The 56,377-nt window shown below is 64.8% G+C and carries 54 protein-coding genes (2 of these 54 only partly in view); 20 read left to right on the top strand and 34 right to left on the bottom strand.

Annotated features, from left to right (window positions below):
- Positions 1-319: the 5' end (the start) of a 2-keto-3-deoxygluconate transporter gene (gene kdgT, locus ACOCG7_RS21305; protein ID WP_114162516.1), read on the bottom strand. Its footprint begins 698 nt before the window's first position; only the first 319 of its 1,017 coding nucleotides appear in the window; its start codon is at positions 317-319; its stop codon lies off the left edge, out of view.
- A 303-nt stretch (positions 320-622) separates the two neighbouring features.
- Here kdgT and kduI point away from each other — a divergent pair, with 303 nt between their 5' ends.
- The 3 genes from kduI (at position 623) to kdgR (ending at position 3,248) form a co-directional block, all read left to right on the top strand.
- Positions 623-1,459, top strand: a complete 837-nt coding sequence (gene kduI / locus ACOCG7_RS21310; protein ID WP_073432815.1) for a 5-dehydro-4-deoxy-D-glucuronate isomerase — start codon at positions 623-625, stop codon at positions 1,457-1,459.
- 40 nt (positions 1,460-1,499) lie between these two features.
- Complete coding sequence (gene kduD, locus ACOCG7_RS21315; protein ID WP_154873932.1) at positions 1,500-2,270, top strand: 2-dehydro-3-deoxy-D-gluconate 5-dehydrogenase KduD; 771 nt, start codon at positions 1,500-1,502, stop codon at positions 2,268-2,270.
- 108 nt (positions 2,271-2,378) lie between these two features.
- The gene (kdgR, locus tag ACOCG7_RS21320; protein ID WP_073432829.1) at positions 2,379-3,248 is read left to right on the top strand and encodes a DNA-binding transcriptional regulator KdgR; all 870 of its coding nucleotides are present in this window, start codon (positions 2,379-2,381) and stop codon (positions 3,246-3,248) included.
- A gap of 67 nt (positions 3,249-3,315) precedes the next feature.
- Here the strand turns inward: kdgR and ACOCG7_RS21325 are convergent, their stop codons facing one another.
- Entirely contained in the window at positions 3,316-3,873 is a 558-nt protein-coding gene (locus ACOCG7_RS21325; protein WP_374709886.1) for a cytochrome b, read from the bottom strand.
- A gap of 494 nt (positions 3,874-4,367) precedes the next feature.
- Here ACOCG7_RS21325 and ACOCG7_RS21330 point away from each other — a divergent pair, with 494 nt between their 5' ends.
- From ACOCG7_RS21330 to ACOCG7_RS21340, 3 genes are all read left to right on the top strand, one after another.
- Positions 4,368-4,490 (top strand): hypothetical protein, encoded by a 123-nt coding sequence (locus ACOCG7_RS21330; RefSeq protein WP_280519476.1) that lies wholly within the window; start codon positions 4,368-4,370, stop codon positions 4,488-4,490.
- A gap of 99 nt (positions 4,491-4,589) precedes the next feature.
- Positions 4,590-5,009 carry a hypothetical protein gene (locus ACOCG7_RS21335; protein ID WP_244744076.1) on the top strand — a complete coding sequence of 140 codons (420 nt, stop codon included), beginning with the start codon at positions 4,590-4,592 and terminating at the stop codon, positions 5,007-5,009.
- A 78-nt stretch (positions 5,010-5,087) separates the two neighbouring features.
- On the top strand, positions 5,088-5,336 hold the full coding sequence (locus ACOCG7_RS21340; protein ID WP_114162519.1) for a hypothetical protein: 249 nt from the start codon (positions 5,088-5,090) through the stop codon (positions 5,334-5,336).
- A gap of 80 nt (positions 5,337-5,416) precedes the next feature.
- On the opposite strand, the gene ACOCG7_RS21345 is transcribed toward ACOCG7_RS21340, so the two are convergent.
- From ACOCG7_RS21345 to mprF, 5 genes are all read right to left on the bottom strand, one after another.
- A complete protein-coding gene (locus ACOCG7_RS21345; protein ID WP_244744074.1) occupies positions 5,417-5,668 on the bottom strand; it encodes a hypothetical protein in 252 nt (83 codons plus the stop codon).
- 217 nt (positions 5,669-5,885) lie between these two features.
- Positions 5,886-7,058: a 4-hydroxybenzoate 3-monooxygenase gene (locus ACOCG7_RS21350; RefSeq protein ID WP_244744073.1), complete on the bottom strand. Its 1,173-nt coding sequence runs from the start codon at positions 7,056-7,058 to the stop codon at positions 5,886-5,888.
- 261 nt (positions 7,059-7,319) lie between these two features.
- Positions 7,320-8,891 (bottom strand): threonine ammonia-lyase, biosynthetic, encoded by a 1,572-nt coding sequence (gene ilvA / locus ACOCG7_RS21355; RefSeq protein WP_244744072.1) that lies wholly within the window; start codon positions 8,889-8,891, stop codon positions 7,320-7,322.
- A gap of 466 nt (positions 8,892-9,357) precedes the next feature.
- A complete protein-coding gene (locus ACOCG7_RS21360) occupies positions 9,358-10,623 on the bottom strand; it encodes a virulence factor family protein (RefSeq protein WP_244744071.1) in 1,266 nt (421 codons plus the stop codon).
- Positions 10,620-13,172, bottom strand: a complete 2,553-nt coding sequence (mprF, locus tag ACOCG7_RS21365) for a bifunctional lysylphosphatidylglycerol flippase/synthetase MprF (protein ID WP_244745000.1) — start codon at positions 13,170-13,172, stop codon at positions 10,620-10,622. Before mprF ends, ACOCG7_RS21360 begins: the two co-directional genes overlap by 4 nt.
- A 412-nt stretch (positions 13,173-13,584) precedes the next feature.
- Here mprF and ACOCG7_RS21370 point away from each other — a divergent pair, with 412 nt between their 5' ends.
- The gene (locus ACOCG7_RS21370) at positions 13,585-13,797 is read left to right on the top strand and encodes a hypothetical protein (RefSeq protein ID WP_143031967.1); all 213 of its coding nucleotides are present in this window, start codon (positions 13,585-13,587) and stop codon (positions 13,795-13,797) included.
- A gap of 144 nt (positions 13,798-13,941) precedes the next feature.
- On the opposite strand, the gene ACOCG7_RS21375 is transcribed toward ACOCG7_RS21370, so the two are convergent.
- Complete coding sequence (locus ACOCG7_RS21375; protein ID WP_244744070.1) at positions 13,942-14,094, bottom strand: hypothetical protein; 153 nt, start codon at positions 14,092-14,094, stop codon at positions 13,942-13,944.
- A gap of 230 nt (positions 14,095-14,324) precedes the next feature.
- On the opposite strand from ACOCG7_RS21375, the gene ACOCG7_RS21380 reads away from it, so the two are divergent.
- Complete coding sequence (locus tag ACOCG7_RS21380) at positions 14,325-15,722, top strand: MFS transporter (protein WP_347142921.1); 1,398 nt, start codon at positions 14,325-14,327, stop codon at positions 15,720-15,722.
- Positions 15,723-15,732: 10 nt separating this feature from the next.
- Here ACOCG7_RS21380 and ACOCG7_RS21385 read toward each other — a convergent pair whose 3' ends face one another.
- The 8 genes from ACOCG7_RS21385 to ACOCG7_RS21420 all read right to left on the bottom strand — a co-directional run bounded on the left by ACOCG7_RS21385 (position 15,733) and on the right by ACOCG7_RS21420 (position 25,515).
- Positions 15,733-16,233 carry a DUF421 domain-containing protein gene (locus ACOCG7_RS21385; protein WP_073431091.1) on the bottom strand — a complete coding sequence of 167 codons (501 nt, stop codon included), beginning with the start codon at positions 16,231-16,233 and terminating at the stop codon, positions 15,733-15,735.
- Positions 16,234-16,395: 162 nt separating this feature from the next.
- On the bottom strand, positions 16,396-18,369 hold the full coding sequence (locus ACOCG7_RS21390) for a PAS domain-containing hybrid sensor histidine kinase/response regulator (RefSeq protein ID WP_244744068.1): 1,974 nt from the start codon (positions 18,367-18,369) through the stop codon (positions 16,396-16,398).
- A 103-nt stretch (positions 18,370-18,472) separates the two neighbouring features.
- On the bottom strand, positions 18,473-19,984 hold the full coding sequence (locus ACOCG7_RS21395) for a c-type cytochrome (protein WP_416448071.1): 1,512 nt from the start codon (positions 19,982-19,984) through the stop codon (positions 18,473-18,475).
- A gap of 2 nt (positions 19,985-19,986) precedes the next feature.
- Complete coding sequence (locus ACOCG7_RS21400) at positions 19,987-20,430, bottom strand: hypothetical protein (protein ID WP_310124990.1); 444 nt, start codon at positions 20,428-20,430, stop codon at positions 19,987-19,989.
- On the bottom strand, positions 20,427-21,065 hold the full coding sequence (locus ACOCG7_RS21405; RefSeq protein ID WP_244744067.1) for a cytochrome c oxidase subunit 3: 639 nt from the start codon (positions 21,063-21,065) through the stop codon (positions 20,427-20,429). The genes ACOCG7_RS21400 and ACOCG7_RS21405 overlap by 4 nt, the downstream gene beginning before the upstream one ends.
- 1 nt (position 21,066) lies before the next feature.
- Complete coding sequence (ctaD, locus tag ACOCG7_RS21410; protein ID WP_244744065.1) at positions 21,067-23,109, bottom strand: cytochrome c oxidase subunit I; 2,043 nt, start codon at positions 23,107-23,109, stop codon at positions 21,067-21,069.
- A 50-nt stretch (positions 23,110-23,159) separates the two neighbouring features.
- On the bottom strand, positions 23,160-24,230 hold the full coding sequence (gene coxB, locus ACOCG7_RS21415) for a cytochrome c oxidase subunit II (protein ID WP_244744063.1): 1,071 nt from the start codon (positions 24,228-24,230) through the stop codon (positions 23,160-23,162).
- Positions 24,231-24,465: 235 nt separating this feature from the next.
- Positions 24,466-25,515 carry an NAD(P)/FAD-dependent oxidoreductase gene (locus ACOCG7_RS21420; protein WP_114162530.1) on the bottom strand — a complete coding sequence of 350 codons (1,050 nt, stop codon included), beginning with the start codon at positions 25,513-25,515 and terminating at the stop codon, positions 24,466-24,468.
- Between the two features lie 203 nt (positions 25,516-25,718).
- Here ACOCG7_RS21420 and ACOCG7_RS21425 point away from each other — a divergent pair, with 203 nt between their 5' ends.
- Complete coding sequence (locus ACOCG7_RS21425) at positions 25,719-27,119, top strand: DHA2 family efflux MFS transporter permease subunit (protein WP_244744061.1); 1,401 nt, start codon at positions 25,719-25,721, stop codon at positions 27,117-27,119.
- Between the two features lie 34 nt (positions 27,120-27,153).
- Here the strand turns inward: ACOCG7_RS21425 and ACOCG7_RS21430 are convergent, their stop codons facing one another.
- Complete coding sequence (locus ACOCG7_RS21430; RefSeq protein WP_244744059.1) at positions 27,154-27,927, bottom strand: SDR family NAD(P)-dependent oxidoreductase; 774 nt, start codon at positions 27,925-27,927, stop codon at positions 27,154-27,156.
- 253 nt (positions 27,928-28,180) lie between these two features.
- Between ACOCG7_RS21430 and ACOCG7_RS21435 the strand changes: the two genes are divergently transcribed.
- Entirely contained in the window at positions 28,181-29,110 is a 930-nt protein-coding gene (locus ACOCG7_RS21435) for a LysR family transcriptional regulator (protein ID WP_114162533.1), read from the top strand.
- A 98-nt stretch (positions 29,111-29,208) separates the two neighbouring features.
- Here ACOCG7_RS21435 and ACOCG7_RS21440 read toward each other — a convergent pair whose 3' ends face one another.
- Complete coding sequence (locus ACOCG7_RS21440; protein WP_073431083.1) at positions 29,209-29,460, bottom strand: DUF1488 domain-containing protein; 252 nt, start codon at positions 29,458-29,460, stop codon at positions 29,209-29,211.
- A gap of 195 nt (positions 29,461-29,655) precedes the next feature.
- On the opposite strand from ACOCG7_RS21440, the gene ACOCG7_RS21445 reads away from it, so the two are divergent.
- From ACOCG7_RS21445 to ACOCG7_RS21460, 4 genes are all read left to right on the top strand, one after another.
- Positions 29,656-29,835 carry a hypothetical protein gene (locus ACOCG7_RS21445; RefSeq protein WP_114163507.1) on the top strand — a complete coding sequence of 60 codons (180 nt, stop codon included), beginning with the start codon at positions 29,656-29,658 and terminating at the stop codon, positions 29,833-29,835.
- A complete protein-coding gene (locus ACOCG7_RS21450; protein ID WP_421379894.1) occupies positions 29,810-30,082 on the top strand; it encodes a hypothetical protein in 273 nt (90 codons plus the stop codon). The genes ACOCG7_RS21445 and ACOCG7_RS21450 overlap by 26 nt, the downstream gene beginning before the upstream one ends.
- Positions 30,048-31,130, top strand: a complete 1,083-nt coding sequence (locus ACOCG7_RS21455; protein WP_114162534.1) for a glycosyltransferase family 2 protein — start codon at positions 30,048-30,050, stop codon at positions 31,128-31,130. The genes ACOCG7_RS21450 and ACOCG7_RS21455 overlap by 35 nt, the downstream gene beginning before the upstream one ends.
- Before the next feature lie 186 nt (positions 31,131-31,316).
- Entirely contained in the window at positions 31,317-31,538 is a 222-nt protein-coding gene (locus ACOCG7_RS21460; protein WP_244744056.1) for a hypothetical protein, read from the top strand.
- A 123-nt stretch (positions 31,539-31,661) separates the two neighbouring features.
- Here the strand turns inward: ACOCG7_RS21460 and ACOCG7_RS21465 are convergent, their stop codons facing one another.
- From ACOCG7_RS21465 to corA, 12 genes are all read right to left on the bottom strand, one after another.
- Positions 31,662-32,966 (bottom strand): MFS family transporter, encoded by a 1,305-nt coding sequence (locus tag ACOCG7_RS21465; RefSeq protein ID WP_114162535.1) that lies wholly within the window; start codon positions 32,964-32,966, stop codon positions 31,662-31,664.
- Between the two features lie 342 nt (positions 32,967-33,308).
- Positions 33,309-35,021: a SpoVR family protein gene (locus tag ACOCG7_RS21470; RefSeq protein WP_073431078.1), complete on the bottom strand. Its 1,713-nt coding sequence runs from the start codon at positions 35,019-35,021 to the stop codon at positions 33,309-33,311.
- Positions 35,018-36,289 carry a YeaH/YhbH family protein gene (locus tag ACOCG7_RS21475; protein WP_073431077.1) on the bottom strand — a complete coding sequence of 424 codons (1,272 nt, stop codon included), beginning with the start codon at positions 36,287-36,289 and terminating at the stop codon, positions 35,018-35,020. The genes ACOCG7_RS21470 and ACOCG7_RS21475 overlap by 4 nt, the downstream gene beginning before the upstream one ends.
- Positions 36,290-36,564: 275 nt before the next feature.
- Positions 36,565-38,487 (bottom strand): PrkA family serine protein kinase, encoded by a 1,923-nt coding sequence (locus ACOCG7_RS21480; RefSeq protein WP_073431076.1) that lies wholly within the window; start codon positions 38,485-38,487, stop codon positions 36,565-36,567.
- 874 nt (positions 38,488-39,361) lie between these two features.
- Positions 39,362-40,123 (bottom strand): hydratase, encoded by a 762-nt coding sequence (locus ACOCG7_RS21485; RefSeq protein ID WP_073431074.1) that lies wholly within the window; start codon positions 40,121-40,123, stop codon positions 39,362-39,364.
- 343 nt (positions 40,124-40,466) lie between these two features.
- The gene (locus tag ACOCG7_RS21490) at positions 40,467-42,239 is read right to left on the bottom strand and encodes a methyl-accepting chemotaxis protein (protein WP_244744052.1); all 1,773 of its coding nucleotides are present in this window, start codon (positions 42,237-42,239) and stop codon (positions 40,467-40,469) included.
- Between the two features lie 386 nt (positions 42,240-42,625).
- On the bottom strand, positions 42,626-43,555 hold the full coding sequence (gene rbsK, locus ACOCG7_RS21495; RefSeq protein WP_244744050.1) for a ribokinase: 930 nt from the start codon (positions 43,553-43,555) through the stop codon (positions 42,626-42,628).
- Between the two features lie 51 nt (positions 43,556-43,606).
- Entirely contained in the window at positions 43,607-44,647 is a 1,041-nt protein-coding gene (locus ACOCG7_RS21500; protein WP_244744048.1) for a LacI family DNA-binding transcriptional regulator, read from the bottom strand.
- Between the two features lie 169 nt (positions 44,648-44,816).
- A complete protein-coding gene (locus tag ACOCG7_RS21505) occupies positions 44,817-45,878 on the bottom strand; it encodes an ABC transporter permease (RefSeq protein ID WP_073431070.1) in 1,062 nt (353 codons plus the stop codon).
- Entirely contained in the window at positions 45,875-47,473 is a 1,599-nt protein-coding gene (locus ACOCG7_RS21510; protein WP_244744046.1) for a sugar ABC transporter ATP-binding protein, read from the bottom strand. The genes ACOCG7_RS21505 and ACOCG7_RS21510 overlap by 4 nt, the downstream gene beginning before the upstream one ends.
- A gap of 325 nt (positions 47,474-47,798) precedes the next feature.
- On the bottom strand, positions 47,799-48,761 hold the full coding sequence (locus ACOCG7_RS21515) for a sugar ABC transporter substrate-binding protein (protein ID WP_073431068.1): 963 nt from the start codon (positions 48,759-48,761) through the stop codon (positions 47,799-47,801).
- Positions 48,762-49,136: 375 nt separating this feature from the next.
- Positions 49,137-50,114, bottom strand: a complete 978-nt coding sequence (gene corA, locus ACOCG7_RS21520; protein WP_073431067.1) for a magnesium/cobalt transporter CorA — start codon at positions 50,112-50,114, stop codon at positions 49,137-49,139.
- Positions 50,115-50,282: 168 nt separating this feature from the next.
- Here corA and ACOCG7_RS21525 point away from each other — a divergent pair, with 168 nt between their 5' ends.
- From ACOCG7_RS21525 to ACOCG7_RS21535, 3 genes are read left to right on the top strand one after another with little or no spacing between them, the layout of a single operon-like run.
- Positions 50,283-50,438 (top strand): hypothetical protein, encoded by a 156-nt coding sequence (locus tag ACOCG7_RS21525; protein WP_244744045.1) that lies wholly within the window; start codon positions 50,283-50,285, stop codon positions 50,436-50,438.
- Between the two features lie 23 nt (positions 50,439-50,461).
- Complete coding sequence (gene cydX, locus ACOCG7_RS21530; RefSeq protein ID WP_073431066.1) at positions 50,462-50,608, top strand: cytochrome bd-I oxidase subunit CydX; 147 nt, start codon at positions 50,462-50,464, stop codon at positions 50,606-50,608.
- Complete coding sequence (locus tag ACOCG7_RS21535; protein ID WP_244744044.1) at positions 50,605-51,222, top strand: AAA family ATPase; 618 nt, start codon at positions 50,605-50,607, stop codon at positions 51,220-51,222. The genes cydX and ACOCG7_RS21535 overlap by 4 nt, the downstream gene beginning before the upstream one ends.
- A 225-nt stretch (positions 51,223-51,447) precedes the next feature.
- On the opposite strand, the gene ACOCG7_RS21540 is transcribed toward ACOCG7_RS21535, so the two are convergent.
- The 3 genes from ACOCG7_RS21540 to ACOCG7_RS21550 form a co-directional block, all read right to left on the bottom strand.
- Positions 51,448-52,545, bottom strand: coding sequence for a saccharopine dehydrogenase family protein (locus ACOCG7_RS21540; RefSeq protein ID WP_114162541.1), 1,098 nt, complete (start codon positions 52,543-52,545; stop codon positions 51,448-51,450).
- Between the two features lie 225 nt (positions 52,546-52,770).
- The gene (locus tag ACOCG7_RS21545) at positions 52,771-53,229 is read right to left on the bottom strand and encodes an Lrp/AsnC family transcriptional regulator (RefSeq protein ID WP_073431062.1); all 459 of its coding nucleotides are present in this window, start codon (positions 53,227-53,229) and stop codon (positions 52,771-52,773) included.
- A gap of 242 nt (positions 53,230-53,471) precedes the next feature.
- A complete protein-coding gene (locus tag ACOCG7_RS21550; protein WP_073431099.1) occupies positions 53,472-53,723 on the bottom strand; it encodes a hypothetical protein in 252 nt (83 codons plus the stop codon).
- A 183-nt stretch (positions 53,724-53,906) separates the two neighbouring features.
- Between ACOCG7_RS21550 and ACOCG7_RS21555 the strand changes: the two genes are divergently transcribed.
- Positions 53,907-54,125 (top strand): hypothetical protein, encoded by a 219-nt coding sequence (locus ACOCG7_RS21555; protein ID WP_083083781.1) that lies wholly within the window; start codon positions 53,907-53,909, stop codon positions 54,123-54,125.
- 194 nt (positions 54,126-54,319) lie between these two features.
- Here ACOCG7_RS21555 and ACOCG7_RS21560 read toward each other — a convergent pair whose 3' ends face one another.
- A complete protein-coding gene (locus tag ACOCG7_RS21560; protein ID WP_114162542.1) occupies positions 54,320-55,204 on the bottom strand; it encodes a LysR substrate-binding domain-containing protein in 885 nt (294 codons plus the stop codon).
- Between the two features lie 192 nt (positions 55,205-55,396).
- Here ACOCG7_RS21560 and ACOCG7_RS21565 point away from each other — a divergent pair, with 192 nt between their 5' ends.
- Positions 55,397-55,924 (top strand): Spy/CpxP family protein refolding chaperone, encoded by a 528-nt coding sequence (locus tag ACOCG7_RS21565; protein WP_244744041.1) that lies wholly within the window; start codon positions 55,397-55,399, stop codon positions 55,922-55,924.
- 164 nt (positions 55,925-56,088) lie between these two features.
- Positions 56,089-56,377, top strand: the 5' portion of a protein-coding gene (locus ACOCG7_RS21570; protein ID WP_244744040.1) for a PGDYG domain-containing protein. Its footprint extends 149 nt past the window's final position; only the first 289 of its 438 coding nucleotides appear in the window; it begins with the start codon at positions 56,089-56,091; its stop codon lies off the right edge, out of view.

The following is a 56,377-nucleotide window of genomic DNA, read 5'->3' on the forward strand; positions in this document are numbered from 1 at the left end:
CGAAGAGGCCCGCCTTGATGCCGTCGACGGGAATGAAATGCGAGGCGACGAGCGTCGCGATCCACGCCACCACCATCTTGGTGACGAGCAGCGTGCCCGACTTGCGCAGCACCGTGCCGGTCGCCCGCAGGTCGATCGTCGCGCCCATGCAGAAGAACCACACCGCCAGAATCGGCACGGTGCCGCTGATCAATCCATTGGTAAACGAGCCGAAGTATTTCCCCGCGCCCGGCGCAAACGTGTGGACACAAGCGCCGAGCAGCAACGGCACCAGCATCAGACCGCCTGGAATGCGGTCGATGGCCTTCTTGATCTTCATGCCTCCTCCGTGGACTTCGCGTCCAGTTATCGGGTGGGTTACCCGGGGTAATGTCCCGGTCTTGCGCCGGGCTGCTCCCTTTCGGCGCAATATAACATCGTGAAAGGAACACTGTTCCGATTCTCTTTGAATTTCGGATCATCGTTTACCCGAGCGATCCTGAAACACCGCGCCATTACTCGACAGACTCCGCAATATTTTTTGGACCATCGTTCCGAAATGCGAATTCTGCGTTAAAGTCGAGCCCACACACGCGCCTCGATGCGGCATGGCGAGACGCCCAATCAGACCGGAGACAGAACAATGGAAGTGAGACAGGCCATCAACAGCGAGTACGCAAAGACGCTCGATACCGCGGGGCTGCGCAAGGAATTTCTCGTCGACCAGGTATTCGAGCGCGACGCGCTGCGGCTCACGTATAGCCACATCGACCGCATCATCGTCGGCGGCGTGTGGCCGGCCACGCGCGCGGTCGAAGTGCCCGCCTCGCTCGGCAAGGCGATCGGCGTCGGCTATCTGCTGGAGCGCCGCGAACTCGGCGCGATCAACATCGGCGGCGACGGCTGGGTCGACGTGGACGGCACGCGTCATATCGTGCGCAACGAAGAGGCGATCTACATCGGCAAGGGCGCGCAAGCCGTCGCGTTCGGCAGCGACGACGTCGCCCATCCCGCGAAGTTTTATCTGAACTGCGCGCCCGCGCACGAGACGCATCCGACCCGCACGATCTCGCTCGCGCAAGCTTCGCCGCAAACGCTCGGCGACCCGGCCACGAGCAACCGCCGCACGATCTACAAGTTCATCGTCCCTGAAGTGCTGCCCACCTGCCAGCTTTCGATGGGCATGACCAAGCTCGAACCCGGCAGCCTCTGGAACACGATGCCGTGCCATACGCACGAGCGTCGCATGGAGGTGTATTTCTATTTCAACGTCGCCGACGACGCCGCCGTCTTCCACATGATGGGCGAGCCGAACGAGACGCGCCATATCGTCGTGCACAACGAGCAGGCCGTGATCTCGCCGAGCTGGTCGATTCACTCGGGCGTCGGCACGCGCGCGTACACGTTCATCTGGGGCATGGTCGGCGAAAACCAGGTGTTCGGCGATATGGACCACATCGCCGTGCGCGATCTGCGGTGATCGACATGACGCTCTCCCTTCACGACAATCCGCGCACGATATGAGCCAGAAAACAGTGAACCCCTTCGATCTGACCGGCAAGGTCGCCATCGTCACCGGCAGCAATACGGGCCTTGGCGCGGGCATGGCGGTGGCGCTCGCGTCGGCCGGCTGCGACATCGTCGGCGTGAGCCGCGGCGACGCCGGCGACACACCCGCGCGCGTGCAGGCGGCAGGCCGCCGTTTCGCGGACGTGCGCGCCGATCTTGCCTCGATCGCGCCTATCGAGGACATCGTGCGCGCGGCGGTCGAGGCATTCGGCCGCGTCGACGTGCTCGTGAACAACGCGGGCATCATCCGCCGCGAAGACGCGCTCGCGTTCGGCGAGGACGACTGGGACGCGGTCATGGACGTCAATCTGAAGAGCGTCTTCTTTCTTTCGCAAGCCGTCGCGCGGCAGTTCGTCAAGCAGCAAGGCGGCGGCAAGATCGTCAACATCGCGTCGATGCTGTCGTTCCAGGGCGGCATACGGGTCGCGTCCTACACGGCGTCGAAAAGCGGCGTGCTCGGTCTCACGCGCCTGCTCGCGAACGAGTGGGCCGCGCGCGGCGTCAACGTGAACGCGATCGCGCCGGGCTACATGGCGACCGCGAACACCGCGGCGTTGCGCGACGACGCGCAGCGCAACGACGAGATTCTCGGCCGCATTCCGGCCGGCCGCTGGGGCACGCCCGACGACCTCGCGGGACCGGTCGTGTTCCTCGCGTCGTCGGCCTCGGACTACGTGCATGGCCATACGCTCGCGGTGGACGGCGGCTGGCTCGCGCGCTAGCTCGGCAGACGGCATCGGAAGCGGTATGCTTCTGATGCGGCGCGCGCGTTGACACGTTGACACGCCGACGCGACTGACGTGGGCAGGCATCGACAGGGAATGACGGAAATGGCAGCAATGGGCAAGCAGCGCAAGGACGCCGCCACGCACGACGCGGAAAGCGCGGATTGTGTCGGCATGAGCGGTGAATCGGCTTCGTCGGTCGGCCGGGTATTCGCGATTCTCGGCGCGATCGGCGACAGCGGAGAAATCGGCATCAGCGAACTGTCGCAACGGCTCGGCATGTCGAAAACCACGGTGCACCGCGTGATCCAGACGCTGAAGGCGCTCGGCTACGTGACGCAGGAAATCGAAACCGAGCGCTACCGGCTCACCATTCGTCTGTTCGAACTCGGCGCGAAGGCGCTGGAGAGCGTCGATCTCGTGCGCGAGGCCGACGTCGAGATGCGCCGCATCGGTCAGATCACGCGCGAGGCGGTCCACCTCGGTGCGTTCGACGAAGACGCGATCATCTACATTCACAAGATCGACGCCGACTACGGGCTGCGCATGCAGTCGCGCATCGGCCGCCGCAATCCGCTGCACAGCACGGCGATCGGCAAGGTGCTGCTCGCGTGGATGGACCCGGCCGAGGCGCGCGAAGTGCTCTCGCACGTGGAATTTCGCAAGTCGACGCAAAAGACGCTCGCTTCCGCGGAGGCCGTGCTGAGCATTCTGCCGCACGTGCGCGAGCAAGGTTACGGCGAGGACAACGAGGAACAGGAGGAAGGGCTTCGGTGTCTCGCGGTGCCGGTATTCGACCGCTTCGGCCGCGTGATCGCCGGCCTGTCGATTTCGTTTCCGACGATGCGCTGCGGCGCCGACACCAAATCGCACTACGTCGCGCTGCTCAAGCAGTCGGGTCTTGCGATCTCCACACGGCTCGGCTATCGCGAAGCGACCGCCGCCGCCGAGCATGCGGCCGCCGAGCCGGGCTGAGCGGCCAGGCTCAACGCGCGGCAGGCATCGGGCGGCGCGAGAGTCGACGCGCCCGCCGCGCGAACGTTCAAGGCAGCATCCGCTGCATAACCCGATCCTTCAGCACGAAGCGATGAAAGAGCGCCCCGCCGACATGCAAGACAATCAGTGCGAACAGCACCCAGGCCAGCACGCCATGAATGTCGCCCATTTCATGAGCGACAGGCGAGCCGACCGGTGCGATCGCCGGATAAGGCAGCACGCCGAATAGCTTGATCAACCAGTCGCGCGAGGATGCATTGGCCCAGCCCAGCACCGGCACGATCACCAGCGCGAGATACAGCAACCCATGCGTGACGTTCGACACGATCCGCAGAGAAGGTGAAACGTCCGCGGGCGCGGGCGAATGCGTGAGACGCCAGACGATTCGCAACGCCACCGCTGCAATCAGCGTGGCGCCCACGCCGAGGTGCCATGCGATCAGGCCGTCCGGCCGCGTGTCCTTGTGAATCTCCGGCATGGTCCAGCCGATCACGAACTGGGCCGAGATCAGCAGGACCACCAGCCAGTGCAAGAACTTCGCTACGCCGTCGTAACCCGCCGTATAAGGGCGAAAAAGATCGGCTTGGTCGGATTGCATTTTCATGAGCGTTTGTCGCCGTCGTTTAGCGGTTGGTTGGGGATGCAGGTCACGCCGGCATAAAGAATCGCGGGCGCATGCGCCGGGTATGCTACACGCGCAACCTTAAGAATTGCTGATGCGCATCTGTCGGCGCGCTGCGCGTGCGCGGCCGCCTGGTCCATTGATAATCGGCTACAGGCGATCTTGCGTCGTTGCGCGAGCGCAAGATCATCCACGCAGTCTGCAACCGAATGTATCCACTGAGCAAAGTCGTCGGCCCCTGGGCGCGCCCGGCGGCGCCGGATGCCGCAGCCGTCCTCTTTTCCATAACGCGCTCAACGGGTTGCCGGCAACTGCTTGCTGGCGCATCGCCCCGCCGCGCGCCTTTCCAACGCCCTCCTGCCCACGTCCGCGCTCCGGCGACAGCGGATCGAATCGACACGTCCTGTTACACACGAACACATCGGTAATGCGACGGCTCAGTAGAGTTCGGATCAACAAGGAAAGGGAGCAAGGTCATGAAACGAATTCTCGCGCTGGTCATATTGGGGGTAACGCTCGGCAGCGCCTTGAGCGCTTGCATCGTGGTGCCCGCAGGCGGCGGCTATCACGACCATTACCGCTATCGCGACCGTTACTAAGCCCGCTACTAAGCCGGTTACTAAGCCCGTTACCAAGCTCGATCCGCGCAGTCCCGCATCCCGCGGTGCAAACTCAATCGTAAAACCCGAGAATAAAACATGAGCCATTCAAGAAACCGCTGGCTGTCCGTGGCGATCGTTGCAGGTCTGGGGATCGGCGCATCGTCGGTCGCGCTCGCGCACGTCGATGTGGGCGTCGGTGTGAACATCGGCGTTCCGGGCGTCGCTTACGCGCCCGAGCCGGTCTATGCGCCACCGCCGCCGGTGTATGCGCCGCCTCCTCCCGTGGTGGTCATCAGCCCCGGCTGGTACGGCGAGCGCTATTACGACGGTCATCGCTATTGGGAGCGGCGCGACTGGGAAGCGCGTCACCGTGGCGGACGCGAATGGCACGAAGCCCGCGGACCGCGCGGCGACTGGCACGACGGGGGACGCGGCTACGGCTACGGCGGCCCGCGTGGCGATTGGCGCGGCGATGGTCATGGTCACGGCGAGGGCCGCGGTCACGGCGACCATTGATACGCGGCACCCGGCGGCATCATCGGCCACGCCGGGCCGCACACGCATGAGCGTCACCCACTTTGCAGGAGCGACGATTTGCTAACCAGCGATCCCCGGCGTGTCACCGCGCAAGTCGACGGCGTGCTCATGTGCGCCGAATACAGTGAATTGACCGGCCAATTGTGCTTGCGTCAGGATGGCGCGTTGCTGCGCGAATGGTTTCCGCCTCATTCGTGGATCGCGATTGCATCCGCGGCGGGCGCGCGGCATTGGGGCACGCGGCCGACCGATGAAGATCTGCTCGCGCTGTTGCGCAATGAAGTGACGTTGTTGCGTGGAGCTTAGGTTAAAACTTAGGTGCGAGACGGACGAAGCACGCGGCAAGGTGCTCGCCGCGTGCTTCGCTGAATGCTTCGTTGACTGCTTCAACGCGCGTTATAAATCGGCGGCGAATACGAACTGACCGTGGTATCGCGGCCATGTCCGGCTTGCCACGTGCCGTGGCTACCCGAACCATATCCGCTGGTGTCGGCTTGAGCCGCGTTTTGCGGGTCGGAAGTCCGCGCTTGCGTGGCTTGAACGTCTTGCGAAGCCGGCTGAGCGGACGGCTGCGCAAACGAAGCAAGCGGCGCGGCAAGAACGACAGCGATAGCAACAGCTTGAATGAGCGATTTCATGTAACCACCTCCAGAGATTGTCTTTGTACGCGCTGCCGATGCGGCTTGTGTTGCAGCGATGAAGGCAGTGTAGGTGGCCGGCCTTACGGGATAAATCCGCTAATCATGAATTCACTGTTGCTTCGCGCACGACAATGAAAAACGTGCTGATCGGGCGTTCCTTCGCACGCACTCGGCGCCGGACACATTCAATCGCCGACGCCCTCCCCCATTCGCTCTAAACGGCGGCGACCCCCACGTAGTTTTCCGCCATGACCGTGGCCGCCGCGCGTGACGTGGTCACGTATTCGAGTTCGGCCACCTGAAGCTGCTGCTCGAACGGCGACGCGCCTTCGATACGATGCATCATGCTCGTCATCCAGTACGAGAAGTGCTCGGCGCGCCAGATGCGCTTGAGCGCGGTTTCGCTATAGCTGTCGAGCAGATCGGTGCGATTTTCCACGTAGAACGCCTTCAGCGCGCGGGTGAGCACGCGCACATCGGCGACGGCGAGATTCATTCCTTTCGCGCCGGTGGGCGGCACGATATGCGCGGCGTCCCCGGCAAGAAAGAGCCGGCCATGCTGCATCGTGGCCGACACGAAACTACGCATGCCGACAATGTTCTTCTGAAAGATCTTGCCGTCGACAAGCTTCTGGCCGTCATGCGAATCGACCCGCGCGTGCAGTTCCGCCCAGATTCTGTCGTCGGACCAATGGTCGACGGAGTCTTTCGGATCGCACTGGAAATACATGCGCTGCACGTTGCGCGAGCGCGTGCTGATCAGCGCAAAACCGCGTTCGTGCCGCGCATAGATCAATTCTTCCGAAGAAGGCGGCCCTTCGCACAAGATCCCGAACCAGCCGAATGGATAAACGCGTTCGAAGTCCTTGCGCAGCGCCTGCGGAATCGACCCGCGCGAGACGCCTTGCGAACCGTCGCAGCCGATCACGAAATCGCATGGCAGCTCGCATGCTTCGCCTTCGTGGCGATAGCGGATCGAAGGCGAGTCGGTCTCGATGTCGTGCAGCGAGGTCTCCGACACGCCGAAACGCAGCGCCCCGCCCGCGGCGATACGCGCCGCGACCAGATCCTTGATCACTTCGTGCTGCGCGTAAACGGTGATCGAATGGCCGGTGAGTCCGGTCAGATCGATGCGCCGCCGTTTGCCCTCGAAAGCGAGTTCGAAACCGTGATGCAGCGCGCCCTCCGCTTTCATGCGCGCGCCGACGCCGGCTTCGGTCAACAGGTCCATCGTGCCCTGTTCGAGCACGCCCGCGCGAATGGTGGATTCGATCTGTTCGCGCGTGCGCGATTCGAGCACGACGGAGTCGATACCGCGCAAATGAAGAAGATGGGAAAGCAGCAGGCCCGCGGGCCCGGCACCGATGATGCCAATCTGGGTGCGCATGAGTTGTCTCCTGAATGCGGCGATTGATTTGCGCCCAGTTTGACGATCATGCGCGGTATCGCGCAACGCGATATGGCGGATATGCCGTATGCCGTATGCCGATTCAAGATAGCAGATCGACGTGCGAGCGTGGCGCCGAGGTGTACGTATGCACTCGAACGCCCTGCCGACAGAGCTTGCGGTCTCCTGCACCGATCACTGCTGTTCCACATCGCGTTAGCCGATCTCAAGGTAAACCCCGAACGGCAACCGCCTCCACCACTACGCAAGAAACAGGCGATACACGGGGTTTTGCGTCTCTTCCCAATACGGATACCCCAGCGTCGCGAGAAAGCGTCCGAACTCGCTGTTCTCGCTGTCGGGCACCTGAATGCCGACGAGAATCGAGCTGTAGTCCGCGCCCTGGTTGCGATAGTGAAAGAGGCTGATATTCCAGTTCGGCGCCATCGACGACAGGAACTTCATCAGCGCCCCCGGCCGCTCGGGAAACTCGAAGCGGAACAGCCGCTCGTCGTGCGCGAGCGGCGAGCGGCCGCCGACCATGTAGCGGATGTGCTGCTTCGAGAGTTCATCGAAGGTCAGGTCGACAGTGGCGAAGCCGTGCGCTTCAAAGGCGCCCGCGATCTGCGCGGATTCGCTGCGGTTCCTGATCTGCACGCCGACGAAGATATGCGCCGAGCTCGCGTCCGCGATCCGGTAGTTGAACTCGGTGACGCTGCGCGTGCCGACCAGTTCGCAGAAGCGCCGGAAGCTGCCGCGCTCCTCGGGGATCGTCACGGCGAACACCGCCTCGCGCGCTTCCCCCACTTCGGCGCGCTCGGCCACGAAGCGCATGCGGTCGAAATTCATGTTCGCGCCCGACGTGATCGCGACCAGCGTCTGGTTCTCGATGCCTTCGCGCTCGGCATACTGCTTCGCACCGGCCACCGCGAGCGAGCCGGCGGGTTCGAGCACGCTGCGGGTGTCCTGGAACACGTCCTTGATCGCCGCGCACAGCGCATCGGTGTTCACGAGCAGCACGTCGTCGAGATACTCGCGGCACAGGCGGAAGGTTTCCTCGCCGACCAGCTTCACCGCGGTGCCGTCCGAGAACAGGCCGACCTCGTTTAGCGTGACCCGCTCGCCGGCTTTCAGCGACGCGGCCATCGCGCACGAATCGTCGGTCTGCACGCCGATGACCTTGATCTCCGGGCGCACCGATTTCACGTACGCGGCGACGCCCGCCGCGAGTCCGCCGCCGCCGATCGGCACGAAGATCGCGTGAATCGGTCCCTGATGCTGGCTGAGAATTTCCATCGCAACGGTGCCCTGGCCGGCGATCACATACGGATCGTCGAACGGATGCACGAAGGTCAGGCCGCGCGCTTCCTGCAGCGTCAGCGCATGCGCGTACGCATCGCTATACGACTCGCCCGACTGCACCACCTCGACGGTCGGCCCGCCATGCGCGCGCACCGCATCGACCTTGACTTGCGGCGTCGTCACCGGCACGACGATGATCGCCTTCACGCCCAGCCGTGCCGCCGACAGCGCCACGCCCTGCGCATGATTGCCCGCCGACGCGGTGATTACCCCGCGCTCCAGCGCCTCGGCCGGAATGTGCGCCATCTTGTTGTACGCGCCGCGCACCTTGAACGAGAACACCGGCTGGTTGTCCTCGCGCTTCAGGTAGACCGGATTGCGCAGGCGCGCCGACAGATTCGGCGCGCGTTCCAGTTCGGTCTCGCGGGCCACGTCGTAGACGCGTGCGGTCAGGGTTTTCTTCAGGTAGTCGTGGCGCAGCGCCACGCTGTCGGCGGCTTCGGCAATCTGGTCGAGTTCGAATAGCGGCAAGGCAAGCTCCTGTGCGGCAAAAGCGGATCAGCAGAGAGAGAACCAGGAGGCAGGCACGCGGACATAAAAAAACCCGCCTCGTGGGGCGGGTTAATGTGTCACTGCAAGCCGACGCGCGCTAACCCACCATTCGATGAATGATGCTAATAATCAGCGCAATACGGATGTCGAGGCAGTTCATGCGCCGGATCATCGTTGAGCTCGCGATGTTTGTCAAGGACGGTGCGCCGCCTGGGCGGCGCGCAAACCCGTATCGGACACAACCGGCCCGATATGAAAGCTCGGTTGGTCCAGTCGTTCGTCGAGCGGACCGCTGCAGCAGCGGCAGTTGGGACCGTCCCGCAACGCGCGCTGCGTTAGCGCGGGAAAAATCGCCGGGCCGTCCCATGAGCGATAGCGCTCCCGACATACGCTTGAGCGCGCGCGAAGACCGGCCCGAAGCGGCACGCCGGGCACCGGACGCCGGTCAGTTGCCCACGCCGCTGCGCTTCTTGAAGGCGCTCAGAATGTGCCGCTCGAGCGCGTTGTAGTCGCCGCCGAAGTGATGGCTGCCCGAGGTGCGAATCACCTCGATGCCGGTTTTGCCGAGTACCGGACACAACGTGTCTTTCTCGCTCTCGCCGTAGAAGCACTGCACGATCGCGGGCGGCACGCGCGCCACTTCGGGCAGCACCTTCAAGGCCCTATCGCTTGCCGGCATGCCGAGCCAGCCGCCCACGCGAATCTGGAAATCGGCGTCGGGCGCGAAGCCGAGCAGCGCGATCAACGACACTTTCGCGCGCTGCGCCTCGGGCAGCCGGTTGTACGCGAACGGCATCACGTCCGCGCCGAACGAATAGCCGATCAGCGCGATGTGCTGAGCATGCCAGCGTGAACCGTAGGTTTGCATCACGCGCGCGAGGTCGCGGCTCGTCTGCGCGGGCGGCTTCTCGCTCCAGAAATAACGCAGGCTGTCCCAGCCGATCACAGAAACGCCGTCTTTCTGCAATCCTTGAGCGATGGTCTTGTCCAGATCGCGCCAACCGCCGTCGCCGGAAATCACGATCGCCATGAGCCCGTTTGGCTGCGCCGCCGGCAACTCGATGAGCGGCAAGTCGGAGACGTCCTCGTCGCTCGTCGACACCGCTTGCAGATGCGGCGTGAGCAATGCGACGAGGCGCGCGCGATCCGCGTTGCCCGTCGTGGCCTTTTCGACGAAGCCCGGCACCTTGTCGCGGATCACGGTCGGGTCGGGCGGGCATGGCCGAAAGCGCGCATCGAGCGTGCGTTCCGCATCCACGGTCACCGCGCCGGCGATCGTGTTCGACGGCGCCTGCTCCAGCACGTGCATCGCGAGCGTCGCGCCCTGCCCCGTGCCCGCAACGATCGGCGCGAAATAATGGCTCGATTGCGATTGCCGTTCCAACTGATGGCTCAAGGCCTCGGCATCGCCCACCAGTTGATGGCAGGCCTCCTTCCGCGCGCGCAGATTGGCCGCATAACGCGCCGTATCCACGCCGACGGTCAACGCGCCGGCCTTGGCGAGCTCATCGGCAGCCTGCTGGTCCGCGGCGCTCCAGCCGCTCGCTTGCGAGTACAGCACGACGAAACCCCGCAACGGTCCCGCCGGCTGCGTGACCCTGACCTCGCCATAACGGCCGCCCGGCACGATGCTGGTCGCGGCGTGGGCGCCGCTGCCGCCGATCAGGCAGCTCGCCGCCACGGCGAGCCTGAAGAAACGATGCAATGTCATGAGCGCCGGCCTCCCGCCAGCAATGACAGGTCCGCGAGCGTGAAGAACACGCCCACCGAACCCGACGCCGCGAGATAGCGCGGCTCCCAATGCGGCTGGAACTTGCTCTTGAAAGCGCGCAGTCCGCGGAAGTTGTAGAAGCGGCCGCCGAAGCGCCACACGATGCCGGCGAGGCGATGCCAGCGCGACGCCAGCGGCGTGGGCTGCATGCCGGAGAGCGGCGCGATGCCGAGACTCAGCGAGCGGAAGCCCGCCTGCTTCAGATGCAGCGCCAGTTGCGTGAACAGGTATTCCATCGCGTAAGGCGAGGCGCTCGCCACATGCCGCATCACGCCGACCGTGGCTTCGGTATGCATGTCGGTCGTCATGAAGGTGACGAACGCCACCGGCTCGCCGTGCTGGCGCACCAGCATCACCGATTGCGCGGCGAGGTAGTCGTCGGTAAACGCGGCGACCGAAAAGCTCTTTTCGCGCGCGTCGCGGCTGCCGAGCCAGCCGTCGGAGATCTGCCGCAGCGTTTCGAGCGACGCCGGCACGTCGGCCCGATGAATCACGTCGACGGTGAAGCCGTCACGCTCGCCACGCTTGAGCGCATAGCGCAGATGCGCGCGATGCGAGCCCTTCAGGTCGAAATCGTCGAGCACGACGTGGGCTTCCTCGCCGAGCTTCATCAGCGTGAGGCCGGCGTCGAGGTAAAGCGGCAACGCGTTGGCGCGCACCTGATAGAACGCCGCGCGCCCGCCGTGCGCATGCGCGAGCGCGACGAACTTGCCGATCAGGCCGGCCCATTCCTCGCGCGGCCCCACCGGATCGTGCAGCGCGGCCCACGTGCGGCCGTTTTTCGCGTACATCAGGAAGGCTTCACGCGACTCGGAAAAGAGGAAGCTCTTGTCGCCCATCAGCGCGAGGCCGGCGTCGCTGCGCTCCTGCGCGCGCACGATGCGCGCCGCGTCCTGCAGATCTTCCGGCGCCGGCTTGACGAAATGGCCGGGCGCCGGGCGCAGCAGTTGCCAGAAACAGAACGTCGCGGCGAACAGGCTCGCGGCCAGCGTGGCGCGCAACGCACGCGGCGCGCGTTCGTCGAAGGCGAATTGCCACCACAGGTCGCCCGTGTACGGCACGTCGCGGAAGGCGAACAGCATCACCCAGACGGCCAGCATCAGCACCATCGCGACGGAGACCAGCCAGCCCGCCGTAAAGCGTTCGGCGAACAGCGACGAGTGACGATTGAAGCGCTTGCGCGTGGCGAGCAGCAGCACGATCAGCATGCCGAGCACGGCCGCCTCCACGAACGCGAGACCCTTGGTGAGCGACAGCGCGAGGCTCAGCACCGCCAGCAGCAAGGTCATCCACCAGGCGGCGTCCAGCCGGCGCAACAGCCCGCGCGCGACGAACAGCAGCAATACGCCGAGCACGCTGCATAGCAGCTGCGAGCTTTCGAGCACCCACAGCGGCAGCACGTCGCGCAGAATGCGAATGCGTTGCCAGAACGCGGGCGTCGCGCTGGAAATCACCAGCATGCCGCCGACCACGAACGTGACGAGACTCAGAAACAGCGGCGCGAGCTTCGATACGGCCGCCGCGTGGTGCAGCGGCAAACGCCCTTTCAGCGCGCGGCCCTCGAAGCCGGCGAGCAGCGCGGCCGAGACGACCAGCGGCGCGCCGAAGTAAATCGCGCGATAGGCGAGCAGCGCCGCGACCATCTGCTGAGTGGGTACGCTGCCGTTCAGCGTGAACACCATGGCGGCTTCGAATACGCCGACGCCGCCGGGCGTATGGCCGATCATGCCGAGCAGCATGGCCGCGGCATAGACGGTGATGAAGGTGACGAAGCTCACGTCCGCATGCGGCAGCAGCGCCCACAGCGCAAGGCCCGCGGCCACCACGTCGACCACGGCGAGCGCCACTTGCTCGAGCAGATCGCGGCGCGCCGGAATGTCGAACGACAGCCACGCCCAGCGCGTGCGGACCGCGCGCGTGTCGCGACGGCAGGCAGCGGCCGCGAGCGCAAGCGCGATGAGCAGCGCCGCGCCGCTCCAGCGGAGCGCCATCGGCGTGAGATGAAGCATCGGCGCGAGCAGGCCGGCGGCGCAGACCATGCCGAGCGCCGTCATCAGCACCAGCGCGAGCGCCAGCGACACGCTCGTGAACACCGTCATGCGGCCGATCTGCGCGGGCGTGACGCTCGCCACGCCGTAGACCCGCGCGCGCACCGCGCCGCCCGTCAACGCGCCAAACCCGGTCGCATTGCCGAGCGCCGAGCCTGCGGTGGCGCCGATCCACAGCGCGGCACGCGGCACGGCGACGCCCAGGTATCGCAAGCCGACGAGATCGCGGCCGACCAGCGCCACATAACTGAGCGTGGTCGCGGCGAGCGCGGCGGTCCACTCGCCGGCGCTCAGATGACGCAATTCGCGCATCACCGAGCGGTAGTCGACCGCTTGTGAAAGATGCTGCAAGACGATCAGCAGCAGCCCGCCGATGACGAGCGCGAGCAAGGGCGAGAGGATTCCCCGGTGGTCAAGCGTTTTCGATGCACGGTCGAACATCGCGACTAGCCGGTCGAACTTATTGTTATGTCGATGGAACATGGTCAATGCGGGCCTTGCGTGGAGCTGTCACGACGACGGGTCGTCTGCCGCGACATCGCCTTGCCTCGGCGATTACAACGAGATAACGGCAAAACATTGAAAAGGTTGACAGCAGCAGCCGTTCAACCCGGGATTAACCTGGGGCTCGTGATCGAGGCTGAATGCACGTTGCGCGTTTGCCATGGCGGTGCGCAAGATGATTGGGTCGAGATGTCGACGAGGATCGCGCCGCGCTCGACAGGGGCAGGAGTGTAAACGCGAATCGCGTCGTGCGGAATGAAGATTCGGCGTCGCGCCGATGATCCGAAACAGCCATGAGCGATCCGTAAGCCGCTCTGCTCTATCAAGCTTTGCGCTTCATGTGCCGTAAATGGAAGTAACGGCCCGGCAACCTGTCGCGAACGTGCCGCGTGAAGCGAAGTTCGACCCAAGGAGAACGATGATGGCGAATCAGGAATGGATGATGGCGGGAATCTGTCTGCTGGGTCTGGTGTCGACCGCGCTTTTGATGAGTTCGTTTTCCGCGCGAGCGATGAAGATGCGAAACGTCGTGGCGAGGGTGTCGAAGCGCACTCGCGACTGAATACGCAAGCAAAGCAGTGGGCAACCGGACGGGCGCGCGTGAATCGTGAGCGTGCTGCCGCGAGCGCGGCAGAGACGGCGCACTCGCGCGCCCGCCAAGTCCTGCAGCCAGTGCCGGCTGCGGTACTGCCCTTACTGCGTGCCCTTACTGCGGACGGCGGTGCGCTTCAGCGATCACGGCGCAGGTTTGCAGATGCAGGTTCAACGCGTGCAGCGCCAGGGCGCGCAGTTTGCCCAGCAAGGTGGTGTTCTTGGCGGTGGTGGCGCGAGCGGCTGCGGTATGAGTAGCGGTGTTCATGGTGGGCTTCTATATAGGGTTTATACCTAGGGAATAACCCGATTATAGACCTATCCTGTCGCACTGCAACAAATATTAAAAACCCGCTGTGGACTTGTTGCGCGACGGTCACGGCCGCTCGCAGCGTCTTTCGCAGCGGGACGGCCTCAGCGCCCGGCTATTAGCAAACCGCACCGTACAGGTGCAATAATGGCCCTTTGCCTGCGACAGCACGCCGCAGACCCGCCTTCATGCCCGTCGTCCAGAAAGCCCTGATCGCGCCGCTCATCGTCGCTTGCGCGATGTTCATGGAAAGCGTCGACGCCAATGTGATCGTCACCGCATTGCCGGCCATGGCACGCGACTTCGGGCGCGATCCGGTCACGCTGAAAATCGCGGTGACGAGCTACGTGCTCGGTCTCGGCGTGTTCATCCCCGTGTGCGGCTGGCTCGCCGACCGTTTCGGCGCGCGCACCATCTTTCGCACCGCGATCGGCATCTTCGTGACCGGCTCGCTGTTGTGCGCCGCGTCGAATTCGCTGGCGACCTTCACGCTCGCGCGTTTCGTGCAAGGCGTGGGCGGCGCGATGATGGTGCCGGTCGGCCGCATCATCATTTTCCGGGTCGTCCACAAATCCGATTTCATCCGCGCGATGAACTACCTGAGCGTGCCCGCGATGCTCGGCCCGGCCGCCGGGCCGCTGCTCGGCGGCTTCATCACGACCTATCTGCACTGGCGCCTGATCTTCTTCATCAACGTGCCGATCGGCATGCTCGGCATCTATCTGACCAACCGGCACATCGCCAATACGCGTGAACCCCACCCCGGCCCGCTCGACTGGATCGGTTTCTTTCTCTCGGCGGCGGGCGCGGTGCTGCTTCTGCTGGGGCTCTCGCTGGTGGGCGGCGAACTGATTTCGAATCGGGACGCGTTCGGCATGTGCGCAAGCGGCGCCGTGCTGCTCGCGGGTTACGTGGTGTACGCGCGGCGCGTCGAGTTGCCCTTGCTCGATCTGCGCTTTTTCAAGGTGCCGACGTTCCAGGCGAGCGTGCTCGGCGGCTCGCTGTTTCGCATCGGGCTCGGCGCCTTGCCGTTTCTGCTGCCGCTGATGCTGCAGGAGGGCCACGGCATGAGCGCGTTCGAATCCGGCCTGATCACGTGTGCTTCCGCGTTCGGCGGCATGTTCATGCGCACGGTCGCCTCGAGCGTGCTGCATCGCTATGGCTTTCGCTCGGTGCTGGTGGTCAACGCGGCATTGTCGGGCTTGTCGATCGCGGCGTGCGGACTGTTTTTCCCCGGTACGCCGGTCTGGATCATCTGGGCGGTCGTGCTGCTCGGCGGCTTCTTTCCCGCGCTGCAATTCACGAGTCTGAACTCGCTCACTTACGCGGAAATCGCGAGCCGCGACGTGGGCCGCGCCACCAGCCTCGGCAGCGTGGTGCAGCAGATGTCGCTCGGTCTGGGCGTGACGATCGGCGGTATCGTGCTGCAGATTTCGCGCGCGCTGCATGGGCATCCGAGCATTATGTGGTCGGACTTCTGGCCGGCGTTCCTGGTGGTGGGTTTGTGCTCGTTCGCCTCGATTCCGGTCACGCGGCGTCTGCCGCACGGCGCCGGCGACGAGATCGCGCGCGGCGGCCGCGGCTGACCCGGTGCCCTTAACCGGGCTGCTTCTTGCGAATCACGCTCACCTCGCCGTTGCGTTCGAGAATCGCGGCGGCCACGTTGTCGAACGAGCACGCGCCGGTTTTCTGCCGCACGCTCTCGCGAATATCGGTTGCCGTAATCAGCGCGGCGTTCATTTCGTCGTCGTTGAATTTGCCGTTGCTGAATACCTCGCGTTCGCCGCCGCCGACCAGCCGCTCCAGCCCATGCGAGTGCACGCAAGCCCACGCCAGCAGCCGATGGCACACGACGATCACGAACGCCGCCGCGATCGTCGCGAGAAACGGCGACGCGCCGACGATCGCCCGGCTCAGCGTCGCGCCGAGCAGGATCACCACCACCAGATCGAACGGCGAGCGCTGCCCGAACGAGCGCCGGCCCGAGATGCGGATCAACACCAACGTGATCACGAACACGATCACGGCGCGCAGACCCATCTGCAGCGGATCGAGATTCCTGCCGTCGCCAAACAGCGTGAAAATCACGTCGTTCATATCGCCCTCCTCGCGACAGGCGGCCGCCCTGGTTTTCTCTGTCGCGAGCGGCGGCCGCAGCGTTCATAGGGCGCGCAGCAAACGATGTGCCTCGGGTATTCAATGCCCGCAAGGCAGCGCGATGCGCGGAACGTGAAGCGATGAAAACGGGCGTGAACCCGGCTAGCCGCCACCGCCCCCGCCGCGCCGCTGTTCGACCTGCGCCAGCAATGCATCGAAGCGGGCAAGCTCGACCGGCTTCACGAGATGAACATGGAAGCCGGCCTTTGCAGTGCTCTCGCGATCGCTCTCATGGCCGAAGCCGGTCATCGCGGCGAACATCGTGTCGGCGAGTTCCGGCATGGCCCGCAGCGCCGCGAGCGTCGCGTAGCCGTCCATCTTCGGCATCGCCAGGTCGATCACGGCGAGATGCGGCGCAAAGCGCGGCGCGACGTGCAGCGCCGCCTCGCCCTCGTAGGCGATGCGCACTTCGTGGCCTTTGAGTTCGAGCAGCATCGCGAGACTGTCGGCGGAGTCGCGGTTGTCGTCGACCAGCAGGATGCGCAGCGGCGCAACCTCGCCCGAGGCCTCGCCCGGCTGAGCGGCGGCGGCCTCGGAGGACGCCGCGGCGAGCGGCAGACTCAGCGTGAACGTGCTGCCGCGCCCCGGCCCCGCGCTGCTCGCGACAATGCTGCCGCCATGCATTTCGATCAGCGACTTGCACAACGTGAGGCCGATGCCGAGGCCGCCTTCGCCGACACTTTGCCCGTCCTTTTCCTGCACGAACAACTCGAAGATCGTATCGAGCGAACGCAGCGGAATGCCGCAACCCGGATCGCGCACTTCCATCACGGCCATCTGATAATCGAGGCGGACCACGATCTCGATGCGGCTGCCCACCGGCGAGAACTTCGACGCGTTGTGCAGCAGGTTCTGCAACACCTGCACGAGACGCGTCATGTCGCCGCGCACGACCACCGGTTCGCGCGGCAGGTTCGTTACAACGGTCTGCGAATGCGCGTCGGTAAACGGCCGCGCCGCTTCCATGCCGCGCGCCACCACCTCGCCGAGATCGACGCGGCCAATGCGCAACTCGACCTTGTCCGACATGATCCGGCCGATGTCGAGCAGATCGTCGACGAGCCGCGTGAGATGCGTGACCTGGCGATCGATCAGATCGCGCGAGCGCGCCAGCGTGGGACTCACTCCCGCCTCGATCTGCATCACGCCGATCGCGTTGCGCACGGGCGCGAGCGGATTGCGCAACTCGTGCGCGAGGGTCGCGAGAAACTTGCGCATGCGTTCGCCCGAGCGCTCCAGTTCTTCACGCTGACGCCGCTCGGTCAGATCGCGCGTGATTTTGGCGAAGCCGCGCAGCCGCTTCGATTCGTCATACACCGCCGTGATGTTGACGTTGGCCCAGAAACTCGAGCCGTCCTTGCGTACGCGCCAGCCTTCGTCCTCCACGTGGCCGAGCTGCCGGGCGATGGCGAGTTCGCGCGCGGGCTTGCCCGCCGCCGCGTCTTCCGGCAAATAGAACACCGAGAAATGCCGGCCGACGATTTCGTCGCGCGCATAGCCTTTGATGCGCGCGGCGCCCTCGTTCCAGCTCGCCACATGACCTTGCGGATCGAGCATGAATATCGCGTAATCCTTGACGTTGTCGACCAGCAGACGAAAACGCTCCTCGCTTTGCCGCAGCGCTTCGAGATATTCGCGTTTCGCGGTCAGGTCGCGCGTGATCTTGGCGAAACCGCTGAGCACGCCCGCCTGGTTGCGGATCGCCGTGATCACGACGTTGGCCCAGAAGGTCGAGCCGTCCTTGCGCACGCGCCAGCCTTCGTCCTCGAAGCGGCCGGTCAGCGCCGCCTGTTGCAGTTCGTAGGCGGGCCAGTCGCGCGCCAACGCTTCCGCGGTGTAGAAGCGCGAGAAGTGCTGGCCGATGATCTCGTGCTCGGTGTAGCCCTTCAGTTTCTGCGCGCCGACGCTCCAACTGACGACATGCCCGGTCGCGTCGAGCAGGAAGATCGCGTAGTCCTCGATCGCCTGCACCAGCGTCCCGTAATCGACGTTGACGAGCGCGCTCGCGCGGACGGCGGCGGGATTCTGGGCGGGACCGCCGTTCTCGCCGGCGGAAGGGAGATCGAACTCTTTCATGGGGGTCGGGAAGAATAGAGGTTCATTCAAAAGCATACACCGCCGACAGCCGGCCGCCTCGCTCATCAGGCCGTGCGCGCCGTTGCGACGGACCCGGGCCGCGCTATTTGTGTAAAGCGCCGCGCACGCTCGACACGTCGCGCGTCGTCACCGGCGCTGCCGCATTGCCCCACGTATTGCGAATGAACGTTAGCACGTGGGCCATTTCGCTGTCGCTCAACTGATCGGCGAACGACGGCATCTTGCGCGGCTCGGGACCGTGTTCCGTGCGCGGGCTCCGGCCGCCCTCGACGAGCAAACGCACGAGCGACGTGCTGGACGCCGACAACACCGCCGGATTGCCCGCGAGGCGCGGATACTTTTGCGGCACGCCCGCGCCGTCCGTCTGATGGCAACGCGCGCAATAAGCGGCGTAGAGGCCGGCGCCGGGCCGTTCGACGTCGCCGGTTTTCAGCGCCTGAACGCTCTGCCGCGCGGCGCGCGAACGCTCGTTGAAGTGCCCGCTCGGCGCGCGCGGCGGCAAGCTCTTCAGATAGGCGGCGAGCGCCGCGAGGTCGGCGTCCCTCAGATATTGCGTGCTGTCTTCGACCACCTGCACCATGCTGCCGAACGCGATCAGTCCGCCGCCGTGGCCGTGCTTCAGGAACGCGGCGATGTCCGCGGCCGAATGCCTGCCGAGACCCGAGCCGGGGTCGCCCGTCAGATTCGGCGCGAACCAGTGGTCGTTGGTGCCGCCCGTCAGAAAGAGCGGATCGGCCTCGCTATAGCCGCGCTCCTCGTAGGCGGCTCCGCGCGGCGTGTGGCACGCGCCGCAATGTCCGAGCGACTGCGCGAGATACGCGCCGCGATTCCATTGCGCGTCGCGGGTCGGCTCGGGCTTGAACGGGCCGCTCGGCGCGAAGGCCCAGTTCCAGACCGCGAGCGCCCAGCGCTGGTTGAACGGAAACGGCAGGCGGGTCGCGGGCGCGGGTGCCGCCACCGGCTGCACGCCGTGCATGAAGTACGCGTAGAGCGAGTGCATGTCGGCGTCGTCGATCTTCGCAAACGAGGGGTACGGCATCGCCGGATACAGCCGTTTGCCGCCGGGCGCCACGCCCTCGCGCACGGCGCGCGCGAAATCGTCGTAGCTATAGCGGCCGATGCCCGAGCGCGGGTCCGGCGTGATGTTCGACGAGTAGATGGTGCCGAACGGCGAAACCATGCCGAGACCGCCGGCGAATGCCGGCGTTGCGGTGGGCGCGGCGCCGGGGTGCGTCACGCGTGGCGGGGCTGTGTGGCAGCCGGCGCAGTCGGCGGCTTTCGCGAGGTAGGCGCCGCGAGCGATCTGGGCGGTGGTGGTGTTGGTGGTGGGCGCGGTGCTGGTCGTGACGCCGTTTGCGGTGCTGTTCGCGGTGCTGTTCATGACGCCGTTCACGGTGCGATTCGCCCTGCTGTTCGTGGTGCCGCTCATGAGGCCGTTCGCCGTGCTGTTCTCGGTGCCGCTCGCAGTGCCGCCCGTGCCGCCCGCGCTCGACACCAACGCCAGCGTCACGACGCCGCCGAGCACGGCATGCCAAAGCCGCCGCCATGCCGGCCGTCCGCCGTGCCACGCAACGTGATCGCTGAACCCGCGCATCGTCACCACCCCCTGCATGGCGACACGATCGCCAACGCCACGTCGGTCGCGATCAACGCGAACAGGAACAGCGCGCTGCACATCGCGGCGATGCGGCTCAGGAACCAGTCCAGTTCGGCGCGCGTGCGGCGCTTGCCGCTCAACGCGCCCCACTGCATCGGCCCGATGCGGCGCATCGTGCGCCACGCGGTCAACGTGCCGAACACGCCGGCCGCGAGACACAGCGCGCTCACCGTGAAAAGCGCCGGACGCATCCACACGACGAGCGGCGCCGACAGCGGCCGATCGAACGGATAGCAGCTCTGCGCGGCGAGCGCTTCCGTCGTCACCATCTGCGCGAGCCATGCAAACGGCGCGAGCAGCAGGCCGATCAGCATGTGGCGCATGGCCGGATGCGGCACCTGCGGCGGCTCGCGGCTCAGGCGCGGCGTCATGTCATCGGTCACGACCACCCCCGAAACAGGTAAGGCGTCAGATACAGCGTGCTGAAAATAAACAGCCACACGACATCGACGAAATGCCAATACAGCCCGCCGATCGTCAACGCGGCGCAGCGTTGTTCGTCGAAATAACCGAGCGCGGTCCACAGCAGCAGAAACAGCAGCACGACGATGCCCACCGCCACGTGCGCCATATGAAAACCGGTGATCGTGAAATACAGCGAACCATAGAGATGCGTGCTCAAGTCATACGGATGCGCGCGCCACTCGATCAACTGAATGCCCATGAACGCGCAGCCGAGCACCACGCCCAGCGCCATCGACGCCACCGCCCAGCGCAGACGGGCGCGCCGCACGCAGCGCTCGCACAGCCACACGAACACGCTGCTCGACAGCAGAATCGCCGTGTTGGCGATGCCGAGCCCGAGCTTCGGCAGCCCTTCAGGCGGCCAATGCTGCGGCGTCTGCGAGACCAGGTACAGATACGAAAAGATCAGATAACCGAACAGCGAACCTTCGGTGGCGATCAGCGTGAGGCACCCCCACCAGCCGCCCGAGCGCTCGCCGGCGCTGCCCACCGGCAAGGGATGCGGCTGCGCGGGCTCGCGCGAAGGCTGATTCAGGTCGACGGCGTCGCTCACGTCAGCCTCCCGCGTCGCGCACGGCGACCGGCTCGCGCTGGATCAACGCGCGCTCGGGCCACAACCACACCACGATCGACACCGCGCAGCCCGCCAGCATCGCGCCCGCGAAAATCCACGCGCCCAACGCGAGCCCGGCGAACACCAGCGTCGCGAACACCGCGAGCCAGAACGGCGCATACGAATCACCGGGCATCTTCAGAATCACATCGGGGTTGGCTTCGAGCGCGGTCGTGCCGAGCGCCTCGCGGCCCTGCGCGAGCAGATAGCCTTCGTCGAGTTGCGAGCGCATGGGGACCGTGATGCCCGGCTCGTCGATGCGGCCTTCCCACAACGGATGACGGCTCGCGAGCCACGGCACGACCGCGAAGTTGTACGGCGGCGGCGGCGAACTCATCGACCATTCGAGCGTGGGCGCGTCCCACGGATTGTCGCCGGCCGGCTTGCCGCGTTTCAGGCTCACGAGCACGTCGATCAGAAAGATCAGCACGCCCGCCGCAAACAGAAACGAACCCAGCGAGGTAATCAGATTCGCCGTGTTCCAGCCCATCTCGGCGGGATAGGTGTAGATGCGTCGCGGCATGCCGAGCAGCCCCGCGATATGCATCGGAAAGAACGCGACGTTAAAGTCGACGAACAGCACCCAGAAACCGAGCTTGCCGAGGCGCTCGCTCATCATCTTGCCGGTGAACTTCGGAAACCAGAAATAGATGCCGCCGATCACCGGGAACACGTTGATGCCGAGCAGCACGTAATGCAGATGCGCGACCACGAAGTACGTGTCGGTGAGTTGCCAGTCGAGCGGCACCGCTGCCGTCATCACGCCGGAGACGCCACCCACCACGAACAGCAGCACGAAGCCCGCGAAGAACAGGAACGGCACGCGAAACACCGGCCGGCCCGTCCAGATCGTCGCGATCCATGCGAAGGTGGCGACCGCGCTCGGAATCGCGATCACCATGCTGGCCGCGCCGAAAAACGACAGCGCCAGCGCCGGAATGCCGGTCGCGAACATATGGTGAATCCACACGACGAAGCCGATCACCATCGTCGCGACGGTGGAGAGCGCGACCGGTCCATAGCCGACCAACGGCCGTCGGCAAAACACCGGCAACGCATCGGAGACGATGCCCATTGCCGGCAGCACGACCGCATAGACCCACGGATGCGCGAAGATCCAGAACAGGTGCTGCCAGAGCAGCGGACGGCCGCCGTTGAGCGCGTCGAAAAAGTGCGTGCCGATGCGCCGATCCATCCACAGCAGCAGGAACGCGAGACTCACCGAGGGCACCACCAGCAGATTGCCGCCCGACGCGGTGAGCGTGCCCCACACCAGCACGGGCATCCGGTCGAGCGACATGCCCGGCGCGCGCATGCGCAGCAACGTGACGACGAAGTTCATCGCGCCGACCGTCGTCGAGATGCCGAGCAGCACCATGCCGAGCGCGTACACGTCGATATTCGGCCCGCTGCTGTATTCGAGGCCGGAGAGCGGCGCGTAGTTGAACCAGCCGGCGTTCGGCGCCTGGCCGCTCGGAAAGCTCGCATACAGAAAGATGCCCGCGAACAGAAACACCCAGTACGACAGCGCGTTCAGCCGCGGAAACGCCATGTCGCGCGAGCCGAGCACGAGCGGCCACAGGTAGTTCGAAAAGCCGGACAGCACGGGCAACGCGTACAGAAAGATCATCGTCACGCCGTGCATCGTGAAGAGCTGGTTGTATTGCTCGGGACTGAGCACCGTCGCGTTGGGGCGCGCGAGCTGGACACGCATGATCAGCGCTTCGACGCCGCCCATCAGCAGAAAAACGAACGCGGTGACGAGGTAGCGCAGGCCGATGGTCTTGTGATCGACCGTGGAGAGCCAGCCGCGCCAGCCCGGCGGGGCTTCCCAGATTTCGCGCAGGCGCTTTTCCTCGGCGCTGCCGGGCAGCACGCGGCCGCGCCGTGGCGTGCGCGCGAGTGGCGAGGCAGCGGGCGGCGTGCTCGTTGAAGCGGTGTTCGTAGCGCCCGGTGTGGCAGCGGACGCGGCGTGATCGGACATCGAAAGGCGCTCCGTAATGTGTCGGGAGGGTCGGGCGGGTCGGCGGGATTTCAACGCAGCGTCGCCAGATAGGCGGACAGCGCGGCGGCGTCGCCCGTTGTCAGCGCGATATTCGGCATCAACGCCTCCGGCTTGATCCGCTGCGCGTGTTGAATCCAGTCGAGCAGATGATCCGGCGTATTGGTCAGCGCGCCCGCGGCGATCGTGCGGCGCGAGCCGAGATGCGTGAGATCGGGCGCTTGCAGGCCGGCTGCGCCGGTGCCGCGAATCATGTGGCAGCCGGCGCAGCGCTCGGCGAACAGATGCCGGCCCGCGGCGAGCGCAGGATCGCCACGATCGCTGACGGGCGCGGCCGGTCGTCCTTGCGCGTCGCGCCAGGCATTGAAGTCCGCGGCGTTTTGCGCGACCACCTCGAAGGCCATGTGCGCGTGCTGCGCGCCGCAAAACTGCGAGCACTGTCCGCGATAGACGCCGGCATGATCGGCCTGAATCCACTGCTCGTTGGTTTGTCCGGGGATGGTCTGCGTCTTGCCCGCGAGTTGCGGCACCCAGAACGCGTGCACGACGTCGGCGCTTTTGAGCTGAACCTTGACGGGCTCGCCGACCGGAATATGAATCTCGTTGGCCGTGCTGAAGTTGCGGGCCGGGTCGGGGTCGTCGGCGTAGTCGACTTTCCACCACCAGTCGTATGCCGTGACGGTGAGGGTCAATTGCGGATGCGCGCCGGGCGAAGCGACCGACTCGAGCGTCACCAGCACATAGACGAGCATCCCGAACAGGACGATCGACGATACGCCGGTGCCGACATAAATCCAGCGCATGCCGCCCGCCTCCGCATCGAGCGAGTCGCTGGGCGCGGCCGGACGCTTGCGCGCGATCGCGCCGATCAGCAACCCGGCGACGATCAGCGTCACGCAGACGGCAATGGCGGTGAGCGCCCAGCCGAGCCGCATCGTCGGCGCGGCGGCAGGGCCGGCCGCGTGCAGGAAGTAATTGAGCGGCGCCGTGGGCGATGCATGAGCCGTGGACGCCACCCAGGCGAGCGCCGCGAGCGTGGCGCGCGCGCATGCGTCTCGTGACGCACGAATGCCGTTGCTTCGCGTGGGCAGCGCTCGTTGCATGCCGCTTCTGCTCCATGGGTTCGCCGTTCAGGGTCGTCACCCGGCAGGTTTTCCGACCTCGCGCGGGTGAGCATCAACCTGGTGAACCAGCAAGAAACGAACCTTTCAGGCGTAAGCAGAACGGCATCGGCACATCGCGGAGCCTAAGCGCAAAAAAAACCGATAACGACCTCTGGATCATGACCGGGCTCGATCAACGCTTCGTCCAGCGGCAACCGCGCCTCACAGCGGGAACTCACCCCGCCGCGCTCACTTTTTCCGCCAGCTTCGCGTCGTAACTGGAATGCACGTGCACCCGCTTTTTCTCGGGATAAGCGTACGAATACGCCTTGCGCAGCGCCAGCGAGGCCTCGTGGAAACCGGACAGAATCAGCTTCTGCTTGTTCGGATAGTTGGCGATGTCGCCGACCGCGAAGATGCCGGGCCGCGAACTCTCGTAGTTCGACGTATCCACGTCCACGCGGCCGCCGTGAATCGTCAGCCCCCATTGCGCGATCGGCCCGAGATCGGCGACCAGTCCATACAGCACGACGAGTTCTTCCGCTTCGAGCCGGCTCTCGCCTTCGATATGCCGCAACGTGATCGCCTGCAACGCATCGTCTTCCACGACGAGCCCCGCGATCGCGCCGACGACGAAGTCCATTTCCCCGGCCGCGACCGCGTCGCGCATCAACTCCACGCTCGAATCGGCCGCGCTGAAACCGTTGCGCCGGTGCACCAGCGTCAGGCGCCGCGCGACCTTGCGCAGCGCCAGCGCCCAGTCGAGCGCGGAATCGCCGCCGCCCGCCACCACCACCGTCTTGTCGGCGAAATCGGCGAGGCGCTGCACGCTGTAGTGCACGTGACGGGACTCCAGCGCCGCGGCTTCGGGCAGCAACAGCTTCTGCGGCACGAATGCGCCGTTGCCGGCGGCGAGCAGGATCGCCGCGACGTCGAACACGAGGCCGCGATCGGTGCGCACGGTCCAGCGTCCGTCGCCGCCCTGCTCGACCGACTGGACGCGTTGCTCCAGATGAATCGGCACGTCGAACGGCTTGCATTGCGCCATCAACCGCTCGACGAGTTCGCGCGCGGTGCACGACGGAATCGCGGGAATATCGTAGATCGGCTTGTCGGGATAAAGCTCGGTGCATTGGCCGCCGATCTTGTCGAGCGCATCGACGATCTGGCACGACAGCCCGATCACGCCCGCCTCGAAAGCGGCGAACAGCCCCACGGGGCCGGCGCCGACAATCAGAACGTCGGAGCGGATCGGTTGCGTTTGCGGGTCGGCGGCGGGCGTCATTCGGCGTCTCTTGGGATGGGTGGATAACCCACCATACAGAATCACCCCCAGCCCGGCAACGATGTCATTACACGCGGTAAGGACGCTCGGCGAGGGAACAGCGGGGACCGGACGCGCGGGGTTCCGATCGAACGGGATGTCCAATATGATGACGCCATCCCAGTGAATCGCCGCGGGCTCCCGCGCTCGCCGCCTCGTTGAACATGACCCGCGATTCCTCCCAGACCGCGCTATTGCGGATCGTCGCCGCCGGCTTTTTCATGCAGGCGCTCGACACGACGATCGTCAACACCGCGTTGCCGTCGATGGCGCACAGCCTGCAGGTCGCGCCGCTCGCGATGCAGCCGGTCGTGGTCGCCTACACGCTGACGATGGCGATGCTCACGCCCGCCTCCGGCTGGCTCGCCGACCGCTTCGGCACGCGGCGCGTGTACTTCGCGGCGATTCTCGTGTTCGTGCTCGGCTCGATATGCTGCGCGAGCGCGCATACGCTCGGTCAACTGGTGGTCGCGCGAATCCTGCAAGGCGTCGGCGGCTCGATGCTGCTGCCGATCGGACGGCTCGCCGTGCTGCGCAGCGTATCGGGCGAGCAGTACGTATCGGCGCTCGCGTTCATTTCGGTCGCCGGCCAGTTGGGACCGATCGTCGGACCGACGCTCGGCGGCTGGTTCGTGCAAACGATCAGTTGGCACTGGATCTTTCTGATCAACGTGCCGATCGGCGCGCTGGGTCTTTACGCGGTGCAGCGGTTTCTTCCGGCGCATGGCGAAACCCGGGCGCCGCCGTTCGACTTCCTCGGTTGCGGGCTGCTGTCGCTTTGCATGATCGCGTTTTCGCTGGCGATCGACGCGCCCGTCGAGACGCATCGCGCGGCATGGTCGGTCGGGCTCTTCGCGCTCGCCGCCGTGAGCGCGCTCGCCTACATTCCCTACGCGAGACGCCGGCGCGATCCGCTCTTCAAACTGTCGCTCTTCGGCGAGCCGAACTTCAGCGTCGGCCTGATCGGCAATCTGTTATGCCGGATCGGTTCGAGCGCCGTGCCGTTTCTCGTGCCCTTGCTGCTGCAATTGCAGTTGGGCTACTCGCCGCTGCATTCCGGCCTGATGATGCTGCCCGCGGCGCTCGCCGGCACCGTCGCCAAACGCTGGATCGCGCCGCTCATACGACGCTACGGTTATGACCTGTTCCTGCTCGTCAATACCGTGATCGTCGGCTTGTCGATCGTTGCCTTCGCGCTGATTTCGCGCGGCACGCCGCTCGTCGTCGAGGCCGCGATTCTCGCGGTGTTCGGCGCGGCCAACTCCATGCAATTCGCGGCGATGAACAGCGTCACGCTCAAGGGCCTGTCGCATGAAGACGCCGGCAGCGGCAACAGCCTGTTTTCGATGGTGCAGATGCTCGCGATCGGGCTCGGCGTGTCGATCGGCGGCGGTCTGGTGAATCTGTTTTCGGCGCAATGGGGCTCGGCCACGCTCGGCTTTCGCCTGAGCTTCGTGTGCGTCGGCGCGATCACGCTGGTGTCGGCCTGGGTGTTTCGCCATCTCGACGAAGCGCCCGCCGCGCGCGCGGTGCGTGCGCGGGCGACACAGGGCGCGGGGCGCTGAACGAGCGCGTCCTCGGCCCCGGCTTTTCAATTCGTCAGTCCGGCAAGCGGATGCCGGAGAAGCTCGCGCAAGCGTCGATCAAACGCTCCTGCACGGCGACCTCGCGCACGGCCGGATGCGTCTCGCGCGGCTTCATGTGATAGAAGTATTCGCCGCTGACGGTTGCCGCGGGTTCGTCGCTGACTGCGAGCCAGGCCTGGGTTTTGGGCGCGGCCCGCAGATCATCCGGTGCGCCCGCCCCGCCCATTTTCGTCGCGACCCAGCCCGGCTCCAGCGCATTCGACAACACCCGCGGCCAGCGGCGCGCAATCGCGAACGCCAGCAGCGCGTCATGCAGCTTCGAGTCCGAGTACGCCGCCGTGCCCTGCCACGGGCGCCGCTCCCACGCGAGGTCGTCGAGGCTCGCGTCGCCGCTGCGATGCAAACCCGAACTCAGGTAGACGAGCCGCTTCGGCTTCTCGATCAGCGCCGTCAACATGTAAGGCGCCAGCGTGTTGATCGCGAACACATGCGGCAGACCGTCGACGGTGGCGATCCGGCGCGGCTCCTGATAGCCGACCGCCGCGTTATGGATCACCGCGTCGAAGCGGCCGAGCCGATTCGCCTGCCCGGCCAGCGCGACGGTGGCCGCGATACTCGAGAGGTCGCCGGTGAGTATCGTTTGCGCTTCCGGTATCGCTTTTAACGCGTCCTCGGCGCGCGCCGCGTTGCGCGCATGCAAAACCACCTGATGCCCGGCGTCGACCAGAAGGCGGGCGGCCATCTGACCGAGGCCATCGGCGGAACCGGTTATGAAAACACGCGACATGAGGAGTTCTCCGTTGATCGATTCAAATATGCCCGATGCATGACGAGAATCCTGTTTCATCGTGTATCGGACGAACGCACCTAGCTTAGCGCGCGCTCCGCGATTGACGCGATAGCGTGGCTGTCATTCCATTCATGACACCGCATCATCTATTCGCTGTGACGTGCGGCATGACGACGAACCGACGCATGATTTAAAACGGACTTTCGCGTTAGCATGTCGTGCAACGAATACATAACAAAAGGACTATCACATGCCATTTGACGAGCGCATGCTGAACGGCATGGGCGTGTTGACGGCGATCGTCGATTGCGGCAGTTTCGCGGCGGCGGGCGAAGCGCTCGATATGTCGCAATCGGGGGTCAGCCGTTCGGTGGCGCGGCTCGAAGCGCGCCTCGGCATCCGGCTATTCGACCGCACCACGCGCTCGGTCGCGCTGACCGACGAGGGCCGGCGTTTCTACGAACAGATCGTGCCGCTGCTGGGCGGGCTCGAGGAAGCGGCGGCCTCCGCGGCCCAGGGCGCGAGCGCCGTTCGCGGACGCCTGCGCGTGAACATGGACCCGTTCTTTTCGCGCCTCGTGCTCGGCCCGCGACTGGGCGGCTTCATCGACAAGCATCCCGATCTGCAGCTCGAACTGGTCACGCGCGACCAGTTGGGCGATATGGTCGCGGACGGCTTCGATCTCGCGGTCCGTTTCGGCGAGCCGCCCGTGTCGACGCTGATCGCGCGCAAGCTGCTGGATACGCGCATTCTGACCGTGGCCGCGCCGTCGTATCTGAGGAAGCATGGACATCCGGCCACGCCGGCCGAACTCGAAAGCGGCAAGCACGTGTGCATCAAGTTTCGCGACCCGCTCACGGGCTATCCGTTCAGTTGGGAATTTCATCGCGGGCGCAAGAAGATGGTGATCGCGCCGCAAGGCCGTCTGACCGTGAACGACGTGGGCACCTTGCATAGCGTGTGCAAGGCCGGCCAGGGCGTCGCGCAGATTCTCGCGCTCGGGGCCGAGCCGCTGCTCGCCAACGGCAAGCTCGTCGAACTGTTTCCCGACTGGGGCGACGAGGTTTATCCGCTGTATGCGCTCTACCCTTCGCGGCATCATCCACCGGCGAAGGTGCGGGCGTTCTTCGACTTCATCGTTTCGCTGACCGGCGGCGCGCCGCGCGAACCGGCCGGTTGATTCGGCGGCCGGCTTCACGCACGCACGCCCGCCCGCCCGCGGCGAAGCGACGAGGCGCGAGTGCGCCGCGTCGATAAGCCCGCGCCGGGAAAGCCGTCTCAGGAAATCGTGTAGCGGTTTTGCGTGCCGCTCGTGTACACGTTGCGCGCGAGCGTGAGAATCTGCTCGCGATGCCGGTCGAAGGCGGCCAGCACGGCCGGTTCGTCGGCGCCCACGCTCGGGCTCAGCGTCGAAATCACCGATTGATTGACGGCGAAAGCGATTTCACGCGCGTTGTCGTAGCCCCAGAAATTGACGCAATGGTGGAAGGCGTCGTAACTGCGGCTTGGGTTCGGAAAGTTGAGAGACATATCGGGCCCCCGCGAGATGTGTTTCCGCTTCACGGTGCGCTGAAAGGCCCACCCGGTCAAGCCCTCGTTTATCAGGAAGGGGCGCTACCAGGTCCGTTGCGCTCGGCCGGGCAAGGCATGAACCGCGCCGCGGAATGCGCGCGCGGGTCCGAGCCTTGCTGGCGTGTAGGCGTCTTCGACACCAGGAGCCAGATGATGAGCGACACCAAGGAACCCGCCAAAAACAAGCCGGCCGACATCGAGCATCCGCAACCGGCCGTGCACAGCGACAACGAGAAGAGCAAGCTGCCGGAACGCGACGATGAAGGGCGCAATCAGTCGCCGGCGGACAGTCCCGGCAAGAAACCGGGTGAAGGCGAACCGTCGGTTGGTTGAAATATCAAGCGCCAAACGGGAGGCGGCTTTGCTGCGTTTAAGCGACGAAGCCGCACAAATTTTTCTTTTGAAACCCTTTCAGAAGCCGGACAATTTTTTCCTATTTATTACCGATTATTTTTTTGACGTGATGAACTATTTTTCTGCTTGCAGCGATGTGTGCGTCAAGCAAACCGGCTGCCGCCCCTCAACTGATAACAAAGGCGACGCCCATGTCCATCCCTTCAACCTCCTTCAAGGGCCCTAAAGTTTCGATTTGCCTGCCCACCTGCGAGCGTCCCGAACTGCTCGTGCAGTGTATCGATTCGTGTCTTGCGCAGACCTACGGCAATCTGGAGATTCTGATCGGCGACGATTCGAGGAACGCGCAGACGCAGCAGATGATCGCCGCGCGCTATGGGAAGGAACCGCGCGTGCGCTACACGCTCAATCAGCCGCCGCTCGGCCAGGCGCGCAATGTGGCGAGCCTGTTCGAGCGCGCGAGCGGCGACAAGATCGCGCTGATTCACGACGACGACCTGCTCACCACGGACGGCATCGAGAAACTGGTGTCGCTGTGGAAGCGCCATCCCCGACTGGACGCGGCATTCGGCGATCAGTACGAGGCCGATCACACCGGCTCGATCGACTTGCGGGCCAGCACGCGCCTGAACACCGCGTTTCGACGGACGAAAGAAGCCGAAGGCCTGCAGCCGCTGCCCGGCCGAACCGGCTTGATCCAGATGTTCCCCAACAACGGCTGGATGGCCGACGCCAAACTCGTCAAACGGATCGGCTACAAGGAAGAATACGCGGTGTGCTGCGATTTCGTGTTCGGCACCGAACTCTGTCTCGCGGCGCGTGAGGTGTTTTATCTGCACGATTACGTGTCGGTGTATCGCAAGACGGCAACCTCGATCTCGCACCGCACGCGCGGCACCACGGCCGCCGCGGCGGTGAGCGCCTATGCGTTCGTCAAGGCGTTGAAGCTGCCGCCGCAACTGGAGCCTTCGCGCAAGCTCAGCTTGCGCCGTCTCGCGCCCATCGTCGTCTCGGTCCATGCGAAGAATCGGCTGGCGCCCGGCGGCTTGAAGATCGCGCTCTCCCATCTGTCCGCGTACAGGTATGGGCTCAGTATCCGGCTTTACTACCATCTGCTGATGCTCTCGCGCGCGGCACTGCGCATACGGCCACAGGCCGCCGCCGCGGCCACCGTCGCGGCGGTGGCCGCGGTGCCCGGTGTGGCCGCCGGGCAGGCCGCGGCGGTGACGGAACTCGTCAAGGAACTCGCCGCGGAGCAATCGGAGCCGGTGTGACGCTTCATGGCGCATGTGCATGAGCGACGGGTTGATTTCATCGTTTGCGGAAGCTGGCTAGCGCGTGCGATATGCGCGTTTTCTGCTAAGCATCCGCTGCTTAGCAAACGCGTATTTGTTGCTTGGTCCGGCGCGCCATGCTGATTACGATGAAGTCGACCATCATCCGCCCCAAGGTGAGCCGCCATGTCCGACAGTGCCTGTTTCAAGCCCCGCGTGATCGAACCGGTCGTCGATAATCAGCCCGAGGGACTCGGGCTCGCGGTGGAGTTGTGGCTCGCGCATCCGGTCGACGGCATCGCCGGGCGCGCGGTGCAGATTCACTTGCGCAGCGGCGCGAAGATGGCGCAGGCCGAGGCGCTGCGCGATCTGCTGCATGCGTTCGGCACGGACATCATGGTGGCTTGAAGCGCGTCCCTGCCCGGCTGCCGCATCGCGCGTTTCGGGCTTCGATAAAAAACGGCGGCCGGGTTGCCCCTGACCGCCGTTGTCAATCAGCGCTCATTCGCGCTGTCCGGGCGTCTTGCACGCTCACGGCTCGTGACGCAAATACCCTTCTTTCGACGGATCGCGCATGCGCAGCGCGACGAGGCCGGCGATCGCGCACAGCGCGGTGACGTACCAGTAGAACATCGACTCGTTGCCCACCGACTTCAGCCACAGCGCGACGTATTCCGCCGAGCCGCCGAAGATCGCGTTGGCCACCGCATACGACAAGCCCACGCCGAGCGCGCGCACTTCCGGCGGGAACATCTCCGCCTTGATCAGACCGCTGATCGACGTATAGAAGCTGACGATCGCCAGCGCCAGCACGACCAGGCCGAAGGCCGCATACGGGCTCGTCACGTCTTTCAGCGCGTGCAGCAGCGGCACCGTGCCGATGGTCGCGAAGAAGCCGAAGAACAGCATCGAACGGCGCCGGCCGATGCGGTCCGACAACGCGCCGAACGCCGGCTGCATGATCATGTAGACGAACAGTGCCGCGGTCATCACGTTGCTGGCCGTCTTGGCGTGCATGCCGGCCGTGTTGACCAGGTACTTCTGCATGTAGGTCGTGAACGTGTAGAAGATCAGCGAGCCGCCCGCCGTGAAGCCGAGCACCGTCATGAACGCGACCCGATGGATCCACAGGCCGCGCAGCGTGCCGGCTTCCTTGCGTTGACGCGTCGCGGCGCTGGTGGTTTCGTCGAGCGATTTACGCAGGTACAGCGCGACCAGCGCCGCCAGCGCGCCGATCACGAACGGCACGCGCCAGCCCCACGCCTTCAGTTCCTCGGTGGAGAGCGTCTGTTGCAGGATCACCAGCACCAGCAGCGCGCACAACTGGCCGCCGATCAGCGTGACGTACTGGAACGACGCGAAGAAACCGCGCCGGCCCTTGAGCGCGACTTCACTCATGTAAGTCGCGCTGGTGCCGTATTCGCCGCCCACCGACAAGCCCTGGAACAGCCGCGCGACCAGCAGCAGCGCCGGCGCGAGCGCGCCGATCTGCGCATAGGTGGGCAGCACCGCGATGACGAGCGAGCCGCCGCACATCATGAAGACCGACACCATCATCGCCATGCGGCGGCCGTGCTTGTCGGCGAGTCGGCCGAAGAACCAGCCGCCGATCGGACGCATCAGAAAGCCCGCGGCGAACACGCCGGCCGTATTGAGCAACTGGGTGGTGGTGTTGCCGCTCGGGAAGAACGCGGGCGCGAAATACAGCGCGCAAAACGAATACACGTAAAAGTCGAACCACTCGACGAGATTGCCCGATGAAGCGCCAACAATCGCGAAGATACGGCGTCGTGTGTCGTGAGCCGAGGCCACGGTTTGGTCGGTTAGGTCGGTCATGCTTGTGTCTTTCCTTGTCTTTTGAACGGAGGTCGCGGTCTTGCTGCCGCCTTCACAACGCGCGCTGTGGCATAGCGTGGGTGCCGCGGTGGCACCGGAGCGTCACGGCCGGCACGCGTGCGCGAATTTTACAGAATCGCAAGACAAAGATGGGAGGTTTATGCGCGGGCCGTCAGGGTCGAGACGGCGAGCGAGCCGCCAACCCCTTACGGCGCGAAGGGTTCCAGCGAGAAAAAGCCCCTCTGGGCCTTCACGGACCCAGAGGGGCTTTTTTTTGACGAGTCAGACGGCTCATCCGGCCGGCGCTTTATGGGCGCACCAAGCGACGCACCAAGCGCCGCATCAAGCCCTCACCGCCGGCGGCACATAGCGGCACTCATAGCGCTTGCGCACCGTGCCGTTTTCGTCGACGCTTTCCAGATACACGTCGAACTGCCACAAGCGCGCCATGTGCTTGAGCACCTCGTCGCTATCCGACGACAGATGCCGGTTGTCGCTCATGAAATGCCGCAGCGTCAGGCTCCGGTCGCCACGCGTATTCACCGCCCACACCTGAATGTTCGGCTCGCGATGATGCATGTCGTACTGCCGCGACAACGCCTGACGCACGTACTGATAGCCGCTTTCGTCATGAATCGCGGAGACTTCGAGCGCGTCGCGCATGTCGTCGTCGAGCACGGAGAAGAGGCGCATTTCGCGGATCAGATGCGGCGACAGATACTGCGCGACGAAACTCTCGTCCTTGAAGTTGCGCATCGCGTAGTGCATGGCGGGCAGCCACGGACTGCCGGCGAGTTCCGGGAACCACTTGCGGTCTTCGTCGGTCGGCGCCTCGCAGATCCGGCGAATGTCGCTCATCATCGAAAAACCGAGCGCATACGGATTGATGCCGCTGTAGTAAGGCTTCGTGACCGGCGGCTGATAGACCACGTTGCTGTGCGAATGGAGAAACTCCATCATGAAGCCGTCTTCCAGCTTGCCCTGGTTGTACATCGTGTTGAGCAGCGTGTAGTGCCAGAACGTCGCCCAGCCTTCGTTCATCACCTGGGTTTGCCGCTGCGGATAAAAATACTGGCCGACCTTGCGCACGATGCGGATCACTTCCCGCTCCCACGGCTCCAGCAGCGGCGCATTCTTCTCCGCGAAATACAGCAGGTTTTCCTGCGGCTCCGGCGGATAGCGCTCCTCGATTTCCTCGGGCAACGGCGTGTGCCGGGTCGGCAAGGTGCGCCAGAGTTCGTTCACCTGCGATTGCAGATACGCCTCGCGCTCGCGGCGCGCGGCGAATTCCTTTTCGAGCGAGAGCTTCTGCGGACGCTTGTAACGGTCCACGCCGTAATTCATCAACGCATGGCAGGAATCGAGCAGTTCCTCCACCCGGTCGAGCCCGAAACGCTCCTCGCACTCCGCGATGTAGTTCTTCGCGTAGACGAGGTAATCGATGATCGCGTGCGCGTCCGTCCAGAGCCGGAACAGGTAGTTGCCCTTGAAGAACGAGTTGTGCCCGTAAGCCGCGTGCGCGATGACGAGCGCCTGCATCGTCATCGTGTTCTCTTCCATCAGATACGCGATGCAGGGATTCGAATTGATGACGATCTCGTACGCGAGCCCCATCTGCCCGCGACGGTAGCTTTTTTCGGTGGAGAGAAAGTGTTTGCCGAACGACCAGTGACGGTAGTTCACCGGCATGCCGACGGACGCGTAGGCGTCCATCATCTGTTCGGCGCTGATGAGTTCGAGCTGGATCGGATAGACGTCGAGTTCATATTGCTCGGCGACGCGGGCAATATGCGAGTCGTACTCTTCGATCAATTCGAAGGTCCAGTCGGACGGGCACGGCAGAGGCCTTCTATCGGCTACGTTCATACGGACTTCCCTTTGCCCCTCAGTGGGCGTTCCGGTGTGTCCCCGTGCTGCAGCGGTGTCGACTGCTCCGGTGGCGGCGCCTGCCTGATCCGCCCCACCCTCGGCATGCCCCGACTGACGCTGCGGCACGCCTTTTCCACGCTCCGGCTGATAGCCGCGCGCTTCGTTATGCAAATGCTTGGTCGTCATGAGGACGCCACCTGCTTTTCAAACAACTCACGAAAGACCGGATAAATGTCCGCCGCGGTTTCGACCTTCTTCATCGCCATGTGCGGCTGGCTCAGGGCCAGTTGCGCATATTCGAGCCACAGGTTCTGCTCTTCGGGCGTCACCTGAATATACGCAAAATAGCGCACCTTCTCCAGGATGTCATCCGCGAGTATCTTGCGGCACTTCGGCGAGTCGTCGGTCCAGTTGTCGCCGTCCGACGCCTGCGCGCCGTAAATGTTCCATTCGGTGGGCGAATAACGCTCCTCCATCACCTTCTGCATCAGTTCCAGTGCGCTCGACACCACCGTGCCGCCGCTTTCGGTCGAATGGAAGAACGTGTCTTCGTCGACTTCCTCGGCGCGCGTATGGTGGCGAATGAACACGACCTCGATGCGCTCGTAATTGCGCTTGAGGAACAGATACAGCAGGATGAAAAAGCGCTTGGCGAGATCCTTGCGCTGCTCGTCCATGGAACCCGACACATCCATCAGACAAAACATCACGGCCTGGCTGGACGGCGTGGGCTGCTTCACCCGGTTCACATAGCGCAGATCGAACGGGTCGATAAACGGAATGCGCCAGATGCGTCCCTTCAGGTGGTGAATTTCTTCCTCGAGCAGCTTGATCTCGTCGCGGCGGTCGTCGGGGTCGGCCTTCATGACCTCCAGTTGCCGCTCCATCTCGTGCAACTGATTGACGAGCGGCGCACCGAGCGCGATGCGGCGGCCCAGTGCGCTGCGCAGCGAGCGGACCACGTCGATGTTGTTCGGCGTGCCTTCGGCGGCCCAGCCCGCGCGGATGCTTTTCCACGTGGGGACGGCCATCAGATGGGTTTTGACGAGACGCGGCAGTTCGAGGTCGTCGAAGAAGTACTGCATGAATTCTTCGCGGCTCAGTTCGAACACGAAGTCGTCCTGACCCTCGCCTTCGTTGCTGGCCTGATTGCCCCCGCCACCGCCGCCACCCCCTTGCGGGCGCTGGATCTTGTCGCCGCGGATGTAGTCGGAATTGCCCGGATGCACCATTTCCCGCTTGCCGCCGGGGCCATGCCGGAACGACGGCTCCGCGATGTCCTTGCGGGGAATCGTGATGCTCTGGGTGTTCTGGATGTCCTTGATGCTCCGGTCGCGAACCGCTTCCGAGACGGCGCGACGAATGTAGTTCTTAACGCGACGCAAAAAGCGTTCGCGATTGGCGATGCTCTTGTTCTTGCCTGCTAACCTGCGGTCGATGATTTGATGAAGCACACCGCTCTCCCGTGTCGATCGGAGTTAGCGCTTCAGCGCTTACTCCGATCCCATACACTCGTACGTCGATCGGAGTTGGCGCTTTAGCGCTTACTCCGATCCCATACACTCGTATGTCGATCGGAGTTGGCGCTTCAGCGCTCACCCGGACCCCATGCAACTGTACTAACTTCGGGCGAGGCGCAAGCCGCATGCGCAGCACAGCTATGTCCATGCGGCTCGCGCCTCGCAAGGTGCCCGCGCGGCCGAACCGCGCGGGCGGCACGCAATGCGCATCATGACGACTTGCGCACGCGCAGATACCAGTCACACAGCAAGCGCACCTGTTTCGGCGTATAGCCCTTCGTCACCATGCGATTCACGAAGTCTTCGTGCTTGCGTTGTTCCTCCGCCGAGCCCTTGGCGTTGAACGAGATCACCGGCAACAGTTCCTCCGTGTTCGAGAACATCTTCTTTTCGATCACGACGCGCAGCTTCTCGTAGCTGATCCACGCGGGATTCTTGCCCGCATTGGCAGCACGCGCGCGCAGCACGAAGTTCACGATCTCGTTGCGGAAGTCTTTCGGGTTGCTGATGCCCGCGGGTTTCTCGATCTTCTCCAGTTCGGCGTTCAGCGCCGCACGGTCGAAACTCTCGCCGGTGTCATGGTCGCGGAACTCCTGATCCTGAATCCAGAAGTCGGCGTACGTCACGTAGCGATCGAAAATATTCTGACCATACTCGGAATACGACTCCAGATACGCGGTCTGAATCTCCTTGCCGATGAATTCGGCGTAGCGCGAGGCCAGCACGTCTTTAATGAACGACAGATACTTCTGCTCGGTTTCCGGCGGGAATTGCTCGCGCTCGATCTGCTGTTCGAGCACGTACATCAAATGCACCGGATTCGCCGCGACTTCGGTGGAATCGAAGTTGAACACCCGCGACAGGATCTTGAACGCGAAGCGGGTCGACACGCCGGTCATCCCTTCGTCCACGCCCGCGAAATCGCGGTACTCCTGATACGACTTGGCCTTCGGATCGGTATCCTTCAGATTCTCGCCGTCGTAGACCTGCATCTTCGAAAAGAGGCTGGAATTCTCCGGCTCCTGCAAACGCGTGAGCACCGACATCTGCGCCATCATCTTCAACGTGCCGGGCGCGCATACCGCACTCGCCAGCGACGAGTTGCGCAGCAGCTTCTCGTAGATCTTCACTTCCTCGCTGTAGCGCAGGCAGTACGGCACCTTCACCACGAAGATCCGGTCGAGCAGTGCTTCGTTGTTGCGGTTGTTGCGGAACGCCTTCCATTCGGACTCGTTCGAGTGGGCCAGGATCACGCCGTCGAAAGGAATCGCGCCGAAGCCTTCCGTGCCCTTGAAGTTGCCTTCCTGGGTCGCGGTGAGCAGCGGATGCAACACCTTGATCGGCGCCTTGAACATTTCGACGAATTCGAGCAGGCCCTGATTCGCGAGACACAGGCCGCCCGAGTAGCTGTATGCGTCGGCGTCGTCTTGCGCGTACTGTTCGAGCTTGCGGATGTCGACCTTGCCGACCAGCGACGAGATGTCCTGATTGTTCTCGTCACCCGGCTCGGTCTTGGCGATGCCGATCTGGCGAAGGATCGACGGATAGCGGCGCACCACGCGGAACTTGCGGATGTCGCCGTTATATTCGTGCAGGCGCTTGACCGCCCACGGGCTCAGAATGCTTTTGAGGTAGCGGCGTGGAATGCCATATTGCTCTTCGAGGATCGGACCGTCCTCGTCGTAATCGAACAGGCCGAGCGGCGACTCGTTGACCGGCGAGCCCTTGATCGCATAGAACGGCACGCGTTCCATGAGCTGCTTCAAACGCTCCGCGATCGACGATTTGCCGCCGCCGACCGGGCCCAGCAGATAGAGAATCTGTTTCTTTTCCTCGAGACCCTGGGCCGAATGCCGGAAGTACGCGACCACCTGCTCGATCACTTCTTCCATCCCGTAGAACTCACGGAACGCTGGGTATACCTTGATCACCTTGTTCGCGAAGATGCGCGACAGGCGCGGATCGTTGCGAGTATCGATCTGTTCCGGTTCCCCGATTGCCGTCAACATGCGTTCGCCAGCCGTGGCGTACGCGGCGGGATTGTCTTTGCAGAGCGCGAGATACTCCTCGAGCGAGAGTTCATCCTCTCGCGTTTTCTCGAAGCGGGTCGCGAAACTGCTGTAGATATCCATGCTACCTCCTCGCCGAAGTCTAGACCGATGTCGTGCGCGGCGCGCTATTCGGAAACGACATCGCTCGAATTCATCCTAAACCCTTTTAAATTTTTTTTCACGAACTACGTTGCGAAAATCGCGCCGTACCCGGCTACCGATATTCATCACTTGGAAACGGTGTATCGACAACCTACAATCTTGCGCGCAGGCCGCAGCAATCGCGAACCGCCGCTGTCGTGACAGCGCTGCCGCCATCTCGCCGCGACACACTCTGTTGCACCGCTGGTCCATGTCACGGCCATGCCCCCATTACACAAGTCACAGGTCGTATCGTTCATCGAACAAACCGGCTGCTGCACCGGACGATCTGTCCGCTCGCACCCGCATCGTCGTGAAAGCACGCACGTCCTACGCGTTTTTCGTGCCCGGCCATTCTCTTCATCAACGCGCGGCGCGGGCATCGGGTCTACACGAAAAAGCGCCTGTTACATGTTCGCGGCGTCGCGCGCATGGCGTGCCTTGCATCGGTGCGCCTTCAAGCGGTTCGTCAAGGCGCGAGCGGTTTTGTTCCGCGTCGTCCGCACCGACGCGAGGTGAATCGCACAGAGCCGCCCACTGATGCTTCAGCCCTCGTAGTAACCGCGTCCGCGATATGGTTAGCCGCCCGTATAACTGGATGACGGCGCAGCGGCAGTCCGCTTCAATAGGTGTATACGCAAGACGCGCGCGAGACGCACACAGGACACGCGGCAAGTCGCGCATTGGCGACGCCGTAAATGTAAAACGGCCACCCCGTGGGCAGCCGTTTGCATGAAGCTTCGTAATGAGCCGTTACAAGACAGTCGTGACAAGCGGGTTGTCACAAGCGCGCCATAACCCGCGCGGTGCATGCTCAGGTCAGATCGACCTCGACTTCGCCAAGGCCGTCGATATGGCCGCGCACGATGCCGGGCTTGTCCACATTGTGAGCGTCGACATAGGAACCCGTGGTGAGCGTCCAATCCGGTTCGATGGTGATGCCCATCGCCGCGCAATGGTTGACGAACCACACCAGCAGTTCGCGCGGGTCGCCCGCCGGATTGCCGGTCACTTCCGGCACGAGCGAGCGGCCGTTGAGGCTCAGTTCGAGTTCGGGCGACACGAAATCGAAGCCGCGCGCGAGACCCGCGTAAGCCACCGGATGACCGGTGATCAGCGCGCCGTTGTTCTGCGCGTCGGCCAGTTGCGCGAGCGGCGCGACGTTCGGCCATTCGGCAAAGCGGCTATCGACGATCTCGATGGCCGGCAGCACGACGCCGACCTTCGCCAGCACCTCGTCGCGCGCATAGGCCCGCCCGCGCGGCTCGATCGCCTCGGCGAAGCGAAAGGCGATCTCCAGTTCCACCAGCACGCGGAAGAAGCCGGCATGCGCGACCCGCGCCGGCGAGGGCAGCACCAGCGACGCCGGAATCGGCGCGCCCGCGGCGGCCCCGCCCGGCGCCTTGGCGCCGATCTTCCACGCACCGGTCGCGTCGCCGAGGCCCGCGATGACCGCCTGCTGGATCGCGTACGCGGTGGCCGCGTCGGGCGGCAGGCTGTCGGGCGCGGGCACGTCGATCGGATGATGCTGCCGGCGTGCTTCGACGAGGCGGAGCGCGAGGTCGTGTGGCGTCATGTCGGTCCTTTATGGCTGGCGCGTTGAGCGGTTGGTTGCCGCGTGCCGGTTGGCGTGGACAGGCGTTACAGCGATTAAAGGCAGCGGGCTCGCACGCTTCAGGCAGACGATCCGCGCTGGCCGCGCAGCCGCGAGGAGCAGCAGCCGCGCCCGTCAATGTACCGGATCATGGCGCCCGCCAGGGCGTGAAGTGCGCCGTCGGCCCTACTTAATGCGCAAGCCATGAAAAAAGACCGCCGATGCGTGCGCGATCGCGGTCTTTTCGGGCGATGCGGTCATCCGCCGGGACGCGTTTCGAGTCGTCCCGGCGCCGCGAACGGATGCTCCGACAGAGGGCAAGGGATTAGAAAGTTTCCCAGTCCTGGTCGCCGCCGGCGCTGACGGGCGCCGCGGCTTTGGCCGGCGCTCTCGCGGGCGCTGCGGCGGGCGCCCTCGCAGGTGCCCTCGTGGCGGCGCTTGCGGCCGGAGCCTGCGGCGCGGGCCGCGCCGTGACGTGAGACATCTTGCGGGCCGCGACCGGACGCACCGGCTTGGCCGCACTTCTCGCCGCCGCGCTCAGGGGCGCCTGGCCGCTTTCGTCCAACTGGAACACCGCGACCGCGGCGCGCAGCTTGCCCGCCTGGTCTTCGAGCGAAGACGCCGCCGCGGCCGCTTCCTCGACCAGCGCGGCATTTTGCTGCGTGACCTCGTCCATCTGCGTGACGGCGCGCGCCACCTGGTCGATGCCGCTGCTCTGCTCTTCCGAGGCCGCCGCGATCTCGCCCATGATGTCGGTCACGCGCTGCACCGCGCCGATGATTTCCGTCATCGTGCGGCCGGCCTGGTCGACCAGCGCCGAGCCGGACTGCACCCGCTCGACCGAAGTGTCGATCAGTTCCTTGATTTCCTTGGCCGCCGCCGACGAGCGCTGCGCGAGACTGCGCACCTCGCCCGCCACGACCGCGAAACCGCGCCCGTCCTCGCCGGCCCGCGCCGCTTCCACGGCCGCGTTCAGGGCCAGGATGTTGGTCTGGAACGCAATGCCTTCGATGATCGAAATGATGTCCGCGATCTTCGCCGAACTCTGGTTGATGTCGCCCATCGTGCCGACCACCTGCCCGACCACCGTGCTGCCGCGATTGGCGATCTCCGACGCATTGGCCGCGAGCGAGCTCGCCTGGCGGGCATTGTCGGCGTTCTGTTTGACGGTGCCGGTCAGCTCTTCCATGCTCGACGCGGTTTCCTGCAACGCGGAGGCCTGCTCCTCGGTGCGCGACGAGAGGTCGAGATTGCCGGCCGCGATCTGACGCGTGGCTGTCGCGATGGATTCGCTGCCGCTGCGCACCGTGCGCACCGTTTCGGTGAGACTGCGCTGCATCTTCGCGATCCCTTCGAGCAGCCGGCCCATTTCATCGCGCGACGTGACGACGACCGGGCGGCGCAGATCGCCGGCGGCGATCGCGTCGAAGTGGCCGAGGGCTTCGTCGAGCGGACGGGCGATCGCGCGGCTCAGCACGAGATACGACAAGGCCGCGGCCAGCACGCCGACCAGCAGCGCGCCGGCGCTCACCAGCCGAAACAGGTCGAATTGGCTCTGCGCGGAGTCGTAACCCGCCTTCGCCGATTCGAACTGGAATTTGCGCAAGGCCTCGTCGGCGTTGGCGAGTTCGTTGTACGCCACCTGCAGACGCTTGGCGCTGTCGATCAGCTTGCTCTGATCGCTTGCCGCGACGATCGCGGCAAAAGCGTCCGCCTGCTGATGCAGCGCGTCGCGCTTGCCGACGACGACCTGTGCGAGACGGTCTTCCTCGGCGTCGCGCGGCAGGTCCATGTACTTTTTCCACCACGTGTCGGAGGTGGTGCGCATCAGGCGCGCGCGCTCGAGCGTGGGCGCCGATTCCGGCGTGCCGATCATGAACGCGGCGCGGTCGAGCGCCAGCCGTTCGCGCGCCGCGTACAGCTCCGCATTGCCGATGTCGACCGCGCTCGGCATGGCGTTGGTGAACGTGTCCTTATAGGCGTCGTTCGAACGGCTCATGCCGAACAGACCGAACACGCCGATGGCCACCAGCAGCGCGGCAAGGAATGCCATCGTCAGGCCAATGCGCGCCTTGATCGTGATGCCTTTGTTCAACATGCTTGTTCCTGTGCTTAGCAAATAAGAGAGCGCGTACGCGTGGGGCGTCTGCGTCGAGGCGTCCCTTTTTGGGTGCGGCGCTCTAAGTTTGTTTACGGCACGGAAAACGCATACTTGAAGTATTTATATGGTGTGAAGAAAGACGTTGTAACAAATTCGGCTCAACTTCAACGGCCCGGCAAGCGACGGCGCCGCGCGGATTACGGGGCGTTTCGGGCAATGACGGGGTGTGAAAAAGGGGCGCTGAACGAACGCGCCACGGGATGAGCCGGGTTCCGGCCTGAGCTGAGTACGAGCCTCATGCAAAGGTCGAGCCCAGGCACCACGGCGGACGCTTTTGCGCGCCGCGCATCGTTGGCCTCGATGCGCGGCGGGCTCGCTGCCAATCAGGCCGAAGCGTCCAGTTCGGCGCAAGTGGGAATCGACGGCTGCGCGCCGGCGCGCGTCACCGAGAGCGCCGCCGCGCGCTGCGCGAAGCGGATCGCCGCATCGACGCTCGCGCCTTGCGCGAGTTGCGCCGCGAAGCCGCCGATGAAGGTATCGCCCGCCGCGGTCGTATCGACGGCTGCCACCCGCGGCGCGTCGTACAGCGTCGCGGCCCCGCCGTCGAGCGTCGCGTGCACGCCGCGCGGACCGAGCGTGACCAGCACGTTGCGCGCGCCGGCCGCGCGCAGCGCGGCGGCGGCCCGCGCCGCGTCCTCGGGCGAGGCGACCGGCAGGCCGGTCAGCGTGGCGGCCTCGAGTTCGTTCGGGATCAGGTAGTCGATCAGCGGCAGCCAGTCGGCCGGCAACGGACCGGTGGCGGGCGCCGGATTCAGGATCACCGTCTTGCCCAGCCGCCGCGCCGCGGCAAGCGCCGCGCGCACGGTCGCGGGCGGCGTTTCGAGCTGGCAGATCACCACGTCGGCGGCGGCCAGCACGGCCTCGTGGCGGGCAATCGTTTCGGGCGTGACTTCGCCGTTGCTGCCCGCGACGATCACGATCGCGTTCTGGCTCGCATCGTCGACGACGATCAGCGCCACGCCGGTCGCCTGCGTCCCGGTTTCCAGCGCCGCGCAGTCGATGCCTTCCGCTTCGAGTCCGGCGCGCAACTGCGCGCCATTGGCGTCCGCGCCGACGCAGCCCAGCATCGACACCCGCGCGCCCAGCCGGGCGGCCGCGACCGCCTGGTTGCCGCCCTTGCCGCCCGCCACCTGCGCGAACGTGCGGCCCGCGAGCGTCTCGCCGGGATGCGGCAGACGCGGCGCGCGCGCCACCAGATCCATGTTCAGACTACCGACCACCGTCACGCGTGAGCGCGTTCGCTGACTTGCCACTCCCTTCTCCCATAGTGCAGCGAGCTTTCGTGCGCTTCGCCGCCGTTGCGCTCATGCCGCCAGATTGCGTTTGCCCGCGCCCGCCCAGGTCGCGGTGGATTCGCGCACGATCAGCCGCGGCGACACGACGCGCCGGCGGCCGGATGCGCGCGCGGTGCCCGACGGGGTCCCGGCGATGCGTTCGATCAGCGTTTGCGCGGCCATGTCGCCGAGCGCGCGCACCGATTGCCCGACCGTCGACAGCGACGGGTAGGTGAAGCGTCCCAGTTCGATGTCGTCGAAACCGATGATCGAGCAATCGCGCGGCACGCTGATGTTGCGTTCCGCCGCCGCGCGCAGCGCGCCGATGCCCATCATGTCGTTGCCGGCGAAAATCGCCGACGGCTTCGCCGTGTCGAACAGTTGCGCCGCCGCGCGATGGCCGCCCATGCCGGAAAAATCGCTTTCGACGATCGCATCCGGCGGAATCTCGATGCCGCGCTCGGTCATCGCGCGGATGAAGCCGTGTACCCGCATCGCGCTCACCGCGGTCTCGACCGGCCCGGTAATGCAGCCAATCCGCACATGCCCCAGTTCGAGCAGGTGGCGGGTGGCGAGATAGCCGCCCTTCTCATGGTCGATCTGCACCAGGTCCGCGTTCAGCCCCTCGATGTTGCGGTCGACGATCACGAGCGGCTCGCGCGCGTCGGCGAGCGCTTGCGCGAGCACCGCGTCGTCGCCGGCGGAGGCCACGATCAGCCCGTCGATGCGCTTTTCCTGCAACACGCGCAGATAGTTGCGCTGCTTGGCCGGGTCGTCGTCGGAATTGCAGAAGAACACGCAGTAGCCGTTGCGCGAGCAGCCGTCCTCGATGCCGCGCGCGAGTTCGGCGAAATACGGGTTCGTGCTGTTCGGCACCACCAGGCCGATCGTCGCCGTCGCCCGCGCCTTGAGCGAGCGGGCCACCGCCGACGGCACGTAGTGAAGCTGACGGATCGCGTGCTCGACCTTCGCGCGCACGTCGGCGGACACGGGCCGCGAGTTGTTCACCACGTGCGATACCGTCGTGAACGACACGCCTGCCACGGCCGCTACATCCTTGATCGTCGCCATAACTGTTGCTCTCCTGCCTGTTTTTTCCGCCGGTCGCGCCATCTGGCGACCCACCGGACGTCTTCATCGAAGACAGACCAAACCCATGAATTCTTACGCTTTACCGCTAACGACACCGTGACTGCTCATGCCGCGTCAATCTGCCGGACCGCTGCGCGCCGCGAGCGGCTCAGGCGCGCTTGCGGCGGCTGCGGTAGGTGTCGAGCACCACCGCCACCACGATCACCGCGCCGGTGATCATCCGCTTGGTCGGCTCGTTCGCGCCGATCTGCGCGAGGCCGGCCGCCAGCACCGAAATGATCAACACGCCAAAAAACGTACTGATGACCGAGCCGCGCCCGCCCATCAGGCTGGTGCCGCCGATCACCACTGCCGCGATCACCTGGAGTTCCACGCCGGCACCCGCGTTCGGATCGGCCGCTTCCAGACGCGAGATCTGGAACAGCGCGGCCAGGCCCGCGAGCGCGCCCATCAACGCGAACACGATGACCTTGTACGGCCGCGGATCGACCCCGGCGAGCCGCACCGCTTCCTCGTTGGTGCCGATGCCGACCAGATAGCGGCCGAATACCGTGCGCGTGAGCACCAGTTGCGCGATCACCATCACGGCCACCGCGATCAGGAACGCCGGCGAGATGCCGAAGGCGATCGGGTTCGACAGAAAATCGAAAGCGTCGCCGATATAGGCGGTGCGCGAATTCGTCATCTGATAGGCCATGCCGCGCGCCGCTTCCAGCACGCCGAGCGAGACGATGAACGACGGAATCCGCCAGCCCACCGTCACCGAACCGGTGATCGTGCCGGTCAGCGCCGCCGCCGCGACGCCCAGCAGCGCCGACGGCAACGGCCCCCAGCCCCACTTCAGCGCGGCCACGCTCACCACCGAGCCGCCCAGCGCCAGCACCGAACCCACCGACAGATCGATCCCGGCGATGATCAGCACGAAGGTCATGCCCACCGACATCACCACCAGATCGGGAATCTGGTTGGCGATCGTGCTGAATGTGTCGTAGGTGAGAAAGTGCGAACTGAGCAGCGAGAACAGCACGATCATCGCCAGCAGCGCGCCGGCCAGACCCAGGTAATTCGAAAAGCCGAGGCGCGTGCCCGCCGGCTTGCCGCTCGCGAGCGGCGCCGACGGGTCGGCCGGCGGCATGGCGTTGTTCGTGCTGTTGGCGTTGGCCGCGCCCTGCTTGCCATTCGGCGCTTCACGCAACGATTGATCGGTCATGACAGACTCCCTGCTTCGTTGGTGTCGGGGACGGCGTGGAGCAACGCTTCGCGGCTGCGGTAGCCGGCGAACGCCGCGGCCAGCAACGCATCCTGCGACCAGCCGTCGCGTTCGAACACACCCGTCATGCTTCCCGCGGACATCACGCCGATCCGGTCGCAGATCAGCATCAGTTCGCGCAGGTCGCTCGACACCACGACGAGCGCGCGCCCTTCCCGAGCCAGCGCGCCCATCAAGCCATAAATATCGAACTTCGCGCCGACGTCGATGCCGCGCGTGGGTTCGTCGAATAACAGCACGCGGCAATCGCGCGCGAGCCAGCGGCCGATCACGACCTTCTGCTGGTTGCCGCCCGACAGTTCGCCGACGATCTGCCCCGGCCCCGAACTGCGAATCCTCATGGCGTCGATCTGCTTTTGCGCCAGCGCGTTCTCGCGCCGCGCGTCGACGATGCCATGCCGCGCCACGCTGCCGATATTGCCGAGCGACACGTTGGCCGCGATCGGCTGCGGCAGCAAAAGGCCTTCGCCTTTGCGGTCCTCGGTGATCAGCGCGATGCCGGCGCGCACCGCGTCCGTGGGCGAGGCGATGTGCACGGGCGTGGGCGGCGCGCCCGGTTTCGACGCCAGCGCGACCGTGCCGCCGTCCTTCTGATCGGCGCCGTAAATCAGCCGCATCAGTTCGGTGCGGCCCGCGCCGATCAGCCCGCTAATGCCGAAAATCTCGCCCGCGCGCACCTCGAACGAGACCTCGCGCACCACCTTGCCGCGCGTGAGCTTGTCCACCTTCAGAAGCGGCGCGCCGATATTGCGCACGCCCAGATCGATCCGCTCGCCGAGTTCACGGCCCACCATCCACGTGACGATGTCGTCGCTCGTCAGGTTGGCCATCGCGTCGACATGCACCAGCCGGCCGTCGCGCAGCACCGCGACCCGCTCGGCGACGCGCGCGAGTTCCTCCAGCCGATGCGAGATGTAGACCAGCGCGACGCCGCGCGCCTTCAGGCGGTCGATCTGCTCGAACAGCAGATCGACTTCGCGCGCGGTCAGCATCGCGGTGGGTTCGTCGAGAATCAGCACGCGGCAGTCGTCGATCAGATTGCGGGCGATCTCCACCATCTGCTGATGGCCGATGCCGAGTTCGCCGACGAGCGTATCGGGATCGATCGCGTCGAGGCCGACTTGCGCCATGGCATGGCGCGCGTCCTCGCGCAGCTTGCGGCGGTCGATCCAGCCGAAGCGGAACGCGCCCGCCTGCGGCAAGCGGTTGAGGAACAGGTTTTCGGCCACCGACAGCGTCGGCAGCAGATTGAGTTCCTGCATCACCATGCGCACGCCGAGCGCTTCGGCTTCGGTGCGGCTCGCCGGCGCATACGGCTCGCCGCCGAGGCGCATCGCGCCGGTGGTCGGGTCGACGAGCCCGCCGATGATCTTGGACAGCGTACTCTTGCCCGCGCCGTTTTCGCCGGTCAGCGCCAATACCTCGCCGGCGCGCAACGACAGCGAAACGTCGGCGAGCACCGGTTCGGCATAGGTCTTGCCGATGCCGCTAACGGACAGTACGGCAGGCACGGCGTCGTGGTCGGTTGAATCCATCGCGATCCTGGTTCGGGCGGCCGGCGCGGCCTCATGCGATTCACTCGAATGAGGCGGCGGCCGATCGCCACGTGTCATGCCGGCCCAATGCGCGGAATGCGCAGGCGCTCACGGCCACGCACCCTCCCGCCGCGCGGCCACCGTCATGACGCTTACCTCTGGCATTAACGGCGGCGCGGCAGGTTTCTTGAGCGTTTATTGAATTGCCGCGGGTTCGTGTCTCGCCCGCATGCATAGGGCATGCGACGGCGTGAGCGCGAACCCTGGAGCCGGGCTCGTTGCTGTGCTTATTGCGGTGCTTATTGCGGTGTTTTCCCGGCGACGCTTACTTCGTCACCAGGTCGCACGGCGTTTCCACCACGCCGGACAACTGCGACTGCTTCTTGTGCTCGGCGATCGCCTTCAACGCCGTATCGATGCCGAACACGGCCTGCTTGGCGGCGTATTGATCGGCGGTGGCGAGCACGCGGCCGTCCTTCAGCATCGGCTTGATCGCGCCGATGTTGTCGTAGCCGACCACCATCACCTTGCCCTGCTTGCCCGCCGCGCGCACCGCCGAGACCGCGCCGATCGCCATGTTGTCGTTGCCGGCGAGCAGCGCCTTCAGGTTCGGGTACTCGTTGAGCATGGCCGAGGCCACCGCATTGCCCTTGTCGATTTCCCATTCGCCCGATTGCACCGAGACGACCTTCGCGCCGACGCTCTGCATCGCGTCCTTGAAACCGGCGGTGCGCTGCTGCGCGTTGGTGGTGGTCGACACGCCTTCGAGAATCCCGACCTCGTCGCCCGCCTTCAGCTTTTTGGCCAGATAGTCGCCGACCTTCTGCGCGCCCTTGCGGTTGTCCGGTCCGACGAACGGCACGTTCAGATCCTTTGACTTGAGCACGTCCGGGTCGAGCCGGTTGTCGATGTTCACGACGATGATGCCCGCGTCGACCGCCTTCTTGACGACCGGCACCAGCGCCTTCGAATCGGCCGGCGCGAGCACGATCGCGTCGACCTTGGACACGATCATCTGCTCGACGATGCGGATCTGGTTCGCCGTATCGGTTTCGTCCTTGATGCCGTTGGTGATCAGGTCGAACTGGCCGGGATTGTGTTTCTGGTAATCCTTCGCGCCGTTTTCCATGGTGAGGAAGAACTCGTTGGCGAGCGACTTCATCACCAGCGCCACCTTCGGCTTATGAGCGGGCGCGGTTTGCGCGTAAGCGGCGGAAAACGGCAGCGCGGCGGTAGCGGTGGCGAGGACGGCGGCCGCCAGCAGGCGGCGGCGAATGCGATGGCTCATGCATATCTCCAAGGTTTGTCGGACTCGCGGGCGAGCCGTATTTTTAGTGACGCGCAAACGTTTGCGGGGCCTATTCTCAGCGCAGCCTGCTCGCATTGTCAACGATTCGCGGTGTTGCAGTGCACCGGGGCGCAGAATATGCGGCGGTGCGTGGCGGTCGATCGATTCGACCCGGCGCGCGTGTCGAGCGCGCCGGCAGGCGGCGTGTTGGCAAGGGTCCTCGCGGGGTGCGTACGTGGCTGAATTGCCGCCGGCTGCAAGGTCAGCGGCCAACGGGCCGCCTATGCTGGACTTTTATTGCGCGCGGTGCAAGCGTGAACATGCGCGGCGTCCCGGATGACCCGCGCGTTGCACAGCGGCGCGCTGGACGCCGGATCAGAGCCAGCCGGCTTTGCGGAAACGCCAGTACAGCACGAAATCGACCGTCGCCATGACGGTTAGACAGATGGGATAGCCGTACCGGTAGTGCAATTCGGGCAGATTCTGGAAGTTCATTCCGTAGATGCCGGCGATCATGGTCGGCACCGCGAACAGCGCCGCGAACGAGCCGAGCCGCTTGGTCACCTCGCTCTCCGCGAGCGAAATCATGCCGAGATTGACCTGCACGGCCGTGACGATCATTTCGCGCCGGCCGTCGATGGTGCGCACGATCCGTTCGAGGTGGTCGTAGACATCGCGGAAGTACGCCTGCATGCCTTCGCAAACGCTGGGAATACGCCCGCCCGTCAACTTGCTGATGGCTTCCTGAAGCGGCGCGATATGGTGCTGCAACGTGACGAGGCGCCGCTTCAGCGAGTACAGATCCTGAATGATCGCGCGCGATGCCGCCGAATTGTTGCGATCGAAAATGCGGTCTTCCAGTTGCTCGATCTCGGCGTTCATCGCCTGGACGATCGGGAAATAGCGATCGACGATGTCGTCGACGAGCGCGTACAGCACGAACGCCGAGCCCTTCTTGAGCAGCTTCGGCTCGCGCTCGCAGCGCGCGCGCACGTTCTGAAAGCCGGCGCGCGTGCCGCGGCGCACCGAGAGCACGTAGTTGCGCCCCACGAACACGTCGACCTCGCCGATCACCAGCTCGCCGTCTTCGTCCATTTCGACCGTGTGCATCACCGCGAACAGCGACTCGCCGTACTCCTCGATCTTGGGGAGCTGATGGCCCTTCTGCGCATCCTCGATCGCGAGCTCGTGCAGGCCGAACTCGTGTTTCATCACGGCCAGTTCGCCCGGCCCGGGGTCTTTCAGCGCGACCCAGACGAAGCACTCGGGCCGCGCCACGTAGTCGCTGATGCTATCGATGTCGATGTCAGCCAGCTTCCGGCCGTCCTGATAGGCGGCGCAATTGATCAGCATGTTGGATTACCTTGAAAACGAAACCGGCAGGCGCCGCGGCGCGGTGTAAGCCGAACGTCGGATTCGCATGAACGAATGCGATAGCCGTCATGTTAACGGGCTAACGGGGCGCCGCATCGACCTCATGTATCGAATTGTTATACCCCGGGCGCGATGAATGCGCGCCCCTTGCGTGACGCCGCGTTCTTCTTCATGATCGCTGCAAAGCCCGGTGCCGTGGACGCGAGCGTTACGGCTTCGCCCGCCGCGAACATGGTTTGCCCGCACTTCCGCTTCGCTGCACCGGCCATGCGCGACACCATCGCCGCCCGCCTCGCCGGATAGACACAACGACCAAGGAGACTGCAATGTGGTACTTCACCTGGATTCTCGGCATCGGCGTGGCATTGGGCTTCGGCATTATCAACGTCATGTGGCTGGAAGCCAACGGCAAGTTCGCGCGCGACCCGCAACCCGCCGGCAGCGCGTCCGGCACCGCCGAGGACACGCCTTGACCCGTCTGGTTTTTTTCTGCGGTCACGCGGGCACCGGCAAGACCACGCTCGCGAAGAAGCTGATCGGTCCGCTGATGAAGGCCACCGCATCGCCCTTCTGCCTGCTCGACAAGGACACGCTCTACGGCAGCTATAGCGCGGCCGCCATGGGCATGCTCACGGGCGATCCGAACGATCGCGACAGTCCGCTGTTTCTGGAGCATTTGCGCGAGCCCGAGTATCGCGGCCTGCTAGATACCGCCCGCGACAATCTCGCGCTCGGCGTCAGTGCGCTGGTGGTCGGGCCGTTGTCGCGCGAGGTGCGCGAACGGCGCCTGTTCGATCGCGCCTGGCTGGGGGTCGATGCGAACGTCGCGCTGCGGGTCGTATGGGTCCATACGTCGGAAGAGACCGCGCATGAGCGTATCGTCGCGCGCGGTAATCCGAACGACGCCTACAAGCTCGCGCACTGGGACGAGTACCGGCAGCGCCGCTTCGTGCCGAGCGGCGACCTTTGCGAGGACCTGTTGATGTTCGACAATACCGCGCCCGCCGCGGCGGATTACGAGGCGCTGCTGGCGCGGATCGTCGGTGAGCCGCTTGCGGTGTCGGGGATGCCGCCGGTGCCTGTGTAGCGCGGGCCCTGGTCGTAGTAACGGTGTGGATGCGGGTGTCGCGCCGGGCTTGCGCCCGACTTGTTTCCCTACTCGTCCGATATAAAAAACGCCCCGCAAGGCGGGGCGTTCGAGTGGTCCTCTGCGGGACCCTTTCTGCTTGCTCGTGGCGGACGGTTCGACAACAACCGCGTCGACAACCAATCGCACGGCCCACGGTTTCGAGCCTTTCGCAACCGCGCCGCCTTACACCGTCGCCATCGCATCCAGCGAGCGGCCTTCATACAACTGGCCGAAGCGGTTCGCCAGAAACTCGCGCAGCGATACCTGCTCCTGGCGCACAAAGCCGCTTTGCGGCAGCTTCTTCTCGCGAAACAGATCGAGCACCGCGCACATCGCGCCGGCCGTGGTGATCTGAATCGCGCTCATCGGCACGCCGCACACCGTCTTCGCGAAGATCTTGCGCGTGAACACCTCCTGCACCAGTTGACCGTCGCGCATGCCGCTCACGGTGATGAACACCAGCACCACGTCCTGCGCGGTGGCCGGCACCGAACGGCGCAGGATGGTCTTGAGCGTGTCGCGGTCGCTCGACAAACGCAGGTCTTCCAGCAGGAACTGCATCAGGTTGCGGTGGCCCGGATAGCGCACCGACTTGTAGTCGAGCGATTCGACGCGGCCCGACAACGTCTCACACAGCGTGCCCAAGCCGCCGGAGGTGTTGAAGGCTTCGTATTCGGTGCCGTCGAGCGAGAAATGCTCCAGGCCTTCGAGCGGCTGCACCCATTGCGTGCGGCTGTCGCGGATCGCTTCGCACGGCTGGCAGTATTCGTTGATCAGACCGTCGACGCTCCACGTCAGGTTGTACTTCAGCGCATTGGTCGGAAATTCCGGCAGTGCGCCCACGCGCATCTTGACGTCGCGGATTTCCGTGAAGCGGTTCGCCAGTTCATGCGCGGCGATGCCGATGAAGCCCGGCGCGAGACCGCACTGCGGCATGAAGGCGTGCTCGGCGCCGTCGGCGATCGCGCGGATCGCGTGGGTGGCGCGCACGTCCTCGGTCAGGTCGAAGTAATGCACGCCCGCGCCCTTGGCCGCCGAGGCGACGTTCACGGCCAGGTAATAAGGCAGCGCGTTGACGAGCGCATCGAAGCCTTGCATCGCGGCGCGCAGCGCGGCGGCATCGGCGGAATCGACGCGGCGGGTCGGAATGCCCTGGGCGGAAAGCTTGTCGAGCGCGTGCTGGTCGCGGTCGAACGCGACGACATCGTAGTCGCCGGTGTCGCGCAACAGGTGGGCAATGGTGTGACCGATCAAACCTGCGCCAACGATGGCTACTTTCATGCGCTTCTCCAATTTTTTGTGTGCGCTGTCTCAAGCGTGGAAGTGCGCTGCGCGCTACGCGCCGCGCCCGGCGGGCCGAACCCTTGAGACACAGTTTAGGGAGAAGCAAAAACAGTTCATACACGCAAAATGCTGCGTTATGACCATAGACTTCGACGTTATGACGACACGGCCAGTCGAAATGTCGAAAACGTATAAAAATGGCGTAAGCGGCGCGCGCTGCGCTCACACCATGCCGCGGTCGATCTTGCGCGCGAGAATGATCGAGGTCGTGGTCCGCACGACGCCTTCCAGCCCGCCGATCTGATCGAGCAGATCGTTGAGGCGATCGGGCGAATCCGCGCGCAGCCACGCGACGTAATCGAACTCGCCGCTCACCGCGCACAGCAACTGCACCTCGGGCATCTTGCCGAGCCGCTTCTGCACCGCCGGCCCGTGCCGCGGCGCGATGATGATGCCGACGTACGCATAGATGCTGGAGTCGAGCACGTCCTGGCCGAGCCGCACGCTATAGCCCGCGATCACGTTGCTGCGTTCGAGCCGCGCGATGCGCGCGATCACGGTGGTGCGCGCCACGCCCAGTTGGCGCGCGAGATTGGCGACGCTCTCGCGCGCATTGGCTTGCAGCAGCGCAACGAGGTTGCGGTCGAGGTCGTCGAGTTGATCGAGGCGCGGAGGTCTCATCGTGAAGAAGGAAGTGGTTGATCGGTGGCCGGATGGATTATCGCGCGTCTTCAATCGCGAACGAGGCGATGCGGTGACCCGGCACACCTGGTCCCCGGACAGAATTCATACGTCAAGGCTGGTGGTGCGTTTCGGCTGATCTTTGGAACTTATGCCCCACCGCTCCCACCTCGGTCTGGAAAGAAGCGGGCCGGAAGCAAGCGCCATTTCCATAGCCCAGCCCCGCGCGGGGCTTTTTCATGTCAGCCGTTGGCAACCAGTGAGTCCACGAGATCGCGCCCCTCGCGATAGGCCGCATCGAGCGCCTCTGCTTCGGTCGCAAAGACGTCGCCGAGTTCATAAAACTGCTTGCGTTGCCCGGCATGACGCAGATCAGCGCCTGGTCGGCATACATACCCGTTGTAATGGTAGGGGGTGTTTGGCGTCGGGGGCCCATATGCAAGGATCGGCAGCACCCAGATTTCAAATCCCTTGTAGTCGATTTTTTCCCACATAGACACCTCGAACGTTAGTGTCGCGGTACCGCCGCGCGCGGTCCTTTTCTTCGTATGGCTGCGGCTTTCTGAGTCCAGATCGACTGGATCGTCGACATACAGGAAGGCGGCCGCGTTATTTGTGGTTGATCTTTGCCAGGCGCTCCATACACTTTACGCATGTCATCGCGTAAAGGAAATGTCATGAAGCCGATCAGATTGCGCGTGCCGCGGGAGGAAGCAGGGAACCTCCCGGACGATCTCACCGCATGGGCGAGCACCAGTGGAGTCGATCCAGGTCTCACGATATTCAACGAACCGGGGAAGACCACGAACACCAGCTCGACCACGCTGTATCTCGTCCATGTGAACGAAAGCTTCTTCGATCAGTTTCCGGAGTGGCGCATGTACATTGAGCAGTAGCGTGGCAGCGCTTGCGGAGCGCGTTGGATGTAAGCCTCGCAGCTTGGCATGTGTGACGCGTTGGCTCGAACTTGACCGGTGGGGGTTTGCGGTAAACATCGCTGGAGTTCCGATGGTCACGCGCGAATATTACGAAGCGGAATCGTCTGTTGCGTCTGCGACTTCAAAAACGCACTCGCGTGCAGCGCTTTCGCTCACGCGCCGAACCGCTCGATCACGAAATCGATGAAGCTGGTGAGCTTGGGCGTGGCGCGGCGATCGCGCGGGTAAAGCAGATGAACCGGCGCGCCTTCAGGCAGATAGTCCTCGAGTACCGACACCAGTTCGCCGCTGGCGATCTCCTTGGCGAGCAGCGCCTCCGGCTGCAACACGAGGCCGAAGCCGCGCAACGCGGCAACCTTGAGCGCCTGGCCGTTGTTGGCGCGAAACCGGCCCGCACGCAGCGGCTTGTCGCCGGCAGTTTCGCCGTCCAGCCGCCACGTTCCTTCGCGGCCCCAATGCAGAAAACCGAGGCATTCGTGATGCGCGAGATCGGCCGGCGTGCGCGGCGTGCCGGCGCGCGCCAGATACGCGGGCGACGCGCACGCGCGCATCCGGTAGGGCTTCAACGGTCGCGCGACGAAGCTCGAATCCGGCAGATGACCGATCCGCACCGACGCGTCGAAGCCCTCTTCCACCAGGTCGATCACACGGTTCGACAGATCGAGTTCGAGCGTGACGTCCGGCCACGCGCTCAGATAGTCGGTCATGGCGGGCGCGAAAACCTCGGCGCCGTAAGTGAGCGGCACCGTCACCTTGAGCACGCCGCGCGGCGCGGCCGCCATCGCCTCGGCGAGCGACTCGGCCGCCTTCACGTCGGCGAGAATCCGCCGGCATTGCTCGTAATACTGCCGGCCTATCTCCGTCAGACTTTGCCGGCGCGTGGTGCGCGTGAGCAGCCGCGTCGCCAGCCGGGTTTCGAGCGAACGGATGTGCTTGCCCACCATCGCCGACGAAATGTCGAAGCGCTCGGCCGCCGCGGTCAAGCTGCCCGCCTCGACCACGGCGACGAAAATCTCCATGCTGACGAATTTATCCACCCGCTATTTCCTGTTCGTTTCGGTTGTAAGCGTTTGTCGCGCACGAGCCGCATTGTAGGGATATCGTGATACTAATAGCGCCGACGGCGAACCAGGCAGCCGGTCGCCATGCGTCGCCACGGCTCACGCACGCATGGCGGGCCGCTCGCCCTGTACGCCTTGTCCCAATTCGAATAGACATCAGGAGTTTCGATGAAAAAAACACTGGTACTGCTGGCCTCCGCCGTCGCGATGAGCGGCGCATTCGCCCAGGCTTCCGCGCCGGTTCCGGCTTCCCCCGCGGCGAGCGCCGCCGCTTCCTCGCCCGCCGCCAAGGCCGGACACGAGCGCAACGTCGAGGACCGCATCGCCTACCTGCACTCGCAATTGAAGATCACGGCGGCGCAGGAGCCGCAGTGGAACACCTTCGCCGACGTGATGCGCGGCAACGGCCAGACGATGGGCCAACTGTTCCAGCAGCGCAAGGCGGCCACCAACGTGACGGCGGTCGACGACATGAAGCAATATGCCGCGATCTCGCAAGCGCACGCGGACGGCATGAAGAAGCTGGTCGACGCATTCGACCCGCTGTACAACAGCCTCTCGCCGGAACAGAAGAAGCTGGCCGACGTGACGTTCCATCAGCCGGGCGGCGTCGAGGGCGGTCGGCGTCATCATGGCAAGGGCAAGGTCGGCAAGGTCGCGCCGGCGCCCGCGAGCGACGCGGCGGTCAAGCCGTAAGACTTTGATCGCGCGCAGCGCGGCGTTTGCGCGCTGCGCCGCGATTCATTCACGCCGCCGTCAGCGGCAAAAGAAGCGGGTCTCGAGACGCATCTGGCATGATGCGGGCATGCGCGGCGCCACGTCACGGCGCCGCGGTCAACATCTCTCTACCCATTCGCTTCATGACCGAACTCAAAAACCTCGACCTCAGTCAAGATGCCAACGCTCACCGTGTCGTCAAGAACGAAACGGTGAGCGTCGAATTCGCCGCCGCCGAAGGCCAATTGATGAGCCTCGAAGGCCCGAACCGCTATGCTCGCGGCGACGCGCTGATCACCGGATCGACCGGCGACCGCTGGGTCGTCTCGCGCGCGCGCTTCGACGCCAAATACCTCCCTGCCGACGCCGCCGTCTCGCACGGCCAACCGGGCCCGTACCGCAACCGCCCCGCCGTCGTCCTCGCCAAACAGA

It is taken from the genome of Paraburkholderia sp. DD10, from assembly GCF_049177125.1.
GTDB lineage: Bacteria > Pseudomonadota > Gammaproteobacteria > Burkholderiales > Burkholderiaceae > Paraburkholderia > Paraburkholderia terricola.

Excerpts from the sequence above, each read along its gene's own strand:
- ACOCG7_RS21435 (WP_114162533.1), top strand. The coding sequence starts at position 28,181 with ATGCCATTTGACGAGCGCATGCTGAACGGCATGGGCGTGTTGACGGCG.
- ACOCG7_RS21430 (WP_244744059.1), bottom strand. The coding sequence starts at position 27,927 with ATGTCGCGTGTTTTCATAACCGGTTCCGCCGATGGCCTCGGTCAGATG.
- kduI (WP_073432815.1), top strand. The coding sequence starts at position 623 with ATGGAAGTGAGACAGGCCATCAACAGCGAGTACGCAAAGACGCTCGAT.
- ACOCG7_RS21385 (WP_073431091.1), bottom strand. The coding sequence starts at position 16,233 with ATGAACGACGTGATTTTCACGCTGTTTGGCGACGGCAGGAATCTCGAT.
- ACOCG7_RS21470 (WP_073431078.1), bottom strand. The coding sequence starts at position 35,021 with ATGACGACCAAGCATTTGCATAACGAAGCGCGCGGCTATCAGCCGGAG.
- ACOCG7_RS21330 (WP_280519476.1), top strand. The coding sequence starts at position 4,368 with ATGAAACGAATTCTCGCGCTGGTCATATTGGGGGTAACGCTCGGCAGC.
- ACOCG7_RS21555 (WP_083083781.1), top strand. The coding sequence starts at position 53,907 with ATGAAGCCGATCAGATTGCGCGTGCCGCGGGAGGAAGCAGGGAACCTC.
- ACOCG7_RS21550 (WP_073431099.1), bottom strand. The coding sequence starts at position 53,723 with ATGTGGGAAAAAATCGACTACAAGGGATTTGAAATCTGGGTGCTGCCG.
- ACOCG7_RS21350 (WP_244744073.1), bottom strand. The coding sequence starts at position 7,058 with ATGCGCACCCAGATTGGCATCATCGGTGCCGGGCCCGCGGGCCTGCTG.
- ACOCG7_RS21370 (WP_143031967.1), top strand. The coding sequence starts at position 13,585 with ATGGAAGTAACGGCCCGGCAACCTGTCGCGAACGTGCCGCGTGAAGCG.
- ACOCG7_RS21445 (WP_114163507.1), top strand. The coding sequence starts at position 29,656 with ATGAGCGACACCAAGGAACCCGCCAAAAACAAGCCGGCCGACATCGAG.
- kdgR (WP_073432829.1), top strand. The coding sequence starts at position 2,379 with ATGGCAGCAATGGGCAAGCAGCGCAAGGACGCCGCCACGCACGACGCG.
- ACOCG7_RS21500 (WP_244744048.1), bottom strand. The coding sequence starts at position 44,647 with ATGGCGACGATCAAGGATGTAGCGGCCGTGGCAGGCGTGTCGTTCACG.
- ACOCG7_RS21325 (WP_374709886.1), bottom strand. The coding sequence starts at position 3,873 with ATGAAAATGCAATCCGACCAAGCCGATCTTTTTCGCCCTTATACGGCG.
- ACOCG7_RS21505 (WP_073431070.1), bottom strand. The coding sequence starts at position 45,878 with ATGACCGATCAATCGTTGCGTGAAGCGCCGAATGGCAAGCAGGGCGCG.
- ACOCG7_RS21480 (WP_073431076.1), bottom strand. The coding sequence starts at position 38,487 with ATGGATATCTACAGCAGTTTCGCGACCCGCTTCGAGAAAACGCGAGAG.
- ACOCG7_RS21360 (WP_244744071.1), bottom strand. The coding sequence starts at position 10,623 with ATGACATTGCATCGTTTCTTCAGGCTCGCCGTGGCGGCGAGCTGCCTG.
- kduD (WP_154873932.1), top strand. The coding sequence starts at position 1,500 with ATGAGCCAGAAAACAGTGAACCCCTTCGATCTGACCGGCAAGGTCGCC.
- ACOCG7_RS21540 (WP_114162541.1), bottom strand. The coding sequence starts at position 52,545 with ATGAAAGTAGCCATCGTTGGCGCAGGTTTGATCGGTCACACCATTGCC.
- mprF (WP_244745000.1), bottom strand. The coding sequence starts at position 13,172 with ATGTTCGACCGTGCATCGAAAACGCTTGACCACCGGGGAATCCTCTCG.
- ACOCG7_RS21565 (WP_244744041.1), top strand. The coding sequence starts at position 55,397 with ATGAAAAAAACACTGGTACTGCTGGCCTCCGCCGTCGCGATGAGCGGC.
- ACOCG7_RS21380 (WP_347142921.1), top strand. The coding sequence starts at position 14,325 with ATGCCCGTCGTCCAGAAAGCCCTGATCGCGCCGCTCATCGTCGCTTGC.
- ACOCG7_RS21395 (WP_416448071.1), bottom strand. The coding sequence starts at position 19,984 with ATGCGCGGGTTCAGCGATCACGTTGCGTGGCACGGCGGACGGCCGGCA.
- ACOCG7_RS21510 (WP_244744046.1), bottom strand. The coding sequence starts at position 47,473 with ATGGATTCAACCGACCACGACGCCGTGCCTGCCGTACTGTCCGTTAGC.
- ACOCG7_RS21455 (WP_114162534.1), top strand. The coding sequence starts at position 30,048 with ATGTCCATCCCTTCAACCTCCTTCAAGGGCCCTAAAGTTTCGATTTGC.
- ACOCG7_RS21345 (WP_244744074.1), bottom strand. The coding sequence starts at position 5,668 with ATGAAATCGCTCATTCAAGCTGTTGCTATCGCTGTCGTTCTTGCCGCG.
- ACOCG7_RS21485 (WP_073431074.1), bottom strand. The coding sequence starts at position 40,123 with ATGACGCCACACGACCTCGCGCTCCGCCTCGTCGAAGCACGCCGGCAG.
- ctaD (WP_244744065.1), bottom strand. The coding sequence starts at position 23,109 with ATGTCCGATCACGCCGCGTCCGCTGCCACACCGGGCGCTACGAACACC.
- cydX (WP_073431066.1), top strand. The coding sequence starts at position 50,462 with ATGTGGTACTTCACCTGGATTCTCGGCATCGGCGTGGCATTGGGCTTC.
- corA (WP_073431067.1), bottom strand. The coding sequence starts at position 50,114 with ATGCTGATCAATTGCGCCGCCTATCAGGACGGCCGGAAGCTGGCTGAC.
- coxB (WP_244744063.1), bottom strand. The coding sequence starts at position 24,230 with ATGCAACGAGCGCTGCCCACGCGAAGCAACGGCATTCGTGCGTCACGA.
- ACOCG7_RS21390 (WP_244744068.1), bottom strand. The coding sequence starts at position 18,369 with ATGAAAGAGTTCGATCTCCCTTCCGCCGGCGAGAACGGCGGTCCCGCC.
- ACOCG7_RS21375 (WP_244744070.1), bottom strand. The coding sequence starts at position 14,094 with ATGAACACCGCTACTCATACCGCAGCCGCTCGCGCCACCACCGCCAAG.
- ACOCG7_RS21440 (WP_073431083.1), bottom strand. The coding sequence starts at position 29,460 with ATGTCTCTCAACTTTCCGAACCCAAGCCGCAGTTACGACGCCTTCCAC.
- ACOCG7_RS21545 (WP_073431062.1), bottom strand. The coding sequence starts at position 53,229 with ATGAGACCTCCGCGCCTCGATCAACTCGACGACCTCGACCGCAACCTC.
- ACOCG7_RS21465 (WP_114162535.1), bottom strand. The coding sequence starts at position 32,966 with ATGACCGACCTAACCGACCAAACCGTGGCCTCGGCTCACGACACACGA.
- ACOCG7_RS21425 (WP_244744061.1), top strand. The coding sequence starts at position 25,719 with ATGACCCGCGATTCCTCCCAGACCGCGCTATTGCGGATCGTCGCCGCC.
- ACOCG7_RS21460 (WP_244744056.1), top strand. The coding sequence starts at position 31,317 with ATGTCCGACAGTGCCTGTTTCAAGCCCCGCGTGATCGAACCGGTCGTC.
- ACOCG7_RS21490 (WP_244744052.1), bottom strand. The coding sequence starts at position 42,239 with ATGTTGAACAAAGGCATCACGATCAAGGCGCGCATTGGCCTGACGATG.
- ACOCG7_RS21515 (WP_073431068.1), bottom strand. The coding sequence starts at position 48,761 with ATGAGCCATCGCATTCGCCGCCGCCTGCTGGCGGCCGCCGTCCTCGCC.
- ACOCG7_RS21420 (WP_114162530.1), bottom strand. The coding sequence starts at position 25,515 with ATGACGCCCGCCGCCGACCCGCAAACGCAACCGATCCGCTCCGACGTT.
- ACOCG7_RS21335 (WP_244744076.1), top strand. The coding sequence starts at position 4,590 with ATGAGCCATTCAAGAAACCGCTGGCTGTCCGTGGCGATCGTTGCAGGT.